This window comes from Glutamicibacter sp. BW78 (genome assembly GCF_002332245.1).
In the GTDB taxonomy this organism is placed as follows: domain Bacteria; phylum Actinomycetota; class Actinomycetes; order Actinomycetales; family Micrococcaceae; genus Arthrobacter_H; species Arthrobacter_H rhombi_A.
Genome location: NZ_NRGU01000020.1, coordinates 1 through 57,671 on the forward strand (window position 1 = coordinate 1; position 57,671 = coordinate 57,671).

Below are 57,671 nucleotides of genomic sequence, written 5' to 3' on the forward strand. Positions count from 1 at the left end.
CCGCCCACCCGCTCTACCCGAAACTTCCCCACCTCTCTTCCACGATTGGAGCCTGATCATGGCCGATCTCCTGCCCGAGCACCCCGAATTCCTGTGGCGCAATGCCGAGCCCAAGCCCTCCTATGACGCAGTGATCGTCGGCGGCGGCGGACACGGTCTGGCCACCGCCTACTACCTCGCCAAGAACCATGGCATGACGAATATCGCCATCCTGGAACGCGGCTGGCTAGCCGGCGGCAACATGGCCCGGAACACCACGATCATCCGCTCGAACTACCTGTGGGATGAGAGCGCCGCGCTGTACGAGCACTCCCTCAAGCTCTGGGAAGGGCTGCCCGAGGAACTGGATTACGACTTCCTGTTCTCCCAGCGCGGCGTGATGAACGTGGCCCACACCCTGCAGGAAGTGCGCGACTCCAAGCGTCGGGTCAACGCCAACGTCCTCAACGGCGTGGACGCCGAATGGTTGGACCCCAGCCAGGTCAAGGAGCTGTGCCCGATCATCAACACCGGGGACGACATCCGCTACCCGGTCATGGGCGCCACCTACCAGCCGCGCGCCGGCATCGCCAAGCACGACCATGTCGCCTGGGCTTTCGCCCGCAAATGCGACGAGATGGGCGTGGACATCATCCAGAACTGCGAAGTCACCGGATTCGTCAAGGACGGCAACCGCGTCGTCGGCGTCGAAACCAGCCAGGGACGCATCCTCACCGACAAGGTCGGCTTATGCGGTGCCGGTCACTCCTCGGTCCTGGCCGAAATGGCGGGATTCGAACTGCCGATCCAGTCCCATCCGCTGCAGGCTCTGGTCTCCGAGCTCTTCGAGCCGGTCCACCCCACGGTCGTGATGTCCAACCACGTCCACGTCTACGTTTCGCAGGCGCATAAGGGTGAGCTGGTCATGGGCGCCGGGGTGGACCCCTATAACGGTTATGGCCAGCGGGGCGCCTTCCACGTCATCGAAGAACAGATGTCCGCCGCCGTGGAACTGTTCCCGATCTTCTCCCGGGCGCATCTGCTGCGCACCTGGGGCGGCATCGTCGACGTGACCATGGATGCCTCCCCGATCGTCTCTCCGACACCGATCGAGGGCATGTACGTGAACTGTGGCTGGGGCACCGGTGGCTTCAAGGGAACCCCCGCCGCCGGCTACACCTTCGCCCACACGATCGCGACGGGGGAAGCACATCCGCTGAACGCCCCCTATGCGCTGGACCGTTTCGAGACCGGACAGCTGATCGACGAGCACGGCGCTGCCGCCGTCGCCCACTAGACCCCTCACCGTCAAAAGGACTTCCCATGCTGCTCATTGAATGCCCGAACTGCGGGCCACGCGATGAAACCGAATACCACTACGGGGGTCAGGCGCATGTTGCCTACCCGGAGAACCCTGCGGAGCTGACCGACAGCGAATGGTCGCGCTACCTCTTCTACCGCAAAAACCCCAAGGGCATCTTCGCCGAACGCTGGAACCACGCGGCAGGCTGCCGCAAATGGTTCAACGCGCTACGAGACACCTCGACCTACGAAATCCAAGCCATCTACCAACTGGATGAGCCACGACCGGATCTGACATCCCCCGAGCTGGCCCAGGCACGGCAGAACACCCCCGAAGGAGGAGCACGATGAGCCCCACGCAGCCCGCAGCGCCGCTGGCAGGTCGACTTGAGGCCGAGCAGGTCCAGGGTCGCGGGATCGACAGGTCCCGCACCATCAGCTTCACCCTCGACGGACAGAGCCTCGAGGCCCATCCCGGTGACACGGTCGCCTCGGCCGCTCTCGCCGCCGGGCACATCGCCTGCGGCAACTCGCTGTACCTGGGCCGCCCCCGCGGCATCCTGGCAGCCGGTGTCGAGGAACCCAACGCACTGATCACCGTGGCCTCCCGCTTTGCCGGCCAGGTCGACGAGTCCATGCTCCCGGCCACGGTCACGCACGTGACCGACGGAATGAAAGCCAACTACCTCAGTGGCTTGGGTGTGCTGGACCCGCGCCGTGACGAGGCCTACTACGACCGCAAGTACGTGCACGCCGATGTGCTCGTCGTCGGCGCCGGGCCGGCAGGTCTGGCCGCAGCCCGGCAGGCAGCAGCCGCCGGTGCCCGCACGATCCTGATCGACGAACAGCCTGAGCCGGGTGGATCGTTGCTCTCCTCCAGCACCGAGGAGATCAACGGTGTCCCGGCGGCCCAGTGGGCCGCCGAAACCGCCCAGGAATTGGAGCAGGGGCAGGAGTTCACCTATCTGGCCCGCACCACTGCCTTCGGAGCCTACGACGAGAACTACATCATCGCCGTACAGCGTCGCACCGACCACCTGGCCGAGGACCCGGGTGTCGGCGTCTCCCGCGAACGCATCTGGCATATCCGCGCCCAGCAGGTCGTGTTGGCCACCGGTGCCCATGAGCGTCCGCTGGTCTTCGCCAACAACGACCGCCCCGGCGTCATGCTCGCCTCAGCGGTCCGCAGCTACCTGAACCGGTACGGTGTCGCCGCCGGCTCCCGCGTCGTGGTGGCCACCACCAACGACGCCGCCTACGCAACGGTCGCCGACCTGCACGCAGCCGGTGTGGACGTCGCAGCGGTCGTCGATGCCCGCACCGAGGCCTCTGCCGAGGCGTCGAAGGTGCTCTCGGCCACCGGCGTCCGCTCCATCCTCGGATCCGCTGTGGTGGACACCGCAGGCGATCAAGCAGGTCGGGTTGCTTCGGTCAGTGTCAGTGCACTGGATCAGGAAGGCCAGGCCACCGGCACCGCCGAGGAGATCGACGCCGACCTGTTGGCCGTCTCCAACGGCTGGAGCCCGGTCGTGCACCTCTACAGCCAGCGTCAGGGCAAGGTCGCCTGGAATCAGGACATCGCGGCCTTCGTTCCGGGCAAACCGCTGAAGAACATGCACACGGCAGGGGCCTTGAACGGTTCCTACGATCTGGCCTCCTGCCTGTCCGAGGGCCACGCCCGCGGTGGCGACGCCATCGCCGCCGTCGGGCAGTCGGCCTCCGTCGTTGCTGCATCCGCCGCAACCTGCGCCATCGCGCCATCACGGCCGCTGTGGCTCGTGCATGGCACCGAAGGCAGCGAGGGCGAATGGGACACCCATTTCGTGGACCTGCAGCGCGACCAGACCGTGGCCGACGTCGTCCGCTCCACCGGGGCCGGCATGCGTTCGGTGGAACACATCAAGCGCTACACCTCGATCAGTACCGCCAACGACCAGGGCAAGACCAGTGGCGTGGCAGCCATCGGTGTGATCGCCGCTGTCTTGGGCATCGACGAGCTCGGGGAGATCGGCACCACCACGTTCCGTGCCCCCTACACCCCGGTGGCCTTCGCCGCCTTGGCCGGCCGCCAGCGCGGGCAGATGCTCGACCCGGCCCGGTTGACCTCCATCCACCCCTGGCATCTGGCCCACGGCGCCGTCTTCGAGGACGTCGGACAGTGGAAGCGGCCCCGCTACTTCCCGCTGGACGGGGAAGACATGGATACCGCTGTTCAGCGCGAATGCGCGGCAACCCGTGAATCCGTGGGCTTCCAGGACGCCACGACCTTGGGCAAGATCGAGATCCGTGGTCGTGATGCCGGGGAGTTCCTGGGCCGGATCTACACCAATGGGTTCAAGAAGCTCAAGGGCGGGATGGGCCGTTACGGTCTGATGTGCACCCCCGATGGGATGATCTACGACGACGGCGTGACGCTGCGGTTGGAAGAGAATCGCTATTTCATGACCACCACCACCGGTGGCGCGGCGAAGATTCTGGACTGGCTGGAGGAATGGCTGCAGACCGAGTGGCCGGACCTGGATGTGGTGTGCACGTCGGTGACCGAGCAGTACTCCACGGTGGCCGTCGTCGGACCCAAATCCCGCGCCGTCATCGCCAAGCTCGCCCCCGACCTGGACCTGTCCAACGAGAACTTCAAGTTCATGGCCTTCCGCGAAACCACGTTGGCCAACGGGATCCCGGCACGGATCTGCCGGATCTCCTTCTCCGGGGAACTGGCCTTCGAAATCAATGTTTCGGCCTGGTACGGGCTCAAGGTATGGGAAGACGTCGCCGCAGCCGGCGCCGAATTCAACATCACCCCGTACGGCACCGAGACCATGCACGTGCTGCGCGCCGAAAAGGGATTCATCATCGTCGGTCAGGACACCGACGGCACGGTGACCCCGCAGGACGCCGGGATGGACTGGGTGGTTTCCAAGCTCAAGGACTTCATCGGCAACCGCTCCTACGCCCGTGCCGATACGGCCCGCGGGGACCGCAAGCACCTGGTGGGTGTGCTGCCGGTGAATAAGACCACGCTGCTGCCCGAGGGCGCCCAGCTGGTGAACGCCGGAACGCCCATCACCCCGGAACAGGGTCCGGTGCCCATGGAGGGCCACGTGACCTCCAGCTACCGCAGCCCGGCCCTGGGCCGGACCTTCGGTCTGGCCTTGGTCAAGAACGGCCGGAACCGCATGGGCGAGGTCGTCCAGTCCTTGCTGGACGGCGAACTCGTCGACGTCGAAATCACATCCCCCATCCTCTACGACCCTGAAGGGAGCCGTCGCGATGGCTGAGAACACCTTGGAAGCACCCGCCGTGAGCCAGGAGGTCGCCGCGCTGCGTACCAGCCCGGTCGGCTACCTGGCCCAGGACATGGCCGCCGGCTCCGTGAGCGGTGAACGGGGGGTCACCCTCCGGGAACTGCCGTTCCTGACCCAGATCGGCCTGCGGGTCGTCCCGGGGTCGGCCACGGCCCAGGTGCTGGAATCGGCGCTGGGGCTTTCCCTGCCCCGGCGCGTGGGCGAGGTCAGCGGCAACGAGACCTTATCGGTCCTCTGGCAGGGCCCCGATGAGTTCCTGCTCGTCGGCCCACCGGACAGCGTGGATGCAGCACCCCTGGCCGCGCTGCTGGGCGACGGCGAGGACGCACTGCCCGGATCCGTCGTCGAACTCTCCGGAAACCGCACCACCCTGGAGCTTTCGGGCCCCTCGGCCCGGTCGGTCCTGGAAAAGGGCTGCCATTTCGACCTGCACCCCTCGGTCTTCGGCACCGGTTCGGCCGTCTCCACGGCCATCGGCCCCGTACCGGTGTTCTTGTGGAAGACGGAAGAGAACACGTTCCGGATCCTGCCCCGCGCCTCCTTCGCGGACTACATGGTGCACTGGCTGCTCGATGCCATGCTCGAATTCGCGGCGGCAGAGGTTCCCTGATGGCACTGAGCACTCTGGACCTGTTCTCGGTCGGAATCGGTCCGTCCTCCTCCCATACGGTGGGTCCCATGCGGGCTGCCCGGCGGTTCACCGCCGGGCTGGCCGCGGACTCCCTGCTGGACTCGGTGGCCCGCGTCAAGGCCGAACTCTTCGGCTCCTTGGGGGCCACCGGGATCGGACACCACTCGGACCAGGCGGTGATCCTGGGTCTGGCCGGCCACGACCCGGCGACCATCAACACAGACACCGCCGGGGACCTGGTGTCCTCCTGCATCCGTGAGGGGCGACTGCCGCTGGACGGTGGCTCCGATATCGACTTCAACGACGAACGCGATGTGGTCCTGCATCGGCGCAAATCGTTGCCGGCCCACCCCAACGGCATGATTTTCCAGGCCTTCGGGGCGGATGGGGAGACGATCCGGGAGAGCACCTACTACTCCATCGGCGGTGGGTTCGTCGTCGACGACGTCTCCGCCGAAGCCGACCAGCTGGTCTCCGACGAAACCCCGTTGCCGCATCCGTTCAGCAGCGGAGGTGAACTGCTGGCCGCCTGCCGGACCTCCGGGCTGTCCATTGCCGAAGTGATGATGGCCAACGAGAACTCGTGGCGGCCCGAAGCGGAAACCCGTGCAGCGCTGCTGCATATCTGGTCGGTCATGGAGGAATGTGTGGAAAACGGCTGCACCCGCACCGAACCCGTGCTGCCCGGCGGGCTGAAGGTCCGCCGTCGGGCCCCGGAACTGCGGGAGAAGCTGCGCCAGCAGGAGGCGGATGGCCGGATCGGTGGTCTGGAACCGGCCGACCCGCTCTGGGCGATGGAATGGGTGAACCTCTATGCCCTGGCCGTGAACGAGGAGAACGCCTCGGGCGGTCGCATCGTCACGGCACCGACCAACGGGGCCGCAGGCATCATTCCTGCGGTGCTGCATTTCTATGCACGGTTCATCGACGGCGCGGATGAGGACGGGATCGTCACCTTCCTGCTCACCGCCGCGGCCATCGGCATCCTGTTCAAGCAGAACGCGTCGATCTCCGGCGCCGAGGTCGGCTGCCAGGGTGAAGTCGGTTCCGCCTGCTCGATGGCTGCCGCCGGGATCTGCGCAGTACTGGGCGGCACACCGGAACAAGTCGAAAACGCCGCGGAAATCGGGATTGAGCATAATCTGGGCTTGACCTGCGACCCGGTGGGCGGGCTGGTACAGATCCCCTGTATCGAACGCAATGCCATCGCCTCGGTCAAGGCCATCAACGCGGCCCGGCTGGCCCGCCACGGCGACGGCGAACATCGTGTCACCCTGGACCAGGCCATCGAAACGATGCGTCAGACGGGAGCCGATATGAAGGATAAGTACAAGGAAACCTCGCGCGGCGGCCTCGCCGTGAACGTCATCGAGTGCTGAGCACCCCTCCTCCACGAGAAAGCAGGACACCATGGTCCAGGCCTCCGAATCCCCCCTCCACGAATTCGTGCTGAGCTTGGACTGCCCCGAACGGCCGGGCATCGTCCATGCCGTTTCGGGGTTCCTGCTCAAACATGGCGGGGACATCCATGAGCTGCGCCAATTTGATGACTTCCATGAGGGCAGGTTCTTCCTGCGGGTCCACTTCGTCAGCCGTCCGGGCCCCGACTCGCCGCAGGTCGCCGTGGATCCGGAGCTGGAACTGCAACGGCTGCGTGGGGCCTTCTCCGAGCTCGGGGCCGGCTACCAGATGCAGTGGAGCCTGCGGCCGCTGAACGAAAAGCGCCGCGTGCTGGTCATGGTCTCCAAATTCGGTCACTGCCTCAACGACCTGCTGTACCGTTCCCGGATGGGTGAACTGCCCGTGGAGATCGTTGCGGTCGTCTCCAACCACCTCGACCACCAGTCATTGGTTCAATGGCATGGGATCGACTACCACCATGTGCCCGTCACCGCGGAAACCAAACCCGCGGCCGAGGCCCGGCTGCTGGAGCTGATGGAGGACTACGACGTCGAACTGGTGGTTCTGGCGCGCTACATGCAGATCCTTTCCGACGAGTTGAGCCGCCAGCTCACCGGACGCACCATCAACATCCACCATTCCTTCCTTCCCAGTTTCAAGGGGGCCAAGCCCTATCACCAGGCCCACGCCCGCGGCGTGAAGACCGTCGGGGCGACAGCCCACTACGTGAACAGCGAACTGGACGAGGGGCCGATCATCTCCCAGCAGGTTCAGGACGTCGACCACACCTTCTCCCCCGCCGATCTGGTCGCCGCAGGACGCGATACCGAATGCCGGGCGCTCTCCAACGCCGTGCGTTGGCATTGCGAGGGCCGGGTCTTTCTGCTGGAGAACAGGACAGTGGTCCTGCGCTAGCCGGCGACGATAGGCTGGAGGACCAGGATGCCTCCCCACGCGGGGAGGGAGCGGAGGTTGGGATGGCACAGGAACGCCAGGCACTGGTCATTGTCGGAGTCGATGGTTCCGCTTCGTCGGTGGAGGCCCTCCGTCAGGCACAGCATGTTGCCGTCGGCTTAGACGCCCGGATCGAGGCGACCGCCTGCTGGGATTACCCGCCGATGCCCGAACGATACGAAGTCATGGGCATCGAGGGATTCGAAGAACGCGTCGAACATACGGTCGCCGCCGCCTTGAAGGAGGCCTACGGGCCTGAGCTTCCGGAGAATGTGTCGGTGCGGTTGCGTCAGGGCAGCGCCCGACCGACGCTGATCGAAGCCAGCAAGGAAGCCGATATGCTCATCGTCGGTCGCCGGGGCCGTGGAGGGTTCGTCGGATTGCTGATGGGCTCGGTCAGTTCGGCCTGCATCGCCAGGGCTTACTGCCCGGTGCTGGTCGTGCGCGGTCCGGCCCTGGCCGATACCGAGATCCCCGACTAATCCACGCCCCGCCCCGGAGCCCGATACTCAGGGCCCCAGCGCCTCCACGGCACAGCCGATGAGCAGGACGTAGCCGGCGGCCACGGCACAGGCCGGGGCAGCCACCACGGTGGTGGTCAGCCCGAGGCCCAGCCCCACCAGGCCCAGCACCACCAGGCACGCCCCGAGCCAGAGGAAGACCGGTGCGGCGAAGGCCCGGGCATAGGGCAGGAAGTGTGCGCCCACCGCCAGCGCAATCACCGCCGGTTGAAGCTCTTCATGTCCGGTGGATTCCAGCCACCGCATCCCGATGAACATGATCGCCAACATGCCCAGCACGCCGCCGACGTAGACGATCCCGCCGGTCCGGTCCGGCCGCGGATGGGGTGGGAGCGGCCGGGGTCGCAGGAGCACCGCCCAGATCCACAGTCCGAGCGCGGCCAACCCCAGGAGCCGCAGGGCGGCGGTCCAGGGTCCGGGTAGGGCCTCGGTGTTGAAGAAAATGAAGGCGCAGCCGCCCAGCGCGCCGACCAGGGACCCGGAGACGCGGGGATGGCCGAGGCGGCGGTAACCGGGCACGGGGGCCAGGCTACCGCCGCCGTCGCTTCTGGTGTCGGTCAGATCGGTGCTCATCGGGCGGGTTTTCATGTCCTGTTTCCCTCGTCGGTTCTTCCACCACGGTAGGTGGATCGCCGTTCACGGGACAGTGACATCGGTCATGACCGCGCCCACACCACACCCGAGCCTTAGTCCAGGTGGGTCGGGGCGAACATCTTCAACAAAGTCTGGACCACGACCACGTTCGGGCCCTCGGCGGCAAAGGATTCCTCCAAGGCCTGCCGGACGTCTTCGGGGGCCACGGCGCGTGCCGGGATGCCGAAGGATTCGGCCAGGGCGACAAAATCCGGGCGGGATAGTTCGGTGGCCGTCGCCTGGCCGAACGCACCTTCCATGTATTCACGCAGGATCCCGTAGCCGCCGTCGTCGACAATCAGCCAGGTCACCGCGGTGTTGTGCTGTTTGGCGGTGGCCAGCTCGGCGATCGAATACATGGCCGAACCGTCACCGGAGACCGCTAGCACGCGTCCGTCGATCCCGGTTTTGCCGTCCACGGCCAGGCCCACGGCCCCACCGATGGCCGCCGGGTAGCCATAGCCGAGGCCGCCGGCCCCCTGAGCCGAATGGAACTCGCCCTCGCGGGCATCCCAGCAACTCCACCCCCAGTAGGCGGCAATCGTCATATCCCAGAAGGTCTGCATCGACGACGGGACCGCGGCACGGATATCGTCCATGAACTTTCGTTCCATCCCCAGGTCCTGGGCGTCCAGACGCGCTCTCACCAGGTCCAGGGTGTCGGCGACCACCTGCTCGGGGGTCTTCCCGTGCCAGTCAACAGATTCGCCCTGTTGCCCGCCTTCCGCGGTGCGCTGCTCCTCCAGAGCGTCCGAGAGGAACTGCAGGGCGGTTTTCGCGTCGGCACGGATGCCGAGCGCCGGGCTGTTGGATTCCAGCACCCGCGGTTCGGCATCAATCTGGATCAGGCGTCCACGCGGGGCCAGGGTGAAGTAGTTGGAGGTGACTTCGCCCAGGGAGGAGCCGATGACGATGAGCACGTCGGCATCTTCGAGGATCTCGGTGGTGTGCCGGTCCTCGATCCACGATTGCAGGCTCAACGGGTGCTTCCAGGGGAAGGCTCCGTTGCCCCCGGGCGAGGAGATCACCGGGGCGCGGAGCTGTTCTGCCACGCGCAGCAGCTCGGCCTGGGCCCCTGCCCGGCGGACACCGCCACCGGCAACGATGGCCGGGCGGCGGGCCTGGCCCAGCCAGCGGACCGCCTCCTCGATGAGTTCCACGCGCGGCGGGTGCTCGTAGGCTTCGGCGAGCGCATCGACGACCGGGGGGACGAAGACCTCGGAGAGCAGGACGTCCTGCGGGACCTCGACCCAGACCGGCCCCTGTGGCACGGTGATGGCATCGGACCAGGCGTCCTGGATGGCCGAGGGAATTCCCGAGGCATGGTGCACGGTGCGCTGGGATTTGGTGACGTTCGCTGCCGAGGCCTTCTGGTCATCGAGCTGGTGGAGCATCCCCTTGCGCCGGGCGCCGAGCCCGTCCAAGGGGATCTGGCTGGCGATGACGACCATCGGTACGCCCGTTGCGTAGGCCTCCTGCAGGCCGGCCAACGAGGTGAGTGCCCCGGGCCCGGTGGACAGGAACAGAACGCCTACTTCGCCGGTCGCCCGGGCGTAGCCGTCGGCCGCGAAGGCCGAGTTGTTCTCCACGCGGGAGGAGACGAATTCCAGTGGTGAACGGGAGAGGGCATCGAACAGGCCCAAGGCGTGCTGCCCCGGAATCCCGAAGACCGTCCGGGCGCCGAGCCCGCTGAGGGTCTCGATCGCCAGGTCGCCACCATTGCGCGGGGCGGTGTTCCCGGAGGTTTCCGGGGTGTTCTGCAAGGAGTCGGGCACTTAGGAGTCCTTCTGGTCGGTGGCTCGTTTATCCGCCATCAGCGAGACGAGGTCGTAGGCGACGTGTGAGGCCGCAATGCCGGTCATTTCGGCGTGGTCATAGGCCGGGGAAACCTCCACGAGGTCCGCTCCGACCAGGTTCATCCCGCGCATCCCGCGCAGGATCTCCAAGAGTTCGCGGCTCGTGATACCGCCGGCCTCGGGGGTTCCGGTGCCGGGGGCATGCGCTGGGTCCAGCACGTCGATATCCACCGAGATGTACAACGGGCGGTTACCGATGCGGTCGCGCAGCTTATCGACGATTTCGCGCACCCCCTGATAGTAGACGTCGGAGGAGGTCACGATGCCGAAACCGAAGCGCTGGTCATCCTCGAGGTCCTTCTTACCGTACAGCGGTCCACGGGTTCCCACATGGGAGATCGCCTCGGTATCGAGGATGCCTTCCTCAACGGCCCGACGGAACGGGGTGCCGTGGGTGTATTCGGCGCCGAAGTAGGTGTCCCACGTGTCCAGGTGCGCATCAAAGTGGAGCATCGCCACCGGCTCCCCCGCCCGCTCCGAAGCGGCACGCAGGAGTGGCAAGGCGATGGTGTGGTCCCCGCCGATGGTCATCAGCGACGAGCCGTCGGAGGTCAGGTCCAGGGCGTTCTGCTGAATGGTTTCGATGGCGTCGTTGATATTAAAGGGGTTCACGGCCATATCGCCGGCATCCGCGACCTGCACTGCCTCGAAAGGAGAGAGGTCCATGGCCGGGTTATAGGGGCGCAGCAGGCGGGAGGATTCACGGACGTGGTTGGAACCGAAACGGGCCCCGGGCCGGTAGGAAACTCCGGCATCGAAGGGGACGCCGACCACCTTGATGCCGGCATCGGGAGCCTGGTCCAGTCGTGGCAGCCGCGCATAGGTGGCCGGGCCGGCAAAGCGCGGAATCTTCGAGGAATCAATGGGACCGATTTTTCCGTTGGCCTCGACGCGGATCTCTTCCATGGTTCTCCTTCTCGATGGGCCACCTGAACGACCTCGCCCACGGTTGCCTAATAAGATACTTTCGTTGTCCCTTATGCTATTTGTGGCTTATGGCACAGTCAAGGCGCGCGGCCCCGAACCAGCCCATCGATCCATGCCGTGATGATCGCGGCCCGCGCCGTTGGCCGCGGCAGGCGTAGCGTTCGAACACGAAGGCCCTCGACACGTGGACGCCAGCAGGTACCCCTTCTCCGGGGGCAAGATCGCCCCTCCCGGGCGGCCGGCCAGCCATGGCGGAAGATCATCTGCCCGGTCATCCGGGATGCCTGCGGCATCATGCCGCAACCGTATTTCCGCTGGACCGAGAGCTCAGCGGTGCGTCATTGGCGCAGTTTCCTCCTGTTGGGACAGGGGGAAATCGCGCCACTGACCCGCGAGGTTTTGCGTGGGGCCGAACCGAATCCGCGGCTCAGACCGCGGGTCCATATCGGCCGAATACCGCTACCGTGATGCAGCGGGGACCAGCGTCCACAGGACCACTGCTTCCTCATCGGTGGGGTTGATCCATGAATGCGGTTCACGGCCGGGGAACGTCACCGAATCACCGCCCTCGAGTTCGAATCGTTCGTTGGCGAAGATGATGATGAAACGTCCCGACACCACATGCAGGACCTCGACCTCGCAGTCCACCGAATACAGTTCGTCCTCGCCTTGCCCGCGGGGTTCGATGACGGCCCGGATCACCTGCAGCCGCTTCTCCGAGCGGCTGGTCACCAGACGTTCGATAATGCCGTGACCACCCAAGGAGATGCGCGGGGCATCGTCGAAGCGGACCACATGGGTTTCTGGTTGGGCGAACAGCTCCCCCACCGACACCGACAGGACCTGGCATAAGGTGACCAACGAGGCCACCGAGGGTGAGGTGAGGTCGCGCTCGACCCGGGACAGGAAACCTTTGGTCAGCCCGGTTGACTCGGCCACCTGCTCGATGGTCATACGCTGGACGTGACGCGCGGCCCGGATCTTCGAACCGATCGCAATCGGGGCGTTGCTGGGCTCGACGGGCAAAGCCTTCATGGGCGGTGTACTCCGGGTCTTCGCATTGGATATCTGTCCTGCATGACGTCACACAGCATAGGCCAATTGACCTGTTAGCCAGATCACTTTAGCTTAGTAGGCAACAGATGTTTACCTGTAAACATCACCTGATTGTCATCTTCCTTCCCTTTTCGACCAGAGGTTCCTCATGGACATCATCAATATCGCGATTGTGATCGCGTACCTGATCGCGATGCTCGCGTTCGGCTGGTGGGGCAAGTCCCGCACCAAGAACAGCAGCGACTATCTGGTCGCGGGCCGACGACTCGGCCCCTTCCTCTACACCGGAACCATGGCCGCCGTCGTCCTCGGCGGTGCGTCCACGGTCGGCGGTGTGGGCCTGGGGTACGAATTCGGGCTCTCCGGCGCGTGGCTGGTGATCGCCATCGGCATCGGGGTGCTGCTACTGAGCATGCTCTTCGCCCCGCGCCTGCAACGACTGAAGATTTTCACCGTCTCGCAGATGCTGACGCTGCGCTACGGCTCCAAGCAGGCCACGAACGCCTCGGCGGTAGTCATGCTGGCGTATACCTTGATGCTCTGCGCCACCTCCACCGGCGCCTACGCGACGATCTTCGTCGTCCTCTTCGAATGGGAGCGCTGGATCGCCATCGCCGTTGGCGGGGCCATCGTCTTGATCTACTCCACCATCGGCGGCATGTGGTCCATCACCCTGGCCGACCAGGTCCAGTTCGTCATCAAGACCATCGGCGTCTTCGCCCTCATGCTGCCTTTCGCCCTGTCGGCGGCCGGCGGCTTCAACGGCATCTCGGCCGGCATCCCCGAACGCGCCCGCGAGGCCTTCTTCAGTTGGGGCGGCATCGGGGCGCAGACCATCATCACCTACTTCGTCGTCTACACGCTGGGCCTGCTGATCGGGCAGGACATCTGGCAGCGCGTGTTCACCGCCCGCACCCCGAAGGTGGCCCGCTGGGGCGGCGCCACCGCCGGCATCTACTGCGTCATCTACGGCATCGCCGGAGCCATCATCGGCATGTCGGCCCGCGTCGCGCTGCCCGGCATCGACATCGAGGCCTTGGGCAAGGACGTGGTCTACGCGGAGGTCGCCATGACCCTGCTGCCGGTGGCCGTCGGCGGCATCGTCCTGGCCGCCGCCGTCGCCGCCATGATGTCCACCGCTTCCGGTGCGCTGATTGCCGCAGCCACGGTGGCCCGCAACGACGTCACCCCCTTTGTCGCCGGCTGGTTCGGCAAGAAGATCGAGGTCAACACCGGCCGCAACCCCGAACACGACATCGCCGCCAACCGCTACTGGGTCTTGGGGCTCGGCGCCGTGTCCATCATCCTGGCGATCCTCGTCAACGATGTCGTCGCCGCCCTGACCATTGCCTACGACATCCTGGTCGGCGGGTTGCTGGTGTCGATCCTGGGCGGTCTGCTCTGGAAGCGGGGCAACGGTACCGGTGCTGCCCTGTCCATGGCGGCAGGCACGTTGGTCACCCTGACGACCATGATCACCCTCGAAGTCCTCTCCACCGAAAAGTTCGCCGGCGTCTACGCCAACGACCCGATCTACTTCGGTCTCGGTGCCTCACTCGTGGTCTATGTCCTGTTCAGCCTGCTCTCGGCGCCGACCCGCACCGAGGTGACGAAGCACTGGTCGGATCGCGTCTCCGGACGGGTCGATATGGAAGGCGTTTCCGCCGACCAGTAGAGGACCACAAAACCCCGCCGTCGCCCATCGTTCCCGGCGCGACGGCGGGGTTTTGCGTTCGAATCCGGGGAACTCCGCACCGGCTGCTCCCCCAGGGTCCCCGGTCAGGGCAGGCCGGCCGGCCGGCCGGGCGAGGAAAGAGGCCATGGCGGCACGGCGCTTTGATGGTCGAACCCCTGCCGAAACCCCTTTTTGGCCCCATGAGTCGAAACGAATCTAGCCGTGCCAGCATTGGGATGCAGTGGGGATGACGTAGAACACAGCTTGGGTTGCCTCGGCAATCGCGTTAGGCTGGAAAAAAGCTTCATGAGACGCGGGCAACAGCTCCGACTACCCGCGCACCAACCCCAGGTTCGTGGGTGGTTCGGATGAGGAAGCGGCCCGCACGACAACGTGTTGGGTAAGAACGCACGAGAGGAAATCCGTGGCGCAAAGCGTCTCCGTCCTTCCAATTTTCGATTCGATGCTAGGCACCGTCTGCCTCAACGTAGACGGTCAATGGGAACGCTTCATCGCGCCCCACCCTCAGGATCTCGACTATGCGCTGGCCAACACGGCCGGTCGACCGGTCTGGGAATCCGATTCCTGCGCACTGACCGTGCGCATCCCCCGGGCACACCGCCCCGACGGAGAAGCTCAGGTATTCTTCCTTGAGCGTCTGCCCGTTCGCGACCACGCCGAGGCTCCCTCGGGTATGCTGGTCGGCTGAAGGGGAGTAGTTCCACACCCCGCCCGAGCCGGATCACTGATCCGGCACGGGCGGAAGAGGATCTGTCGACATACTGATCGCCGACCAGGCGGTCCGGCAATCCACCCGGCTTCGACGCCGGGCGAACGAGACCTTCGGCCCGCTGATGGCGGTCCGAGGTTTGTTGTACCCCACCAACCTTTGACCGGCACCCCCGCCCCCGTGCGGGGACAACGACCCGATTAAAGGACCCCCGATGGCACCGGATGCCCCCTCCCCCGACGCCGACCCGCTCCGTGCGCAGTCCCCGCGTCGGGAGCCCACGCCCGCCGAGATCAGGCGCTGGCGCAAATACTTGGCCGATGAACGTGTTGAAGGCTCCATCTATCTGACCCTGGCCAAACGCCGTGACGGCGAGGAACGCCAAATCCTCTTGGGCCTGGCCCGTGCCGAAGCCCGCCACGAGGAACATTGGGCCACCCTTTTGGGCGAACACGCCCGGAAGACGGCACGGCCCTCCTTCAGCCGCGTCATGTTGCGTTTCATGGCCCGAAACTTTGGTTCGGTCTTCGTGCTGGCGCTGGCCCAACGAGCCGAAGGGTCCTCCCCCTACGACAATGATGCCGACGCCACCGCCCAGATGGCCGCCGATGAGCTGGTGCATGAGGAAGTCGTCCGTGGTCTTGCGGTCCGCGGCCGCAACCGACTTTCGGGAAACTTTCGGGCAGCCGTCTTCGGTGCCAACGACGGGCTGGTCTCCAACCTGGCCCTGGTGATGGGCATCGGCGCTGCCGGGGTGTCCAGCGCCCTCGTCCTCTTTGCCGGTGTTGCCGGCCTGCTCGCCGGCGCCCTGTCGATGGCCGCTGGCGAATACGTCTCCGTCCGGTCACAGCGCGAACTACTCACCGCTTCCCAGCCAACCCAGGTCACACTCATCGCCGCCCCGGATCTGGACCTGCAGGCCAACGAATTGGTTCTGGTCTATCGGGCCCGCGGGATGAGCCGGGAAGCCGCCGAGCACCGGGCCGCCGAACGGCTGGGAACTTTCAGCTGCGATTGCGACCCGTCCTTATCGCTGCAGCCCGAGGTACCCGAGACCGCCGGTGACGAACACGAAGCCCTCGGATCGGCTATCGGTGCTGCCGCCTCCAGCTTTTGCTTCTTCGCCTCCGGTGCCTTGATCCCGATCCTGCCCTACCTCTTCGGCATGGGCGGGCTACCGGCCCTGCTCTTGGCCTTGGTCCTGGTGGGGGTGGCTCTGATGCTGACCGGCGGTGTCGTCGGGCTGCTCTCCGGCGCCTCACCAGCCAAACGCGGGTTCAGACAATTGGCGATCGGCCTCGGAGCGGCAGGGGTCACCTATGCTCTGGGCCTGCTCTTCGGCGGCAATATCGGATAGGTTCCGGGCCCGTCCACGTCGACGGTCCGCAGATCATGTCAGCTGGCGCGGCGCATCCGTCGGGCTGCTGCCATCGGTCGGCGCTCTTGCACCGCCGGTGGAGTCGGTTCCGGCACGATGGCTTCGGGCTCCGGCTCGGGGGCTGGCGTGTCACGTCGACCTGCCTTCGCTGCGGCAATCACCTCGCGGGCGGGACGGGTCGGCGCCTTCTTCAAGGGCCGGGCCGTCGCGCCGATCGGCGGCAAGGGCTCGACGGGAACCTGCGGTTCCTGCTTGCTCGCCTTGGCCGTCTGGGCCTGCTCGGCGCGGGCAACCTTCGCCCGGCGTTCGCGCTCTTCCTGAGCCAGCTTCTCCGCTTTGACCCGTTCGGCCTCGGCAAGCTTTTCTGCCTGGGCCCGCTCGATTTCGGCAGCTTTCTCCGCCTTGGCCTTTTCCTCCTGCGCCGCCTGTTCGGCCTTGAGTGCCTGCGCCCGCTCGCTTTCTGCGACCTTCTCGGCCCGGGCGCGTTCGGCGAGCGCTGCCTGCTCGATTTTCTCGGCTTCCTTCAGGGTGCGGGCCTCCTTGGCCCGGGCGCTGCGTTCGGCCCTGGCCGCACGACGAGCCGTGCTCGCTTCCTGGGCCAGCGCCAATCGTTCTGCCTTGGCTGCTTGGGCCGCAATGGCTTCCTCGTCCTGCTGGACTGCCTTCGCCGCACGAGCCTGCTTCTTGGCCGCTTCCTTCTCCTGCTGGGCAGGGGTCAGGGTTTTGGGCTGGGGTTGACGCTTCGAGGATCGTGGTGGTGACGGCTCCGTGGGGCGCGGCGTATTGGGGTCGAAGTAGTCGGCCAACCGGTCCAGGGTGCGCTCAATATTGGCTGGGGTGCTCCGGGTGAACCCCATGACCTTCAGCGGCCATTGCCGTTTCAGCCGTGAGGCGTCCCAGGTTTCACGGACCAGCGTCCCCCGTGGAGCGGGGATCAGTTCATAACGCCAGCGATGGCCGTTGAAGTGCCGCCAGGCGATCAGCCGGTTCTCCTCGAACTCCACCACCGTGTTCTGGATCCGGTACCCCACACCCAACCGCATATCCATCCCGAACTCGGCGCCCAGGGACAGGCGTTGGGGTTCGTCCTGGCGAGAATTTTTCACCGTGCCGGAACCGTCGATGAGCGGATGCTTCGACGGGTCGGCGAGTAGTTCGAAGATGGCGCCGGGAGGCGCCTGGACCAGGCGTTGCCGGGTCACCAGATAGGGGTTCGAGTCCATAGGCCCAGCCTACCCAGCGCAGCTGCAGATCCTCTGGATGTCGCCGGGCGCTGCGCGAAGGGGTTCGACGGTCCTGGACCGCATTCGGCCAGCGGTTCAGTCTCCGGTGAGGATGCCCACCGCCAACTCGGGGGATTCGACCAAATGAATGGCTGCTGCCATCTCCCGTCCGGCGGCCAACGATTCCAACAGCTGCCAGGCAGGGAGCTCCCGGGTCCAATGATGGCGGCCCACCAGGATCATCGGGGTTTGGGTTCTGGCGGTGCCGTAGTAGTTCTCGCAGGCATCCTGGAAGATCTCCTGCACGGTTCCTGCGGACCCGGGCAGGACGACCAGCCCTCCCGTGCAGGCCTTGAGCAGCACATCTTCACGAATGGAGTTGGCAAAGAACTTCGCGATATGGGTGGCGAACAGGTTGGGCGGTTCATGCCCGTAGAACCAGGTCGGAATCCCCACGGTCGGTGTTCCGCCCGGATACTCTTCGATGACGGCGAGCGCGGCCCGCGCCCACTGCGAGATCGAGGGACGGAACGACGGCGCGACGGCGAGCCGCTCGATGGCTTCCTCCAGGACGCCCTCCTCCTCCGCGCAGAGGTAGGCGCCCAGGTTGGCTGCTTCCATGGCTCCGGGGCCGCCCCCGGTGGCGACGGTGAACCCTGCCCGGGCGAGGCTGCGCCCCAGAGAGGCTGCGTCGCTGAACGCCTGAGTACCGCGTTCGGCAGCGTGTCCACCCATCACCCCGACCACCCCGCGACCTGGAATCAGCCCCGCTGCATCGCCGTCGTGCTCGGGTCTCAGCAGCAGTTCCAGGGCCGTACCGATGGCATGGTCGTGCAATGTGGTGGCCAGGGCCATGTTCAGGCCGCCCCGTCCGGCGCCCCGGGACCTGCTCCAGGCGTAGATGCGTGCGTCGGGGGTGTCCTCGTAGGCGTTCTCCCCGAGCCCGGCATAGAGGTCCTGCGCCCGATAGAGCCCGCCACGGTAGGGATCGAACGGCAGTTCCGGCAGGTCGGGGAAGATCAGTGCGCCCCGGCCGCGCAGAGCGGGGATGGAGCCGGGCGGCAGGTCGCAACCGAGGAAGACGGCCCCGGAGACGTCGGCACGCTCCAACGCCCGTCCACGATCCCGTAGATCCAATGATTGGCAGTGCCATCCGGACATCGGGGCCCGGCCGATTTTCGTGCGGGCATCGAACTGGGCGACCGTGTCGATCTCCAGCTCACGGGGCGGTGTCTGCATCGCCGGGGAGGAGTTCATGAGCACACCCTACGGCGACAGCCGGCGACCGGGCATCCTGGTTCGTCGGCAGGGGCCCAGACGTGAAACGATAGGAGGATGGCAGAATCCGATTTTCCCCTCGTCGACGCCCGCGAAATCCTCCGCGTGGTCGGTGGTGCGGCGTTCACCCGGGGGAAGGGGTACGCCAACGCGGAGCACGTTCTGGGACTGGAGTTCACCGCCGGTGACCCTCAGCTGACCGCCCGGGTGGTCGGGACCGAAGACGAGCCGTACAACACCACGGTGACGCTCGTGGACCGCAAGGGTGTCTGGACGGTCGGTGACACCTGGTGCAGCTGCCCGGTCGGAACCCATTGCAAACATGCTGCCGCACTGCTGATCTACTCGAATACCTTGCATCTGCGGGCCCAACGCGTGTTCTTCGAGAACACCGCAGCCCCGGCGAAGGTCCCCGCCTGGCAGGACACCCTGAATTCGTTGATCGGCGCCGGCGGCCGTGGTGGCTCCACACCGGCCCGTGCCGGGGCCCGCGCCCGGGGTGGGTCCGAACGCAACCATCTGCAGCCCTTGGCCCTGCAGTTCGAACTCCAGGACACCACCCAGGTCGCCCACCGGCAGTGGGCCCCCGGTTCCGGCGTCGGGCACCAGAACAGTTCGGGGCACCGGTGGCGTCTGGGCGTGCGCCCCATGGTCCGTTCGGGCAACGGCCGCTGGGTCCGTGGGAACCTGCGCTGGAATACCATCAGCTTCAAAACCTACGGGCTGAACCTGGATGAGGAACAGCACCGCTGGTTCTGCCAGTTCGTCCCGCTCTACCGTGCCAATGGGCAACTGTATTTTGGTGAGGACAACGACTGGCTCTACCTGGACGAGTTCGCCTCCCCGCTGCTCTGGTCGCTGCTGCACGAAACCGAAGCCCTCGGGATTCGGCTCATTGGGCCGCGCTCGGCCACCACCATCCGGCTGGCTGAAACTGCTTCCGTATCGCTCACTGCGGGACACCCGGAGGACGACGACGGGGCCTTGGGCCTGACTCCCCTGCTCAGTCTCGACGGGGAGGAATTGGAGCTCTCCCCCGAGACGCCCGTGGGGGCCATCGGCAATCACGGTGTCTACGCGGCCCGTGAGGACGCCGAGCTGATCGTCCTGGCGCCCACCGCCCGCAGGCTCGATCCTGCCGAGGTGGCCCTGCTGCACCAGCCCGAAACCGTCGTCGTTCCCGCAGCTGACGTCGATGACTTCATGGCTTCGGTCTACCCGCGTCTGGGCCGCCGGCTGGCCATCAACGCTGCCGACGATTCGGTGGAACTGCCGGGGATCCTGCCGCCCAAACTCATCCTCGAGGTGACCTACCCCGGCGGGGATACCGCGGAGATCGCCTGGGACTTCGACTACGGGCACGGCCCGGTCGATGCCGATCTGCGCGATGTCGAGGCCGAATCGGCACTCGAGGACGCCGCCCTGCAGGCAGTTCAGGACTCCCCCACCCTGGCCGGGCGCGCCCTGGTTCCCCGCACCCTGCGCGGTTTGGACACCGTGGACTTCGTGCGCAGGTCACTGCCGCTGCTGGAACAGGTCGATGGCCTCGAGGTCCGTACCACCGGCCACCCACCGGCCTACCGTGAACTCACCGAATCCCCCGAGCTGACGGTGACCACCGTCGAATCGGAGAAACGTGACTGGTTCGACCTCGGTCTGGTGATCGCCGTCGGGGAGCACCGTATTCCGTTCGCCGACGTCCTGCGGGCCCTCTCCCGCGGGCAGAGCCGCATGCTCATGCCCGATAAGACCTACTTCTCACTCGAGCACCAGCTCTTCGATAGGCTGCGCGACCTCGTGGCCGAGGCCGGGACCCTCAACGATAAGAACTCCGACCTGCAGATCACCCGCTACCAGGCCTCCCTTTGGGAGGAACTCGAGGAGCTCGCCACCGTCACCGAAGGCCCCGATTCCTGGTATGCCGGGGTGAACTCGCTGTTGGACGTCGCCGAGGCCGAATCCCCGGCACTGCCCACCGGACTCAAGGCGACGTTCCGCCCGTACCAGCGGGAGGGCTTCGAATGGCTGGCCATGCTCTGGCGCAATAATCTCGGCGGCGTCCTGGCCGACGATATGGGCCTGGGCAAAACCGTGCAGGCCCTGGCCTTGATCCTGCATGCCAAGGACCAGTGGGCCGCGGCTAGCGGCACCGCCAAAGTTCCCGGGCCGTTCCTGGTGGTCGCCCCGACCTCCGTGGTGGCCAACTGGTCCGATGAGGCGGCACGTTTCGCCCCCGACCTGCGGGTGGCAGCCATCGCCGACACCCAGGGGCGGGCCGCCCGCCCGCTGGCAGCGATCGCTGCCGAACACGACGTCGTGGTGACCTCCTATACGCTCTTCCGTCTCGACGCCGAGGCCTACCAAGCCCAAACCTGGGCCGGACTGATCCTGGACGAGGCCCAGTTCGTGAAGAACAAGGCGACCAAGGCCCACCATGCGGCCCGCGATCTCAACGCCGCCTTCAAACTGGCGATCACCGGTACCCCGATGGAAAACAACCTGATGGAACTGTGGTCGATCTTCGCCATCGTCTCCCCCGGGCTGTTCCCTTCGGCGCTGCGCTACGCGGAGAACTATCAGCGGCCCATCGAGAAGCAGGGCCTGGACGAGCCGTTGGCCCGGTTACGTCGCCGGATCCGCCCGTTCATGCTCAGGCGCACCAAGGACGCCGTGGCCACCGACCTGCCGCCCAAGCAGGAGCAGGTCCTCAACGTCGAGTTGGCGCCGAAGCACCGCAAAATCTACGACACCCACCTGCAGCGCGAACGGCAGAAGATCCTGCGCCTGGTGGAGGACATGGATAAGAACCGTTTCACCATCTTCCAGTCCCTGACCCTGCTGCGCATGCTGTCGTTGGACGCCTCGCTGGTGGATCCGGAGTACGACGGCGTCCCGTCGGCCAAGTTGGATGTCCTCTTCGAACAGTTGGCCGACGTCCTCGCCGAGGGACACCGGGCCCTGGTGTTCAGCCAGTTCACCTCCTTCCTGAAGAAGGCGGCCTCCCGGCTCGACGACGAAGGCGTCGAATACGCCTATCTCGACGGTTCCACCCGTCGGCGCGCGGATGTCATCGACGAGTTCAAATCCGGGAGGGCCCCGGTGTTCTTGATCTCGCTGAAGGCCGGCGGCTTCGGGCTGAACCTCACCGAGGCCGACTACTGCTTCCTGTTGGACCCCTGGTGGAACCCCGCCGCCGAATCCCAGGCCGTGGACCGGGTGCACCGCATCGGGCAGACCCGCAACGTCATGGTCTACCGGATGGTCGCCAAGGACACGATCGAGGAGAAGGTCGTGGCCTTGCAGGATGCCAAACGGCAGCTGATCTCCTCGGTCATGGATGCCGGTGAGGGCTTCGGCTCGGCGATGACCGCCCAGGACATCAGGGACCTGCTGGTCGAATAGGCTCCACCTCGGGCCCGGCCCCCGGGCTGCCCCACCTGCATGGGTAGTTCTCCCCATCGCCCCGTTCTGTTTTTCCTTCTAGCCTGAATCTGGAAGAAGAACCAGAAGGACGATGGAGAGGAGACGGCATGACGTGGAAGATCGATGTCCCCGCCGTGCGGAAGGTCCTTGATACGACCGATTCGTCGCTCTCCGAGACCGAAGGCGCCAAGGACGACGTGGCCACCGCGTTGGAAGCCGTCGAGGCCTCCCTGCCCGGCGAGTGTGCTGACATCGTCTCGGCGTTGTCGGCCCTGCGCCGGGACACCCTCGTCAACGACATGACTGACATCATGACGCGCGGGAACAACGCCGTCCAGGGAACCGGGGAATCCGTCAGGGCCTTCCAGGACGCCGACGAGGATATGCGCGATCGAGCCCAGGCCCGGGCAGCCTCCATTCCGGTTCAGGGCCCGCCCGCTGACACCAAGGTTCCGGCGAACATGTTCAACTTCGGCACCCGCGAACGGACGGTCTGAGCATGTACTGGACGCCCATCGATGTCAGCGCGACGAAAAACCTGCCCGACGAAGCCACCCTGACGGCCGAGGCCGCGACCATCAAGACCAGGATCAACACGTTCACGGGGCACATCGCCGATATGGACTCGGCGTGGAAGGGGCTCTCGGGGATCTACGAGGCCCCCGCCCAGCAGCAGGTCCTGACGGCCATGAACAAGCCGAAGAACTCCGCCGAGGACCTCGTGGACAGCGGCACGTCGGTGAAGAAGGCCCTGCAGGACTTTGCCTCCACGGCCGGCGATCTGAAAACCAAGCACAACACACTGGTCGGCGACATCTCCGATGCCAAGGCACTCTACGCTGGCTCCAGCTCGTCCTCCGGTTCCCCCGCCGGCCCCACGATGGGCGGGGAACTGCTCGGCCACCGCGTACACGCTGCCCTCGTGACCCGTGCCAAAGGACTGGCCACCGATTACACCACGGCGCGGGAAAAGTGCGTCTCGGATCTGAAGGCCGTCGGCCGGGTGACGACCGATGTGACCTCGCACTACGCCCCCGGCATCCTGGACCTGGTGAGCAACGACGCCGAACGGTTGCGCCGCGATGCCTCCAGGCAGAACTCCAGCGTCGCCCAAATCCGCGCCTACTACGCCTACCTGGCCAAGATGACGCCACAACAAATCAAGGCCTTCGCCGAGGATTATCCCGAAGCGGCGGTGTATGGGCCCCGGAAATCGATGCCGGCCCGGGAACAGGTGGAGTTCTGGAACGGCCTGAGTCCGGCCCAGCAAGCGGCCATGGCCGCTTCCCTGCCGATCATTGTCGGGAACACCGAGGGCGTGCGCTATGCCCAACGTGCCACGGCGAACGAAGAGGTCCTGCACATCATGCGCTCGGGGCGTTTCCCGACCACCGCAGAGCAGGACCAGGCCTACGAGGCGATTGCGTCATCGCTCAAGTCCCCGTCCACCGAGGACGTCGACCGGCATCTGATCAGTTTCGATCCCTCGACGAACAAGCCACTGGCCGGAGTCTCCATCGGCGAGATCGACGAAGCGTCGTCGGTGACCCTCAACGCCTCGGGCATCACCAGCAAGACCCAGGGCATGGTGGGGGAAACCAACAACGCTCAGGCCCTCTGGGACGAACAGGGGGAATACACGGTTGGATCGCACGCCGTCGTCGCCTGGATCGGCTACGACTCCCCGGGCGGGTTCCCCGGATCCACCGAGGTGAACTACACCGACAAGGCCCAAGTCGGCGGCCGGGAACTCGCCACACAGCTCGACGGCCTGCATCTGACCCGGGCCCAGGACGGGGGCAGCCTTCCCCGGGTCAACGTCGGCGCCCACTCCTATGGCACCACGATGGCCGGCTACGCCCTGACCCAAACGGAGTTCGACGTCGATTCGGTCTACTTCTACGGTTCGGCAGGGCTGGACCCGAACGTGGCGGACAGCGCCGAGGATCTACACGTCAAGGATGCTGATAACGGACGCCCCGCCGTCTATGCCTCGCAGGCGGTCGGGGATCTGGTGGCCCCCGGCGGTATTTTCTCTTCCCAGTTCGGCGACGTCCCGCGTATCTCCCCCACCGACGACGTCTTCGGCGCCCAGGTTCTCGACGCGGAGGAAAGCGTCGATGAGTTCGGCAATCTGCTCAAGAACACCACGGGGCATGGCGGTCACGGCAACTATGACGGACAGGCACCGACCAACCCCTTGGACCCGCTGTATTTGATTGATCTGGCCAAGGGTCGCCTCGAGGGGCTGGTGGAAACCGAAACGGGACACGGTTATCTGGACCATGACACCACCAGTTTGCATCACTACGCGCTGGTGACCAGCGGAGAAACCCGGAATCTGGACATCAAGGACCAGGCCATCACCGACACCATCATCGAAGAGCAGGAACGGCAGCTGCAGGACCGTCTGGAGGCACCCGGAAAGTTCATCGACAACAGCCAGCGGGGCACCAATGTCCTCATCGACGTAGGCCAGTCCCGCCTCGATGCGGCCCAGGACCAAGCGGTCGGCACCGCGAATTCGGGGATCGACCACGCCCAATCAGGTCTGGACTCCGTGACCGACCGCGGGCAGTCGCTCCTGAGCGGGGCGACCCGCACCGCCCGGGAACACCTGCCCTTCGGTCTGGGCGACACCGACGTGGCAAAGAACGTCGAAAAGGGAGCTTCCACCACCTTCAACGGAATCATCGATGATGGCCAAGGTCTGGCCCGCTCCTCGGTGGATACCGTCCAGGATGGAGGGAACGCCTTCTCGGAGCTGTTCAAGGGGGCGCGCAATGCTCCCCTCGATGGTCTTCAACGCGGCGGCAACGAGGCGATCGATTCGGCACAACGAGCCGTCGGCGATGCCGCAACATCGGTCCAAGGCACCGTCGAAGAGGAGCTGCGCGAGTATTCACTCACCCACCGCGACCCACCCACACGCTAGGCTCTTTCAGCGTGGCTTCCTCATGGCAGGTCATCAGGGAGCCACCCCCGCGGAGTCCCGACAACAATTCCGTCCACCAGCCACGAAGGAGCAGTATCCGTGACGTTTTCCAGCACCTCCACCCAGGTGGCCGCAGCGCTGGGTCTGACGTGCCTGCTTGCTCTGACCGCCTGTTCCACGACCCTGGGAGAACCCATGGACCCCACCGCAGGATCAACCGCCGCCTCCGGCCAGCGGGATGCCTCATCCATCCGCGAGGACTTCTACACCGAGATCGCCCAGATCACCGACGAAGCCGGCGGGGAATGGACCTACCTTGATGGCGGCCCCTTCTCCCCCGACGACCGCGCCTCCTTCTCACCCAAGTCCTGCGCAGCCGACGACGGCCCACGGCAATTGCTGATGATGGTGATCTCGAGCCCCACTGATGACGGACCGGCAGCGATCGCCCAGATGAAATCCGTAGTGGAAGCCCGCGGGATGAGAGTCACCAGCTACATCCCGGGCAAATCCACACGCGAGGCGTCCGCGATCGATGCCGAGCTCGCCTCCGGCCAGTTCGTTTCCTACCGCGCCAACGACCTGCGCACGCGCATCAGATTCGGCAGCGAATGCTCCTCGCATCCAACGATGCTCCAGGACCTCGACTGACTCCTCATTCTTATTGCTTCATGTTGCCGCGGGTGAACGGCAGCGAAGCCTGCCTTCAAAGTGTCGGGTCCCCCGACTAGGCTGATATCAGCTTCACGAGATATGGCCCCGTCGGCCGCTCCCCCGGGGAACGGCAGACGGACAGCTCCGACTGGCCATGCACCAACCCCACTGGGACCGGCAGGAATGCCGAGAACGGATTGTTCTGCGGGTGGTTCGGATGACGAAGCGGCCCCCGGTAGCCGCCAGGGGCAAGGACGATCCGAAAGGCAGACCATGCCGGCCTTGCAGCACCTCCACTCCCCCAATGCCCCCGCAATCCACCGTGGAGTCCCCCGCTTCAGCGGTGACTGGGTCGACGCCGCCGTCGTCCTGGGGCACGGGACGGTCCGTATCGATACCTTCGATCGCGGATACATCCTGATGACCGATGATTTCCAGAGCCTCCGCCACGCCCTCGGGCCGACGCGGACGCTTCGCACCACGGGTGGTTCGGCTTCCGGTCGAGCCGGCGTGCAGTTCAACGCACAGTTCAACATGCTGCTGGTCCCCGGCGGCCACGCCCGTGCGGGCCGCTCCTTCTTCCCGCTGCATCCGGCACCGTCGACCACCTGGCACCAGACCGGAGACCGCGCGCCGGGCGATCAGGGTAGGACAGGAGGCCGCGTTAGGGGGTGAGCATGACCTTGATCGACCGGCGTTCATCCATGGCTCCGTATGCTTCGGCCGCTTCCTCCAGCGGCATGACCGTATCGAAGACCAATCCGGGGTTGATGGTGCCGGCCATGACGTCCTTGAGCAGTTCGGGAATGTAGTTCCGGGTGGAGGCGGCACCGCCGGCCACGGTGATGTTCTTGGAAAACAGCACACCGATGGGCAGTTCGGCGCCTCCTGCCGGAACGCCCACGAACCCCAGGGCCCCGCCGGCCCGGGTGCAGCGCAACGCCTGGTCCATTGATTCGGCGGTTCCGACGCATTCCAGGACCGAATCGGCCAGAACGCCGCCAAGTAGTTCGGAGACCTTTGCGGCTGCCTCCTTGCCCCGTTCGGCCACGATGTCGGTGGCCCCGAAGGCTCGGGCGACCTCTGCGCGGTCGGCATGGCGGGACATGGCGATGATGCGGGTGGCGCCGAGCCTGCTGGCTGCCAGGACTCCGCTGAGCCCGACGGCACCGTCACCGACGACCACCACGCTGCGGCCCGGCCCCACCTGGGCTCCCAGCGCGGCATGGTGGCCGGTGCCCATGACGTCGGAGAGCGACAGCAGCGATTTGAGTAGGGCTTCATCCGGTTCGGCGACGCCGGGAACGACGACGAGCGTCCCGTCCGCGTTGGGCACCCTGACGGCCTCCCCTTGGCCGCCGTCGACCTCGAGGCCCTGTTCATCCGTGGCACCCCAGATGGCCCGGTGGGCACAGGCCACCTGGACGCCGTTGCGGCAATCGGGACATTCTCCACAACTATTGGCCCAGGGGGTGATGACGAAGTCACCGACGCTTAGGGTGGCGACGGCGGATCCCACCTCGGTCACGGTGCCCACGAACTCGTGGCCGATCGGATGTGGTTCGGTGGTCTCCCGGAATCCACGGTAGGGCCACAGGTCCGAACCACAGACGCAGGCGGCAGCCACTGTGACGATGGCATCGGTCGGATGCCGGAGGATCGGATCGGGCCGGTCCTCCACGCGGATGTCGTGGGCTGCATGAATCATGGTGGCGCGCATGCTGAGGACTCCTGGGTTACTCGATGGTGACGGTATCTCTCCAGCCTAGAACTATCCGGGGCCGTCCGCTGCCTCGGCGCCCGTCACCTGCTTGTGGTCCGGGCTCCCCGCCTGACAGGGTTCGACCATGAGAACTCTGCCCGAACTACTGGCCTCGGTCGGATCATTGGTCGGAACCCCTGCCCCGTTCACCCCGGACAACGCCCCCGAGCACCCGCGGGACCTTTTTTTCGACTGGTTCGCAGCAGCCATCGCCGCCGGGGTCGCCGAGCCCCACGCGATGACCCTGTCCACCGTCGATGCCGAAGGGCTCCCCGATGCCCGGGTGTTGATCCTCAAGGGGGTGACCGAGGACGGCGCCTGGACCTTCGCTGGGTCGGAGCAGAGCACCAAGGGCGTCCAGCTCGGTGCCCGTCCCGTCGCTGCGTTGACGTTCCATTGGAAGGAACAGATCCGCAGTATCCGTGTGCGGGGCACCGTGACCCAGGTACCGGCCCCGGCGGCGCGGCGGGACTTCCTCGCCCGGGGGCTGGCGGCGCGCACGGTGGCGTTGAGCGCCCAGCAGAGCAGTCAGCTCACCGACCCCGGGGGTTTCACCCGGGCCCTCTCCGTGGCCCGGCAGCAGCTGGAGGAGGAGCCCGAAACGGTTCCGGAGGTGTGGAGGGTCTGGCAGGTGGTTCCGGCGAGCGTGGAATTTTGGCAGGGACAACCGGATCGCAACCACCTGCGGCTGCAGTATGTACGTTCGGGCTCCGGTTGGGAACGCCACCGCCTCCAGCCCTGATCCGTGGGCTTGCGGCCAGGAGCGGTCACGGCAGCCGGGCCGTCAGCCGACATGCGAACGGCGGCCGCCGACTTCCGCGAAGAAGCCGGCGACCGCCGTCGTCGTGCATGGCCCTTTGGGGGCCTAGGGGTGCCTAGAGGTTGGAGGCCTCGGCATGCTCCGGGTAGATCTTGCGCAGCAGGGCCGCCGTCTCCGACGGGGTCTTGCCGACCTGGACTCCTGCGGCCTCGAGTGCTTCCTTCTTGGCCTGTGCGGTACCCGAGGAGCCGGAGACGATGGCGCCTGCGTGGCCCATGGTCTTGCCCTCAGGCGCGGTGAAGCCTGCCACGTAGCCGACGACCGGCTTGGTGACGTTCGCCTTGATGTACTCGGCGGCACGTTCCTCGGCGTCGCCGCCGATTTCGCCGATCATGACGATCGCCTTGGTCTCCGGGTCGGCCTCGAAAGCCGCCAGCGCATCAATGTGGGTGGTGCCGATCACCGGGTCACCGCCGATGCCGATGGCGCTGGAGAAGCCCAGATCGCGCAGTTCGTACATCATCTGGTAGGTCAGGGTGCCGGACTTGGAAACCAGGCCCACACCGCCCTTGCCGGTGATGTTCGCCGGGGTGATGCCCACCAGCGCCTCGCCCGGGGTGATGATGCCGGGGCAGTTCGGGCCGATGATGCGGGTGACCTGGTTGCCGTTGGCGTCGACCTTGGACTGGGCCAGTGCCCAGAACTCGGCGGCATCCTGAACCGGGACGCCCTCGGTGATGACCACGACCAGGCCGATGCCTGCCTCGATGGCCTCCACGACGGCGTCCTTGGTGAACTTCGGCGGAACGAAGACGATCGAAACGTCGGCGCCAGTGGCCTCGATGGCTTCGGCGACGGCGCCGTAGACCGGCAGGCTGACCTCGCCGTGCGTGACGGTGGTGCCGGCCTTGCGGGCGTTCACGCCGCCAACGACCTGGGTGCCAGCGGCGAGCATGCGGGCGGTGTGCTTGGAGCCTTCGCCGCCGGTGATGCCCTGGACGATGACCTTTGAATCCTTGTTGATGAAGATAGACATATTTTCTTTCCCCTGATCCTTAGGCGTTCGCCAGTTCGGCGGCCTTATCGGCGCCTTCGTCCATGGTGGTGGCCAGCGTCACGAGCGGGTTGTTGGCTTCGGCCAGGATCTTGCGTCCCTCTTCGACATTATTGCCGTCCAGGCGGACGACGAGCGGCTTGGTGGCCTTATCGCCGAGCATTTCCAGGGCCTTGACGATGCCGTTGGCTACCGCGTCACACGCGGTGATGCCGCCGAAGACGTTGACGAAAACCGACTTGACCTGTTCGTCGTTGAGGATGACGTCCAGGCCGGCGGCCATGACCTCGGCCGAGGCGCCACCGCCGATGTCCAGGAAGTTGGCGGGCTTGACGTTGGCGTGCTTCTCGCCGGCGTAGGCGACGACGTCCAGCGTGGACATGACCAGTCCTGCGCCGTTGCCGATGATGCCGACCTGGCCATCGAGCTTGACGTAGTTCAGGCCTGCGGCCTTGGCCTTGGCTTCGAGCGGGTCTGCTGCCCCCTTGTCCTCGAGCTCTTCGTGCTCCGGGTGGCGGACCTCGGAAGCGTTGTCGTCCAGGGTGACCTTGCCATCGAGGGCAATGATCTCGCCGGCTCCGGTGCGGACCAACGGGTTGACCTCCACCAGGGTGGCATCTTCCTTGACGAAGACGTCCCAGAGCTTCAGGATCGCTGCCGCAACGTTGGCGCGCAGCTCGGGGGCGAAGCCTGCTTCGGCGACGATCTCGTCGGCCTTGGCGGCATCGATGCCCACCGAGGGGTCAACGGCAACCCGGGCCAGGGCGTCGGGACGCTCCACGGCCAGGACCTCGATCTCCACGCCGCCTTCGACGGAGCACATGGCCAGGTAGTTGCGGTTGGCCCGGTCCAGCAGCACGGAGAAGTAGAACTCCTCGGCGATGTCGGCGCCCTGGGCGATCATGACCTTGTCGACGGTGTGGCCCTTGATGTCCATCCCAAGGATGGCTGAAGCGTATTCGAACGCCTCGTCGGCGGTCTTGGCGACCTTGACGCCGCCGGCCTTGCCGCGGCCTCCTACCTTGACCTGGGCTTTGACCACTACGACGCCACCGATTTTCTCAGCGGCAGCCTTGGCTTCTTCAGGGGTGTACGCCACGATGCCGGCAAGCACGGGGACACCGTGCTGCTCGAACAGATCGCGCGCCTGGTATTCATACAGGTCCACGGGTGTGTCCTTCTACGTCGAAGTCGTTTCTGACTCGGAGCGTCGGCACGTGCTGGCCCGATGGCTCCACAGGGAACTTTAGCCCCTAGCCGGATGATGCCTTGCCTAGGGTATCGCTTTCGTGAGAAAGAGCACAGTTCTACACCCCGTAGACAAAGATCGTTGAGTTTCCGGGGTTTTCACGTTGCGGACTGGTATTCCGGCCTGCGGTATTTTGGCTAGTATGCCCTCTTCCACCGCCCCTGCGTCCACCCGCGCCGCCTACGATCTGGTCGCCGATGACTACGCCCGGCTCCTGCCCGACACCGCGGCCGAAGCCCCGGCGGACCTGGCCATGATCGGCAGGTTCAGCGATTCGATGCCCGACGGCGGCCCGATCCTCGATGCCGGATGCGGCACCGGGCGCATGATCGGGCATCTCCACGGACTCGGGCACCGCCACCTGACCGGCGTCGACCTCTCTCCGGGGATGATCGCCCAGGCCACCAGCGGTTATCCGGAGACGTCCTTCGCCGTCGCCGATTTGGCCGACTTGCCGTATCCGGACCATCGTTTCGACGGCATCCTGGCCTGGTATTCGATCATCCATACGCCGCCGGAGGAACTCGGCCCCCTCTGGGCGCAGTTCCACCGTGTCTTGCGTTCGGGCGGAAGCCTCCTGCTCGGCTTCCAGTCAGGTTCCGGCTCCCGGCAGATCCGGTCCGCCTACGGCCACCAGGTGGAGATGACCGCCCAGCTACACGACCCCGCTGATCTGGTGGCCCGGCTGGAGGCCGCGGGATTCATCGTGGACGAAGACCTGCAGCGGGCACCCCGCGAGCATGAATCCGGACCACAGGGCTTCCTGAGAGTCCACCGCAGCTGAAACCGGTGGGCTGCTCCTGCACGAATCAGCCGAGTTTGCTCAAGGGTGCATAACGCAGCAGCAGACGCTTCTCCTCGGCGGTGAACTTCACCTTCGCCACCGTCTTGTCCCCCGCCCCCTCCAGGGCCAGGACAACGCCTTCGCCGAACGTGCTGTGGGAGACCTTGTCCCCCACCGAGAGTTGGATGACTTCCTTCTGGGGTTGCACCCGTCCTGCGGCCCGGGCGGTGGGGGCCGTATGCAGCGAGCCGGCTTCGGCATCACCCGAACGACGGCCTCCGCCTCCACCGCTGCCGGAGCCCCAATACGATCCGCCGTCGTACCGGCTCGTGGCGAAGTCGCGGCTGCCGAAGGCGCCGGGGGCCGAGCGGATCGCCCCCTCACGTTTCCAGTCGAGCAGATGGGCGGGGATCTCCTCCAGGAACTGGCTGGCGGGGTTGTACTGGGACTGGCCCCACAGGCTGCGGTACTCGGCCCGGGTGACATAGAGCCGGCGTCGTGCCCGGGTCAGTCCGACGTAGGCCAGCCGGCGCTCCTCGGCGAGTTCCTTCGGATCGGCCATGGAACGTTGGTGCGGGAAGATGCCGTGTTCCATACCGGTGAGGAAGACCGTAGGGAATTCAAGGCCCTTGGCGGTGTGCAACGTCATCAGGGTGACCATGCCCTCGCGTTCGGCCATTTGTGCGCCCTCGTCGTCGTCCGGGGCATCGGGGATCGAGTCGGCGTCGGCCACCAACGAGACCTGCTCCAGGAAGCCCCCGAGCGTGCCCTCGGGGTTCTCCCGTTCGTAATCCCTGACCACGGCGACCAGTTCGGCCAGGTTTTCCACCCTGGATTCGTCCTGCGGGTCCTCGGATTTGCGCAGCATCTCCAGGTAGCCGGTCTGTTCGAGCACGGCCTCCACGGCGGCTGCCGCCCCCGACCCTTCGGCCACCACTGCCAGGTCGTCGATGATCTTCACGAATCCTGCGACGGCCTTGGTGCTGCGGGTCGCCAGCCCGGGGGCCTCATCGGCCCGGCGCAGGGCTTCCATGAAGGAGATCCGCTCCTTCTGGCCCAGTGCCGCCACCGCATATTCGGCCCGGTCGCCAATACCGCGTTTGGGCACATTCAGGACCCGTCGGACGTTGACGTCATCTTCCTGGTTGGCCAGGACCCGCAGGTAGGCCAGGGCGTCCTTGATCTCCTTGCGGTCATAGAACCGGGTGCCGCCAACGACCTTGTATTTCAGGTCCACCCGCATCAGCTGTTCCTCCAGCGACCGTGATTGGGCGTTGGTGCGGTAGAAGACGGCGACGTCTCCGGGACGGATGCCCTCCTCGTCGTTGAGCCGCAAGATTTCCTGGGCGATCCACCGGGCTTCGTCCTGTTCGGATTCCCCCACATAGCCCACGATCTGCGGGCCTTCCCCCTCGGCGGTCCAGAGCCTCTTTTCGGGGCGGTCCTCATTCAGGGAGATCACCGCGTTGGCTGCGTTGAGGATGGTTTGGGTGGATCTGTAGTTCTGTTCGAGTTTGATCGTGTCGGCATCCGGGTAGTCCTTGCCGAATTCGACGATATTGCGGATATCGGCGCCACGGAAGGCGTAGATGGACTGGTCGGAGTCCCCGACAACCGTCAGTTCCCCTCCGGGGCTCTGCCCGTCGGGGCCGGTCAGTTCACGCACCAGGGAGTACTGGGCGTGGTTGGTGTCCTGGTATTCGTCGACCAGCACGTGGCGGAACCGCCGCCGGTAGTTGTCGGCGATACCGGGGAAGGCACGGAAAATGTTCACGACCTGGCCGATCAGGTCGTCGAAGTCCATGGCGTTGGCCTGGCGCAGCCGCTGCGTGTACCCGCGGTAGACTTCCGACACGGCAGCGGCGAAGGGGTCGTTCATATTCGTGGTCGAGGCATTTTCCTCGTCATCGATCAACTCGTTCTTCAAGGCCGAGATCCGGTGCTGCATCGCCTTGGGGGCGAACTTCTTCGGGTCCAGGTCCAGCCCCTTGGCGACCAGGGTGATCAGCCGCAAGGAGTCGGCAGCATCGTAGATGGAGAAGTTGGATTTCAGTCCCACCGAGGTGGCCTCACGGCGCAGGATCTTCACGCAGGAGGAGTGGAACGTGGAAATCCACATCTTCTGTGCCGGCTCCCCTACCAGCGCCCCGATGCGTTCACGCATTTCGGCGGCGGCCTTATTGGTGAACGTGATCGCCAAGATCTCATGCGGGCGGGCCCTGCCGGTGGCCAGCAGGTAGGCGATCCGGTGGGAAAGCACCCGGGTCTTACCGGAGCCGGCGCCGGCCACGATCAGGAGCGGGCTGCCCGCATGTTTCACCGCGCGTTCCTGCTCCGGGTTCAGCCCCTCGAGGAGTTCGGCAGCCTGCGGTAGCGCGGGGGCACCGGCGTCGTTTGCACTCAGGCGCGACCGCGCCTCGGAAAAGTCGTCGAAGAGAAAATCCATGGTCCCCCCAGTCTACGGTTGCCGCCGTTTTCCTGCCGCGCCCCCCGCAGCGGCATAATGGCGCCATGTCCAAGAAGCCCGCACAGCGTCGCAAGAAGTCCCGTAGCCACAAGAACCAGTCCGCGAGGCGGCCGGACCAGGCAGCAGGAAACGGTGTGGGCGGCCCGTCTCGTCTGCAGCCCGGCACCCAGCCCCCACGACCGGGCAGCGCGCTGGCGAACACCACCACCGGCAGAACCCCTGAACAGGCCCAGGGCAACGGCAACCTCATCTTGTGGGCGGGGCTGGGCGCCGTCGTTTTACTCTTCTGGTATTACCACCTGCTGGTGTTGAACCAGATGCAAGACCTTTCGGGTGGGCTGGCGATGCCGGATCAATTGCTGGGTGGTTTCGACGCCGAGTACATCCAGAAGCTGCAGGCCTCCATGGATGGGGATGCCAAGGGCCAACTGTCCTACGTGCATAAGACCGCAGGAACGTTGTTCCCGCTCTTCACCGCCTTGGTGGCGATGCTGGCCATTGCCCTGCATGTGCCCCGGCGGGGGCTGCGCTGGGGGTTGTGGGCGATCCCGCTGCTGTTCGCCATCGTCTCACTGTGGACCAACCCGATGATCGACGGGTTGATCGCCGGAACCACCGATTTGGATCGGACGGGACTGGCTTCGGCGCTGACTGTCACCGGCTGGATCCTGCTCTTCGCCACGGTTGCTACCGGCCTGGCGGTGGTCATCGCCTCCTTCGTGCGCACCTTCCGTCGCAAGTGGGGCGAGGCGGGGTTGTCCTGACCCTCCCGGGCCGGAGCTGCACCGTTTTCGGTGTGACCGGATTCTGCCGCTAGGATAGTTGCTGTTCGCTGGGGCTTCGTCCCACGGCGTTCGGTCCCTGTAGCTCAGTCGGATAGAGCGACCCTCTCCTAAAGGGTAGGCCACCGGTTCGATTCCGGTCAGGGACACCCTTTTCTTCACCGGCGCGCAGCCGGGGCCGTCGGACAGGGGCACCGGTTAAACAAATATTGGTGCCGACCGGCGTATGGCTGATGGCTCCCTTAAAAACATCAACAGTACCGGTCGGCACCCATGTCAGTCCCGTTCCCCGTAGCCGCCAACCTGCCGTTCCCCCACCAGGCACGGAAGCCGTTGAGACTCGCATTGCCGTGTCGATGGGCAACTTGGTGGCTGCGGCACTGACACTTATATCTAATTCCACTGGACTTAGAATGTCAACCTTCGAAACCAACCCGTTATGACAACGGGCGCCATCGGTTTTCACCGATGGCGCCCGTGGCGTCATATCCTGCCTTCGAGGGCTCAGTTCAGGAGCAGGACGCTGGCCTTCGGCGACAGGCTGGCGTCGAGGATGGCGCAGCCGCCACCGATGGCGGCGACCTCCGGGCCCAACTCGGAATCGACGACGCGGATCGAGTGGACGTCCTTGGCGTTGAAGCGTTGATTGATGATCTCGGCGGCCCCGGACAGGACGTGGTCGCTGATCAGCGGCCAGTAGGGTCCGCCGTAGATGACCTTGTCGACGTCGAGGGCGTTGACCAACTGGGCGACCATATCGGCGGTCCGGCCTGCGAAGTCGCGCAGCAGTCCGATGGCCACCTCGTTGCCTTCGTCCGCCAATTCGGCGAGTCGCATCATGCCGACTGCGCGTCCGGCAACATCCGCGTCCTGGGGGATGCCCAGATCCAGCCCCGCCTCGGAGGCCTTGCGGGCAATGTTCTCGAAGGACGTCGCACCAGCCAGGCAGTCCTTGCGGCCGCAGCAGCACAGCCCGGTCTCTTCGCCGACCGAGAAGTGGCCGATCTCCCCGGCGTTATTGCTCACCCCGCGGACGATCTCCCCGTTGATGACCATGCCCACGCCGATACCTGCTCCGACATAGACGAAGACGAAGTTCTTTTCATCTTCGGGGTTCTTGCCGTTCCAGACCTCGGCGATGGAGGCAGCGATCGTGTCCTTTTCCAGGATGACGTTCAGTCCCAGCTTCCTCGCGAGGGGCTTGACGAATTCGACCTTGGTCCAGCCATCCAGCAGCGGAGGCGCCGTGACATGCCCGCCTTCTAGATCCATGGGACCTGGGACGACGACGCCGACGCCGACCACGCGTTCGCGGGGCTGCCCGGATTCCTTGATCAATTCCTCGACGGCCTCGGCCATCTGGGCGACGGTGGACTCGGGGTCCACGACTGAAGAGGTGAAGTGGCGTTTCGAATGGAGTACTTCGCCCCGCAGGTTGAGCATCACCTGGGTGATGCCGGCCGGATCCAGATGGATGCCGACGGCCAGCTGTCGGTTGACTTCAAGTTCTAGGACGGTCCGGGGTTTACCCGGGCCGGAGACGATGGTGCGGTCCTCGCGAACCAGGCCGTCATCGAGCAGTCGGCGAACGACGTTGGAGATCGTTTGTGGCGACAAACCGGTGGACTCCGCCAATTCGACACGACTAACTCCGTCGAGGGCTCGTCGGATCGATTCAAAGATAACCGCTTGGTTAAAGTCGCCAAGGCGCCCAAGGTTGGTGCCGCGCTGCATGTAATCTCCAGATCATTTCGTACCACGGATGATTGATGATCGTGGCGTGTCCCCCCACGTCACGCCGCCACTATCGTGCCCCCAGAGGAGCACATGGTCCTTGATTCTACATATACGATCCGCACACATGCTCGAACGCCATGGTCCCCGGGACCAAACCCCGCCCCGACGGGGCTCTGGAGGGCTTCTCAACGATCTGCATCCCGGGGCGCGTTGCGGTGGTTCCGGTGCCTCAACCGTCGGTGGCCGCAGCGGGGCCCACCGGGGCGAATTGGGTGCGGTAGAGCTCGGCATACCGTCCGCCGGCGGCCAGCAGCTCGATGTGGCTTCCTCGTTCGACGATCCTGCCGTCCTCGACCACGAGAATGGCATCGGCGGTACGGATCGTCGAGAGCCGGTGGGCGATGACGACGGCGGTCCGTCCGGCCAGTGCCTCGCCCAGCGCTGCTTGTACTGCTGCTTCGCTGGTTGAATCCAGGGCAGCCGTCGCTTCATCAAGGAGGACGACGCGCGGGGCACCGAGCAGCAGGCGGGCGATGGTGAGGCGTTGGCGTTCCCCGCCGGAGAGCCGGTAGCCGCGTTCGCCCACCATCGTGTCCAGACCGTCAGGTAGTGAGCGGATCAGTTCGTTGAGTCGGGCCCGCCGCAGGGCATCCCAGAGCGCGTCATCTGATGCCTCGGGGTTGGCCATGCGCAAATTCGCGGCGATCGTGTCGTGGAAGAGGTGCCCATCCTGCGTCACCATGCCCACGGTGTCCCGCAGTGAAGCGAAGCGGGCGTCGCGAACATCCAGTCCAGAGAATTCCACTGAACCCTGATCGACGTCATAGAGCCGGGCGAGCAGTTGGGCGATCGTCGATTTGCCGGCACCGGAGGAACCAACCAGGGCGTAGGTCTGGCCTGCGGGGACCTCGAAGTCGATCCCCTGCAGAACCTCCTGGCCGCCCCGGTTGTCCAGCACCGTCACGTCCTCGAGGGAAGCCAGGGAGACCTGATCGGCGCTCGGGTAGCCGAACCGTACGTCACGGAAGCGGACGGACACCGGACCGGCGGGAACGTCGGTTGCCTCGGGCTTTTCGGTCAGCAGGGGTTTCAGGTCCAGGATCTCGAAGACCCGGTCGAAGGAGACCAGCGCGCTCATCACCTCAACGCGGGCATTGGCCAGCCCCGTCAACGGCGCGTACAGGCGCGTCAGGAGCAGGGCCAGGGTCACAATGTCCCCGGCCTGTAGCTTCCCGGCCAGGGCGAAGGCCCCGCCCAATCCGTAGACCAGGGCCAGTGCCAGGGCTGCGACCAGGGTCAGGGACGTGACGAAAAAGAATTGGCGCATCGCGATCTTGACGCCGACGTCGCGGACCCTGGCGGTCCGTGCGGCAAAGGCTTCGGCCTCGGCATCCGGGTCGCCGAACAGCTTGACCAGGGTTGCCCCGGGAGCCGAGAAACGCTCGGTCATTTGCGTTCCCATATCGGCGTTGTACTCGGCGGCCTCGCGGCGCAGCCGGGCGACGGTGGCGCCCATGCGGCGGGCGGGGATCAAGAAGATCGGGAGCATCAGCACCGACAGCACGGTCAGTTGCCAGGAGTAGCTGACCATCACCCCTGCGGTGAGAATCAGCGCCACAATGTTGCTGACCACCCCGGAAAGCGTCCCGGCAAAGGCTTGTTGGGCGCCGATGACGTCGTTATTCAGCCGGCTGACCAGCGCCCCGGTCCGGGTCCTGGTGAAGAAGGCGATGGGCATCTTCTGGACGTGTTCGTAGACGGTGGTGCGCAGATCGTAGATCACTTGTTCACCGAGGCTGGAGGAGAGCCAGCGGTTCCACAGCGAGACCCCTGCCTCGGCGATGGCCACTGCGGCGATGAGCAGGGCCAGATTCCTGACCGTGGACAGGGGGCCTTCGGCGACGATGGCATCGATGACCTTGCCGGCCAATACGGGGGTTGCCACGGCCAGCACCGCGGCAATGACCGACAGGACGACGAAGAGGCTCAGCCGCCGCCCGTAGCCGCGGGCGAAGTCGATAGTCCGGCGCACGGTTCCGGGGGCGAATTGCCTCCCGTTTTTCCCTGAAGACATCTTATGCAGGGAGCTCCAGGCTGCCTGGTCCATGCTCACGGCGGGTTCCTTCCATCGGCGCGTCCCGGCACACTGCCGGGACGCGAACCCATGCTACCCGCGGTGAGGCCGGCCTAGGCGGTCGGTGCCGGCTGGCGGTCGGGCCGCTCCCGTTCATCGAAGGTCCGGCTGGGTTCCTCGGTATGGGGAACGAAACCGACGGTCATGGCCTTATAGCCGGGGGTGTTCGATTCCCGGGCCACCAGCCCCCGGTGGACTAGGGCGTTCGCTTCCGGGAAATACGCTGCCGCGCAGCCGCGGGCCGTGGGGTAGGAAATGAGACGGAAGCGGTTGGCCCGACGCTGGGTTCCGGCGAACGTGGAGATCACATCGACCAGATCCCGGTCCTGGAATCCGAGCTCGGTCAGGTCCTCTGGGTGGACCAGGATGACCCGACGCCCATTGGAGATCCCCCGGTAGCGATCATCCAGCCCGTAGAACGTGGTGTTGTACTGGTCGTGGCTGCGCAGTGTTTGCAGGATCAGGTGACCCTCCGGAGCCGCAAGATATTCCAGGGGGCTGACGGTGAAACGGGCCTTGCCGATATCGGTGGCGAAGGTGCGGGTATCGCGTGGCGGGTTCGGCAAGACGAACCCGTTGCGGGTGCGCACCCGCCGGTTGAAGTCCTCAAAGCCCGGGCAGACGGCGGCGATATGATCGCGGATGACGTCGTAGTCCTGGGCCATGGCCCGCCAATCCACGGCATGGCCCTCCCCCAGCGTGGCCGTTGCCATACGCGCCACGATCACCGGTTCGGCCAAGAGGTGCTTGGACATCGGGGCGAGCCGTCCCTGGGTGGTGTGCACCACGGACATGGAGTCCTCCACCGAAAGGAACTGCGGGCCGCTGGGATGCTTATCATCGCGGTCCGTGCGCCCCAGGGTCGGCAAGATCAGCGACGTCTTGCCATGCACCACATGCGAGCGGTTGGGCTTGGTGGAAATATGAACGGTGAGCCCGGCCCGGCGCATTCCGGCTTCGAGCGCCGCGGTATCGGAGCAGGCCAGCGAGAAGTTTCCGCCCATGGACACGAAGACGTCGACGTCGTAGTTCTCGAAAGCCTCGACCGTGTCGGTGGAATCGTAGCCGTGCTCGCGGGGGGTGGAGATGTCGAATTCGGCGTCCAGGGCGGCGAGGAAGTCTTCCTTGGGCTTCTCCCACACCCCCATGGTGCGGTCCCCTTGAACGTTGGAGTGCCCGCGAACCGGGCAGGCGCCGGCTCCTGGCTTGCCGAAGTTCCCTTGCAGCAGCAGAACGTTGATGAGTTCTTTCAGGGTGTCCACCGAATGCGGCTGCTGGGTCAGTCCCAGCGCCCAGCAGATAATGGTTCCCTTGGACTTGGCCAGCATCGAGGCGACCAGGGAGATGTCCTCACGGGAGAGCCCCGTGGCTTCCTCGGTGGCCTCCCAATCAATGGTCGCACGGGCCGCGGCGTAGGCTTCGAAACCGTTGGTCTGGGCGTCGACGAATTCCCGGTCCACGACGGAGCCAGGATTGTGGGCTTCTTCTTCGAGCAAAAGGTGGCCGAACGCCTGGAACAGGGCGAGGTCCCCGCCGACCTTGATCTGCAGGAATTCATCGGCGATCCGGGTCCCGCCCTTGAGGAGTCCGTCGACGGTTTGCGGGTCACGGAAGTTCAGCAGCCCGGCCTCGGGCAGCGGGTTCACGGCCACGACCTGGGCACCACGTTTGCGGGCGTCCGCCAGGGCGGAGAGCATCCGTGGATGGTTGGTTCCCGGGTTCTGCCCGATGACAAAGATCAGTTCGGAGTGTTCGAAATCCTCCAGGGATACCGTGCCCTTGCCGATACCGATCGTGGGGCTCAGCGCGGTGCCGGAGGATTCGTGGCACATGTTCGAACAATCCGGCAGGTTGTTCGTCCCGATGCTGCGCGCGAAGAGTTGGTACATGAATGCCGTCTCGTTCGCGGTGCGTCCCGAGGTGTAGAAGACGCAGCGGTCGGCGGTGGTGGCGTTGATGTGCTCGCCCACGGTGGCGAAGGCCTGCGACCAGGAGACGGGACGGTAGTGGCTCTCCCCTTCGCGGATCATCATCGGTTCGGTGATCCGGCCCTGGTTTCCCAGCCAGTACTCGGTTTTATCGCTCAGGTCCTCGATGGAGTGCTCGGCCCACCAGGCGGCGTCAGCTGTCCGGGTGGTGCTCTCCTCGGCGAGGGCCTTCGCCCCGTTTTCGCAGAATTCCGCAGGTTTGCGCGCACCGGTGATCGACTCGGGCCAAGCACAGCCGGGGCAGTCGACACCCCCACGCTGGTTCACCCGCAGCATGGAGCGCAGGGTCCGGCTCACGCCCGCTTGGGAGTATCCGCGGTCCAAGGCGACCATCACCGCTTTGACCCCGGCCGCCGTCGTCTTCGGGGCGCCGACTTCCAGCGCATCTTCATTGATGTCCTGTTCAGGAGCCGAGCGCTTCACGTCGACCGTCCTACTTCCTGTTGTTCGGGGCTGCCACGGCAGGGTGTGCCGGCGCCTGCTGGTCCACGGAGTCATCGGTATCGATCCGGTCCGGGTGGGTATAGAGGTTCACGCTGCTGCCGCGGGCGAACGCGGCCACTGTCAGGCCGGCCCGTTCGGCCAGTTCCACGGCCAGGGAGGAAGGCGCCGAGACGGCGCAGAGTACGGGGATACCCGCGAGGTAGGCCTTTTGCACGAGTTCGAAGGAGGCCCTGCCCGAGACTTGCAGGACGGTGTCACGCAGGGGCAGCCTGCCTTCACGTAGGGCCCAACCGACGACCTTATCGACTGCATTATGCCGCCCGACGTCTTCGCGCAAGCACAGCAAGTTGCCGTCCGTGTCGAATAATCCTGCCGCGTGGACCCCTCCGGTTTTGCCAAAGAGTTCCTGGCTCGAGCGCAGCGTGGTGGACAGCCCGAGGAGGGTCCCGACGCCGATGCGTCCGCTGTCCGGTTCCACGGTGAACCGGCTGGTCTTGGCGACCGCGTCGATGGATGCGGTGCCACAGATCCCGCAGGACGACGAGGTGAAGACATGGCGGTCCAGGGAAGGGTCAGGAATGATGGCGCCCTCGCCCAAACCGGCTTCGACGACGTTGAAGGTTTGGCGGCCGTCTTCGTCCTCGCCGGCGCAAAAACGCATGCTGCTCAACTCATCCGGTCCCCCGATGACGCCTTCGCTCACCAGGAAGCCAGCGACGAGGTCGAAATCGTTTCCCGGGGTGCGCATGGTGATGCTGAAGACGCGTCCACCCAAGCGGATTTCCAGGGGCTCCTCGGCCGCGATCGTCTCTTCGCGGACACGTGGACCGGTGTCCGAGGAATAGTGGACAATGCGGCGCCGCCGGGTCAATCTACCCACCCGTTGGCCTCCTTCTCCCTGCCGTCTACCGCGGCCCACAGAGGTACCACGGCGGAGTGTTTTACCGACCGTACCATGGCAGTGGAAGGCAGGTGACCGCCGCTCCCGCCTCGACTCCCGCGGGCGGAACGACCATGACGACATCCGCTTGGGCCAAGCCACGCATCATGGCTGAGCCCGTGTGTTCCGAAGGCACCAGTTGCTGCCGATGGGCCGGGTCGCTCCACTGTGCCGGGAGGAGCCGATGGGAATGCCCAGCCCCCCGGACCGCCTCGCCGGTCCGCACTTCCACAGCGGACGACGGCGGTTGGCCGCTGGCCCCTTCCAGCAGTGGTTCCAGCAAGGTCACCACGGCCATCAGTGCCGCCAGCGGGTTCCCCGGCAGACCCACCAGCAGTCGTCCTTCGGGGAGGCTGCGCAGCAGGGCCGGATGCCCCGGGCGCATGGCCACCGAACCAACGATCGAGGTTCCCCCGAGCTCTTCGGCCACGGGACGCACATGATCCGCCGGCGACCTCCCGGTCCCGCCGGTACTGAGCACCACGTCGGCTTCCCGGGCAGAGGCAGAGTCGAGGGCGTCGAGGGTCGCGTGGGTGTCATCCCCGATCCGCAGGACATCCGCCAGGACCCCGCCGAGGGCCTCAATGCAGGCCGGGAGCACCGGCCCGAAGGTGTCCCTGACCTGGCCGGGGGCCGGAATGCCCGTGGTGACCACCTCGTCACCGGTGAGCAGCAGCCGGATCCGTACCGCCTGGCTGACCGGCAACCGGTCATGACCTCCGACGGCGGCCACGGCGATCCGACCCGGCGTCATCCGCGTGCCGGCACGCAACAGCAACTCGCCTTCGGCGGCCTCGCGACCTGCCGGACGAATATCCGCTCCCGGAGATGGTGCCTGCAAGGTGGTCAGTCTGCCGGTGCCAGCCTCCAACACGCTGGCTTCCTGCCGAATCACCGCCGTGGCCCCGGCAGGAACCGACTCTCCGGTCACGATGGCGCGCGCCCACCCGGATATGAGGGGCTGCGGTGTGCTGCCGGCGCCAGCATGAGGTCGGGGCAGACCGCCGTCGTTCGCGGAAGCCTGCGGAACCCCTTCCACCTGCCAGGGCCCCTCCCCCGCCACAACCCAACCGTCCATGGCAGAGGAGGCGTAGTGGGGCATGGTGTGCAGGGAGTGGATATCTTGGGCAAGGACGCGTCCGTTCACCCTGTCCAAGGGCACCAGGTCGGTGCCTCCCCTGCTGGCTGCTAGGGCACTACCGGCCGCATAGGCCAGGCGTCGGGCCTCCTGCCAGTCTGCTTCGGGCACTACTGCTCGGAGCCGCTGCGGCGCGCCAGTATTTCGTTGACCCGCTTGGCGGCCCCTTGCATGGCAACGGTGTCATTCGCCATGCCAGCACCAGCCGCCAGCCCGGCGGCAAACCCGGCGACATAGGTGGTCACGGGTGCCGCCGGACGGATGATCGAATGCGCGGCCACTCCGGCCATGCCGAGAATGGCATCGATGTCCACGGGGGTGTCCTGGATTTCGAGCCCCTTCAACAATTCGGCCACCCAGTCGTCCAGCTCGGGTATCTCGGACATCCGTACCTCCTGTAGCAGCGGGCTAACGCCCCCTGTCATGATCCGGCGGGCGGCTGATTCCTGCCCGGTCGGCATCTTCCCAGGTGTCCACATCGGTGTAGTTCACGCCGTCGAGGGACACCCTCACTATCTGCACCTTAGCAAGCAGGCGCATCATCGAGGAGTTGGCCAGACCCTGTCCGTGGCTCGTCGCGGATTCGACGGCCTGCAACAGGGCCTCGGTCTCCACGACACAGCTCAGCGGCTGTAGCCTCCCGTTCGCATCGACGGGGACCCAGGCCCTGCCGAAGTCGGCGTCGCCCAGGCCTTCGGCTTCGATTCCTTCGGTTTCGGGGGTGGGCTGGACCGATCCCGCCGCTGCCTGTTCGCCAGCATGGGCCACGATGCCCTCCACGACAGGTCCAGGATCGATCAGATCCGCGGCCAGAATCAGCGTCAGTGGCGCCCGCTCGACAGGTACCGGGAGATCTCCGTCCATCCCATCCCCCAAACTGCGCAAACCTGCGGCAACTGCGGCAGCCGGACCGGCGAAAGCCGGGTATTCGCGCGTAAGGGTGAGGATCTGCCCGGCCGAGGCACCCGCAGCATAGTCCGAGATCACGGGGTTCAGTTCCGTGGGGCCCACCACGGCGATGCGATTCGCGGCCGAAGAAGCCCGGAGAGCATGCTCCAATAAGGTGGACCCGCCGTGGGCCAAGAGTGGTTTATCGCGTCCGCCCAGCCGACTGCCCCGTCCTCCGGCAACGATAATGGCATCGAATTTCATGCTGCCGTCCCCGTCAGGAAGTCCGACCAGCCGGGGGCGGGGCGCTCCAGTTCGGTGATGAACCATTGGGGTCCGCGTGGCATCATGGGTTTTATTCTGAGCCTCCACCCCAGCTGGCGCAGTGTCTTGTCACCCTTGGTGCTGTTGCAGTCCAGGCAGCAGGCGATGAGGTTCTCCCAGGTGTTGGTGCCGCCGCGGGAGCGGGGCATGATGTGGTCAACGGTGGTGGCTGGCTTGCCGCAATAACCGCAGCTGCGGCCGTCCCGGCGCAAAACCCCGCGACGGCTGACGTTGGCCGCCTCGCGGTAAGGGACTTTCACGTAGCGGTTGAGCAGGATCACCGACGGTCTACCCACGACCGTGCGTGGGGTGACCACTGGATTGCTATCCTCGGCCAAGACGCTGGCCTTGCCCGTGAGCACAAGGAGTAGCGCCCGGCGGAAGGTCACCACCGCCAGTGGTTCATATCCTGCATTCAATACCAGGGTTCGCATCTGCGTTCCTCGTCGTGGTGTCCACCCGTGGTCAGCGAGCCACATCCGTTGACCGCGGTTCTCGTGCAAGGTCCATCGGGCACCAGCCTAAGCCCGTCACCCCCGCCCTGTAGAGCAACCAGCCGGGCCAGCCCGCGTGTCACGGCTTCTCGCCGTCGAATTCACACCGGTCTCACCTGCGGTTCATGCCCTGGATCTGCGTCCGTCGCTCCAGCATCCTGCGGCTTAAAAAGTAAAGCTCCCACCCTTTCGGGTGAGAGCTTTACTAGATGCTAAGTCTATTAGCCAACGTAGGTGTAGTAGCCCATGAGCGGGCCGTACGGGCTGTCGGCCGGACGCTCGACGGTGCCGACCTTCGGGTTCTGGGCACCGACGATCTTGCCGCCGCCAATGTAGATTCCCACGTGGCTTCCGCCGTTCTGGTAGACGAGATCGCCGGGCTTCGGGTTCGAAGTCTTGGCGAACTTGCCACTGGTGCGGATAGCCGTCGTGTTGTGGGGAAGGCTGATGCCGGCCTTGCCGTAGATGTACTGCACGAAACCGGAGCAATCCCAGCCACCCGGGCTCGTACCGCCCCAGACGTAGGGTGCGCCCTTGTAGCTTGCTGCCATGGCGGCGATGCTGGAGTTTCCGGTACTCGCGACCGTCTTGGTTTCCGCCTTCTTCGGCGTGGAGGCAGTGGTCGTGGTGTTCGACGTGTTGCCGCTGCGGCTCTCGCGGGTCATGGCGGCGCCATCGGCACCATCGTTCGAGCTAGAGCTCGACGAGTTGCTCGCGGTGGCGGTCTGGCGGTTGGCGGCAGCTTCGCGACGATCGGCGGCAGCTTCCTGAGCGGCCTCCTGGCGTTCAGCAGCGGCCTGCTCAGCGGCTTCCCGACGCTCGGCGGCGGCCTTGTCAGCGGCTTCCTGCTCGGCCTTCTGGGCCGCACGGAAGTCGGCACCGTCGGTGGCGGACTTGACGCCGGAGACCGACATGCTCTTTTCAGCCTTTTTGGCTTCAGTCTTGGCGAGCTTGACCTTGACCGTGGCGGGGGCCTGCACGGAGGTCGTCTTGGCTGCGAGGTCAGCCTGCAGGACGTCGGAGGCCGGCGCCTTATCTGCTTCGCGGGTGGCCGGGGTGGCCTGGGCGGGAACGCCGATGGACAGGACGAGGCCTGATGCCGCGGCGATCACGGCGGCCTGACGGCCAACGGAACCTGCGTTGGAGGATACAGCCTTGGAGATCGACTCCAACGGGTTGGTACGAACGGGGGTGGCGCGGTGACGGCCAAGTGCGTGACGCGTGGTCATGTATTGATTACCTCTCCCAATGCCTGCGAGGTGAGCTGTCGGATTCGAGTGGGAGTCACTCGGTGCCTGGCCCGATAACCGGACCGTGACACTTAACCCCAAGGATCCTAATGGACCCGAAATGTGGTTCCCCCGCTACTGCCAAGCGATTTTTGCGAACGGACCTCGGGCAGTGGCAGTATTCGGCAATCTGCTCGAGTGCGCCTGACCCCTATGCGGTCTGGCACGTCGACTACATTATATGAAGTGCTTCTAAAAGTCACGTTCAGGTCACGAAATGGTTATTTCCCGGTCACGAGCCGCGACTTTTCGGGGCTAAAGCCACCCTGCCGGGTCAACCGGCGTGCCATTAACGAGGACTTCAAGATGCACATGGCAGCCGGTTGAGTTGCCGGTGGTCCCGCTCAGGGATACCACCTGGCCGCGCTTGACCTTCTGCCCGACGGTGACCTTGAGGCTGCTGTTGTGGTTATAGGTGGTCTCCAGGCCGTTGCCATGGTCGACCCGCACGCGATTGCCCGAGTGCCCGGCCCAGCCGGCCTGTACTACGGTGCCCGAGGCCGAGGCCTTAACCGGGGTTCCGCAGCCCACTCCGTAGTCCTGCCCGATATGGACCTGGGCGCCCGCGCCGGTCGGGTTCGACCGTGCGCCGAAAGGCGAGGTGATCCGAACGTGATCTACCGGCTGAGCGAGAACTCCCCGCGTATTGATCCGACTGGCATCGCCGCCGGAGGCGGACATGAGGTAATCGAGCTGATCATCCTTGCTGAAGCTGCTGGAGACCGAGGCGCGGACGATAGCGAAATCATCGGAGGCAGGTACGTCAACGTCGGCAACGCTGGCACTGGCCTGGTGGGCGACACGCTCCTCAGGTCCGGCCGGCTGGTCACCGCCATCTAGGGCTGGATAGGCGGCAGCCAGGGCCAATCCGGAGACCGCCGCCACCGCGGCAAACCGGTGGCTCCACGCCAGCACGGGACGACGGCGGGAAGGCGCGTGGCTCTCGGCACCAACGGCTCTCACGCCAATGGGTAGGCCGATCACGGAGGAGTCGAACGATTCCCCGGCATTCTCCGCTACGGAGGAAGGCTGTTGGGTGCCCGCCGGCTCGGTCAGTAGCGGGACAACGTCGGCAAGGGCAGCTGATGGCTCAGGGGCAGCTGGGGCGATATCCCCGCGAACCGACGTCGCTGTCGCGGCGTAGCGCATGGTGGACGCGAACCGCCGCGGCACATACGTGCCGTGAACGGCGTCCGGCGCTTCGGCTCCGACTAGCGGTGCCGGGGCGGCACGGCGCCCGGAACGTTTTTGCTCTGTCAAACGAGAGACCTCTCATGGCGCCTGCGGAGTTAGCTGTCGGGTTCGGACCGGTCAGATCCGGTCGCAGGCCAAGCTGCGACTTCACCCCAAGACGGCCGCGTGCCAAGGAAGCAAGGCAGCTGGCCGTCGGTGTTTGGGTTCTCCACCCCTGCCTGTCATTTGGGCGAACGGACCCGTTCCGCAGGCAGGGCTCAGCGATCGGAACGAGTGGGCGAGGACGAATCCCCATCCGTTATCCACGCTACCCGAATCGGATACGAAGTAACAGTTCCGTTATATCTATATCGACTATACCGATTCCCGTGCCACGAAAACGTGGGCGCTAACCTCTACCGGAAGCTCCAATGCGCCTTCGATTCCCTCGACGCGGACGAGAACATAGTCCCCGGCACGCTCCAGGGTCACTTGTGCCCCGGGGCGGATGCCGCCTTCGTTGAGTTGGGCGAGGAGTTCTGGATCCACCTGGATCGCCTCGGCCAGCCGTTCTACGGCTACGGGCCCGGTGTTTTCGTCCAATAAGGCGGAGTCCAGGTTCTGGACACCCAGGGAGAATTCGTGGGCCGCGGGGCCTCCCAGCGTTTCCAAGCCGGGAATGGGGTTGCCGTAGGGAGAGTCGGTGGGTTTGCCCAGCAGGTCATAGAGGCGTTTTTCGACCCGCTCGCTCATCACGTGCTCCCACCGACAGGCTTCATCGTGGACGTATTCCCAATCCAGCCCGATCACGTCGGCGAGCAACCGCTCGGCCAGCCGGTGCTTACGCATCACGGAGGTTGCGCGCTCTCGACCGGTGACCGTGAGTTCGAGATGGCGGTCTTGGTTGACGATCACCAGACCGTCACGTTCCATCCGGGCAATCGTCTGCGAAACCGTCGGACCTGAATGGTCTAGGCGCTCGGCAATGCGCGCGCGCAAGGCCGTAATTTCCTCTTCCTCGAGTTCCAGAATGGTCCTCAAGTACATTTCCGTGGTGTCGATCAGATCTGTCACTGCGTGGCACTCCTGTATGGCGGGGCGGTCAAGGGGGAACCCGTGTTTGCAACTCTACCTTCGTTAACAATGTCACCTGCTTTCGGCATTCCACCAACTGTTGCGCCACCATTGATGCGGGATATTTTCTGATCCCACCGAAGTCCACTACGACTGATTTCGCCGATGGTAGGAGCACCACTTGACCGATTCGCTGAGCATCCCCTCATCCCTCCTGCCGGCAGATGGCCGCTTCGGCGCCGGGCCCTCCAAGGTTCGCCCCGGGCAGTTGGAGGCACTGGCAGCAGCCAATCCGGGGATCCTCGGGACCTCACACCGTCAGGCTCCGGTCAAGAACCTGGTCGGCAGCATCCGCGAGGGGCTGTCCACGTTCTTCAACGCGCCCGAAGGTTACGAAGTCATTCTTGGTGTCGGCGGATCAACTGCTTTCTGGGACGTCGCATCCTTCGGCCTGGTCGAGCAGAAGGCTCAGCACCTCTCCTTCGGTGAGTTCGGCTCGAAGTTCGCCAAGGCCACGGACAAGGCTCCCTTCCTCCAGGAGTCCTCAATTATTTCTTCTGCGCCCGGCACTCGTCCTGCCCCACGCGCGGAGGCCGACGTCGACGTTTACGCCTGGCCCCAGAACGAAACATCTACCGGGGTCGCGGCACCGGTGCAGCGTGTTGAAGGCGCCGACGACGGCGCCCTGCTACTGATTGATGCGACCTCCGCAGCCGGAGGGCTGGCGGTAGACGTGGCAGAAACCGATGTCTATTATTTCGCCCCTCAGAAGAATTTCGCGTCCGACGGCGGCCTGTGGCTGGGCTTGTTCTCTCCGGCCGCCCTGGATCGCGCGGAACGAGTGGGTTCCGGTGGCCGCTGGATCCCCGATTTTCTCGATCTGCGCACGGCCATCGACAATTCGTTGAAGAACCAGACCTATAACACCCCGGCGCTGGGAACCCTGGTGACCCTGAACGACCAGGTCTCCTGGCTCAACGAACAGGGTGGGCTCGATTGGGCGGCGGCCCGCACTGCCGATTCCGCCGGGCGGGTGTACTCCTGGGCCGAGGCATCTCCCGTTGCGGCGCCCTACGTCCTCAAGGCCGATGAGCGTTCCAACGTCATCACGACCATCGACTTCGATGATTCCGTCGACGCCTCCCGGGTGGCCTCCATCCTGCGCTCCAATGGCATCGTGGACACCGAGCCATACAGGAAGCTGGGCAGGAACCAACTGCGTATCGCTACGTTCGTGGCGATTGAACCGGACGATATCTCGGCCCTGACCGCCTGCATCGACTACGTCGTGGAGAACATGTAACGCTTACCGACGACGACGACGGGACCGCGAGCGTTGCGGGTTCCGGCCCGCTGACGGCTCGGCCTGTTCGTCCTGGTCGTTCTCCCCGTCCGCTTCAGAGGTGCCCTGTTCGGTCGGTGCGTCTGCCGTTTCGGCAGTCGCGCCGGTTCCGTTCCCCTCTACAGCGCTGACGGTTTCGCTGTCGGTCGGCGCTGCCTTCTGATCCGCTTCCTGGCCTCCGGGCTCCTTGTCCACGGCTTCAGCCGCCTCGGCGTCTCGTTGCGCTTGGAGTTCCTCCGGCAGCACACGATCCGCCCACGGGACCCATTCAGGGGCCACGATGGCTCCTTCGCCCGGCAGCAGCCCGGTCTCGCAAACCGTGGCAACCTTCCCGCGCGGCACCCGGGCCAAGGTCACATACCAATTCCAACCGGCATAACCGCGGAGCTTGGCGACAAACCGGTGAGTCAGCACACGGTCGTCATCGGCGGCCACCCCGAGGTGATCACCGACCGACCCCTGTTCGACGATCGCCAACAGCGCCGAACGGGCCAAGTCAGTTTCGGCACTCAGAACGGCGTCGACTTTTGGTGCCCGTGCCATGATCAGGCGTCCAAATCGTCGGCAACACGGCGAAGCACGGCAGCAACTTTGCCTGCCTGGCCTTTCTCGGGGTACCGCCCCTTGCGCAGGCCGTTGGAAACACTGTCCAAGACCTTGATGAGATCCTCGATGAGGATCGCGGTGTCTTCGGCGGGCTTCCGTTTGCCGCGGACCACCGAAGGAGCGGCCTCGACGACACGTGCCGTCAGCGCCTGCGCGCCCTTGCGTCCCTGGGCGATTCCGAACTCCATACGGGTTCCCGCACGGACCTCTTTGACCCCTTCGGGCAGCGCCGAGGCGTGCAAGTACACCTCCTGACCGTCATCGGTGACCAGGAACCCGAAACCCTTGGAGGCTTCAAACCACTTCACTTTGCCGAAAGGCACTTCGCTTACCTCGTTCTCACGTACCGGCGGCGCCCGGCCCATTGCCCGCGCCGCGTCTGGATTCCCGGCCGAACCTGCATCGACTGCGTCTACGCGCGGATACGATCCTGGCCGGGGAAGTCTATTCGTCTAGAGTACGGCATGCCCGCGGCCGTCAGGACTTTGTGCCCCGCCTCGACGCTGATATTTTGACCGGGTGAATACCCTTGATTCCCCCGCCACCGCGCAGCGCATCGTGACCGTGTTGGCCGCGGCAATCGCCTTGATCTCCATTCTAAGTTTGGCCTTCGTCCTCATCCAGTACGCCGCAGGGACCACACCGTTCACCCAGGTGATGGCCGTTGGCCTCTACGGCCTACCGGTCGCCTTCCTCTTGCTGATTACTCTCCTTCTGCTGCGCATCAGAACCAGACGCCGCCGCTAAGCCCGTCGCCTCCGCCAGCATCCTGGCATCACGACACACATCTGACGCACAGAAAACTCCCAGACTTTGCACGCACAATTGGTGTTATGACTGACAAACCTGCGGAAGCCAAGCTTCTCGTCGTCGACGATGAACCCAATATTCGTGAGCTGCTCTCCACGTCCCTGCGTTTCGCTGGCTTCGACGTCACCGCTGCAGCCAACGGTCGTGAGGCATTGGCAGCCGTCGAAAAGGAACTGCCAGACCTTGCTGTCCTGGACGTCATGCTCCCCGATATGGACGGGTTCACCATCACCCGCAAGCTCCGCGCAGCTGGACGCCACTTTCCCGTGCTCTTTTTGACCGCGCGCGACGGAACCGAAGATAAGGTCCAGGGGCTGACCGTCGGTGGGGACGACTACGTGACCAAACCCTTCAGCCTCGACGAAGTCGTGGCCAGGATTCGTGCCGTATTACGTCGGACCCAGCCACTCGATGAAGACGATGCGGTCATCCGCGTGGACGATCTGGAACTCGACGACGACGCCCACGAAGTTCGGCGCGCCGGCGAAGTGGTGGATTTGTCCCCCACCGAGTTCAAGTTGCTGCGCTATCTGATGATGAATCCCAACCGGGTACTCTCCAAGGCCCAGATCCTCGACCACGTCTGGGAATACGACTTCAACGGCGATGCCTCCATCGTGGAATCCTATATTTCCTATCTGCGCCGGAAGATCGATGCCCGGGAGGACTGGCCGGCCATGATCCAGACCAAGCGCGGGGTGGGCTACCTGCTGCGCTCCGCCGACCGGCGCTAGGTCCGGCCTCTGGTGCGTTCACTCCCCCGCCTCCTGCGGCAGGTATCCCTGAGATCCAAGCTCGTGGCCCTCATGGCCACGCTGATGATGTGCGGGGTGTTGGTCACGGCTCTAGCCGCGTCGGCATCGCTTCGGCTGACCCTGCAGGACCAGATGGATACCGACCTCAAGGACAACTCCATCGCGTTGGCCAACATCATGTGGTCCTCCTGGAAAGACCAGGAGCTGCCCAGTGAGGGAGCGACGCTGGAGTTCAACCGTTTCCGGGGAACTTTGCGGGATAATAGCGGTAAGGTGCGCTACGAACTTCCGCATCCGAAACACACCGATGCCCCCCAGGTTCCTCCGATGACCGTCGACGAAGTCCGGGAGCTGGAGTCCTCCACCATGGATGTCCCCGGCACGGAGGAGTCCTCCCGTGGTTGGCGTACCGGCGTCTACACATTACGCAACAACGACGGATACATCGTCGTCTCCCTGCCCTTGCAGTCGACCATGGGCACCGTGGATAAAGCCACGAAACTCGTGGTCACCAGTGGCACCCTGGTCACGCTGGTCATGTCGATGATCGCCTACGGCATCACCGGGCGTGCGTTGAGACCTCTGGTCCGGGTAGAACGGACTGCCGCAGCGATTGCTGCCGGGGACCTGTCTCGACGGGTGGAGGAATATCCACCCGAAACCGAGGTCGGGCGATTATCACGTTCCCTCAACGCCATGCTCGCGCATATCGAGCAGGCCTTCCGCGGGCGGGCTGCCTCGGAACGCAAGATGCGCCGTTTCATCCAGGATGCCTCCCATGAACTGCGGACCCCGTTGGTCACCATCCAGGGATACTCCGAGCTCTACCGGCACGGTGGGGTCAGCGGGGAGGAACAGGTTGGTACCGCCATGGGACGGATCGAAGGTGAAGCCAAGCGCATGGCCCAGCTCGTGGAAGATCTGCTGACCTTGGCCAGGCTCGACGAGCAACGCCCCCTGGAACGCCAGCCGGTGGACCTTCTGCTGTTGGGCTCCGACGCGGTCGAGGATGCCCGGGTCAACGCCCCAACACGTGAGGTCCGCCTCGTCGGTCTTGACGGACCGCAAGCTGCCAGCGCCCCGAGCAGCGGGGACGAGCTGCGGCTGCGTCAGGTCGTGGGGAACCTGATGACCAATGCGCTGCGCTACACCCCCGAAGGTTCGCCCCTTGAAGTGGCTGTCGGGGTGCTACCGGTGATCGATGGCCGCTCGGATGCCGTACTGGCGATTCGGGACCACGGCAACGGGATCTCCGATGAGGATGCCGCCCGGGTCTTCGAGCGGTTCTACCGGGCCGATAGCTCCCGGCAACGGGAAACCGGAGGGACCGGACTCGGGTTGGCAATCGTCGCAGCAATCGTTGCCCAGCATGATGGTTCAGTCCGGCTCACCGAGACCCCTGGTGGTGGCGCCACGATGTCCATCCACCTGCCACTGGTCCCCACCGACTCGTCCTCCACCGACGACGACGCGGGCTGATCCTTCCACCGTTCGTTGTAGCCCGACGACGGATCCGTTTGCAACCCCGCATGGTGGTGTTGGGGCACATCCGGTAGCCCCCGGCCACAAAGGTCGAGAAGGCGAGCGGGGAGTGACCATGAGTAGTTTTTCGGCCAACACAGCAGAAATGCGCGGAAGGGCCCAATCCGTCCAAGGAACCATCGAGCGCCTACGGGCCGAGGTGAACACCATGCAAGCCGGGCTGCGCGACCTCGAATCCTCCTGGCACGGGGCGGCATCCTCGAACTTCCAGGCCGTCGTGGCCGATTGGCGGGCCACCCAGATGAAGGTCGAAGAGTCCCTGACAGCCATTAATACCGCCCTCTCCCAAGCCTCGCAGCAGTATGACGACGCCGAAGCCGCGAACGCCAGGATGTTCACCTACTAAGCCGCCGGCGCTCCGGGACCACGCCCGTCGAGCCAATGACAGAACTCAGTGATTACTGCTGCACAATAGTCATCAGCCCCTCGTGGAAACGGAGATTTGGATGTCACGCACCGCCATCGTTGTCGGTTCGGGCCCCAACGGCCTGACCGCCGCGGCCTTGTTGGCCCGCCAAGGCGTCGAAGTGACGATCTATGAACAGGGCCCCCTCCCCGGCGGTGCAGCGCGTTCGGCCGAGATCCTCGGGGACGGTTTCATCACCGATCTGGGCGCTGCCGGCCACCCCTTCGGCGTGGGTAGTCCGGCTTTTCGCGAACTCGGCCTGACCGATCACGGCCTCGAATGGGTGCACCCCACCTTTCCCATGGCGCATCCTCTGCCCGGACGTGATGCGGCCCTACTGCAACAAGATGCCTCATTGACTGCTTCAACGCTGGGCACCGACCGGGACGTCTGGCGCAGATTGCACCGACCGGTGGTCGAGCACCCACACCGAACGCTGGAGAACATCACCGGTCCGCTGCTTCGTATGCCACCGCATCCGCTATCCATGGCGTCCTTCGGCGTGCGGGCCGCTTGGCCGGCCCATCTACTGGCCCGTCGTCTCTTCGAGACGGAGGAAGCAAAGGCGCTGTTCATCGGTTCCGCAGCCCATTCCATGCTGCCGCCGACCCATCCGTTCACGGCCGCTTTCGGGCTGGTCTTCGGAGGGCTCGGGCAGACTCTGGGATGGCCCGTGGCCCGGGGTGGAACCGGCAGGATCGTGGACGCACTGCTGGACGTCTTGGACCAGCGCGGGGCGAAGATCCACACCAATTCCCCGGTGACTGATTTGCGAGACCTTCCCCAGGCCGATGCCGTCCTGCTGGATCTCACTCCCCGCCAGATCCTGAAGCTCGAAGGGGCAGGGTTGGAGGACCGCTACCGCCATCATCTCGCAAAGTGGAAGTACGGTATGGGCGGCTACAAAGTCGACTACCTGCTTGATGGCCCCATCCCCTGGTCCGACCCGCGGACGGCCGATGCCGGAACCGTTCACGTGGGTGGAACGATGGAGGAGATCGCCGAAGCCGAATCGATGACCCATCGAGGGCGTCTGCCGCCCCGCCCTTTTGTCTTGCTCTGCCAGCAATCGAATGCCGATCCCAGCCGGACTCGGGACGGACGGCAGGTCGTCTGGGCCTATGCGCATGTCCCCAACGGGTGTACCGCCGATGCGGCGCCCCTGATCGATGCCCACATCGAACGGTTCGCCCCCGGATTCCAGGACCGCATTATCGGCCGGGTCGATTCCTCGCCGCAGGTGTTGGAGTCGTGGAACCCGAATCTCGTGGGAGGAGACATCGGGGGTGGATCGCTCAAGGGGATCCAACAAGTCCTGCGCCCGGCGCCGACCCTGCGGCCCTACAACACCGGGACACCGGGACTCTACATCTGCTCCTCCTCCACCCCGCCGGGCGGAGGCGTGCACGGAATGGCCGGATGGAACGCCGCACAGGCAGTACTGCGGGACTGGGAACGCCGGTAATCTGGGTCCATGGCCATCCTCATCGACCCCCCGCTGTGGCCGGCCCACGGTACGGTCTTCTCGCATCTGGTTTCCGATGTCTCGGTGGAAGAGCTCCATGCCTTTGCTGCGACAGCCGGGCTGAGTCGGCGCGCCTTCGACCGAGACCACTATGACGTCCCCCGTCGCCGTTTCGACTCCCTTGTCGCTGCCGGGGCTCTTCCGGTTCCAGCCACCGAACTGGCCCGGCGCCTAATCCGCTCCGGCGTGCGTATCCCCGCCCATCAACGCCCCGAGAAGCTCGAAGGAGTCCTCGCCGACGCCTGGGACCGGTTGCTCCCCGGGAACACGGGCATCGCCGCAGAACTGATGGCCCGCTGGTCAGAGCCTCACCGGCATTACCACGACCGGGCCCACCTGCTGGCCGTGCTGCGGGCCCTCGACCTGCTGCGTTCGAAAGGAGAGCCTCTCGGCTCCCATCCGCGCGCGCCCTGGCTGGCCGCCTGGTTCCACGACGCCGTCTATGCCGGGGTCGCAGGTCAGGACGAGGAGGAATCCGCGCGATTGGCGGAGCAGCTGCTTCCAGCCTCCGGCGTCCCGAACGCCGAGATAGACGAGGTGGCCCGGCTCGTGCGGGTGACCACCAGCCACCGTCCCGCGGAACATGACGCCGCCGGCCGGCTGCTCTGCGATGCCGATCTGGAGGTCCTCGCCCGTCCGGAGCCCGCCTATCGCCGTTATGTGGCCGCAGTGCGCCGCGACTACTCCATGGTGTCTGACGTCGATTTCGCTCGGGGCCGGTCAGCCGTTCTGCGCTCCCTGCTAGCCACCGAACCGCTCTTCGGCACCAGCAGCGGACGGTTTCTCTGGGAGGGGCCCGCCAGGTCCAACCTCCTCGCCGAGCTGGCAGAACTGCCGGTCGCATAGCAACCGCTCCCCTGGCTTAAACGCCGCCGGCGCGGCCCCTCGTTTCCGAGGTGACCGCGCCGGCGTCGTCGTGCAGGGGCTACAGGGCCCGGGAGGCTAGAAGCCGCCCATACCGCCCATGCCGCCCATGTCGTCTCCACCGGGCATCCCGGCGCCAGCCTTCTCGGGCTGATCGGCGACGACTGCCTCGGTGGTGAGGAACAGACCGGCGATGGAGGCTGCGTTCTCCAGGGCGGAGCGCGTGACCTTCACCGGGTCGTTGACGCCTGCTGCCAGCAGGTCCTCGTACACACCGGTTGCGGCGTTCAGGCCGTGGCCCGAGGGCAGGCCCTTGACCTTATCGGCGACGACGCCGGGCTCGTGGCCGGCGTTGAAGGCAATCTGCTTCAGCGGGGCTTCGATGGCAACCTTGACGATGTTCGCGCCAGTGGCCTCGTCGCCTTCCAGTGTCAGCTTCGCGAAGGCCTTCGCGCCAGCCTGAATCAGAGCCACGCCGCCGCCGGCGACGATGCCCTCTTCGACTGCTGCCTTGGCGTTACGCACGGCGTCTTCGATGCGGTGCTTGCGCTCGTTGAGCTCGACCTCGGTTGCGGCACCGGCCTTGATCACTGCAACGCCACCGGCCAGCTTGGCCAGACGTTCCTGCAGCTTCTCGCGGTCGTAATCCGAATCGGAGTTTTCGATTTCGGCACGGATCTGGTTGACCCGGCCCGAGATCTCCTCGGCGTCGCCGGCACCCTCAACGATGGTGGTCTCGTCCTTGGTGACAACGACCTTGCGGGCCTGTCCCAACTGGTCGAGCGTTGCGGTTTCGAGCTTCAGTCCGACTTCCTCGGCGATGACCTGGCCACCGGTGAGGATGGCGATATCGGCGAGCATGGCCTTGCGACGGTCACCGAAGCCCGGTGCCTTCACGGCAACGGACTTGAAGGTGCCCTTGAGCTTGTTGACCACGAGGGTGGCCAGGGCTTCGCCCTCGATGTCTTCGGCGATGATCAGCAGCGGCTTGCCGGACTGCATGACCTTCTCCAGGACGGCGACCATGTCCTTGACGGAGGAGATCTTGGAGTTGACGATCAGGATGTACGGATCCTCGAGGACCGTTTCCTGACGTTCTGCATCGGAGACGAAGTAGGCCGAGAGGTAGCCCTTATCGAAGCGCATGCCTTCGGTCAGTTCGAGGTCCAGCCCGAAGGTGTTGGACTCCTCGACCGTGACGACGCCTTCCTTGCCGACCTTGTCCAGGGCCTCAGCGATGAGTTCGCCGATCTGGGAATCACCAGCGGAGATCGACGCGGTGGCCGCGATCTGCTCCTTGGTTTCGATTTCCACTGCCGAGTCGAACAGTTCGCTGGTCACGGCCTCGACGGCCTTCTGGATCCCGCGCTTCAGCGAGAGCGGGTCGGCGCCGGCAGCAACGTTGCGCAGGCCTTCCTTGACCAGTGCCTGGGCCAGCACGGTAGCGGTGGTGGTGCCGTCGCCTGCGATGTCGTCGGT

The 57,671-nt window shown here is 65.4% G+C and carries 49 protein-coding genes, 1 tRNA gene and 3 riboswitches (1 of these 53 running past the window's edge); of the genes, 26 read left to right on the forward strand and 24 right to left on the reverse strand.

Annotation, left to right across the window (positions count from 1 at the left end):
- Positions 1-58: 58 nt before the first annotated feature.
- From CIK75_RS02995 to CIK75_RS03025, 7 genes are all read left to right on the forward strand, one after another.
- Positions 59-1,276, forward strand: a complete 1,218-nt coding sequence (locus CIK75_RS02995; protein ID WP_086995760.1) for a sarcosine oxidase subunit beta family protein — start codon at positions 59-61, stop codon at positions 1,274-1,276.
- A 26-nt stretch (positions 1,277-1,302) separates the two neighbouring features.
- Complete coding sequence (locus tag CIK75_RS03000) at positions 1,303-1,632, forward strand: sarcosine oxidase subunit delta (RefSeq protein ID WP_086995763.1); 330 nt, start codon at positions 1,303-1,305, stop codon at positions 1,630-1,632.
- Positions 1,629-4,559, forward strand: coding sequence for a sarcosine oxidase subunit alpha family protein (locus CIK75_RS03005; RefSeq protein ID WP_086995766.1), 2,931 nt, complete (start codon positions 1,629-1,631; stop codon positions 4,557-4,559). The genes CIK75_RS03000 and CIK75_RS03005 overlap by 4 nt, the downstream gene beginning before the upstream one ends.
- Positions 4,552-5,196 (forward strand): sarcosine oxidase subunit gamma family protein, encoded by a 645-nt coding sequence (gene soxG / locus CIK75_RS03010; protein WP_096223178.1) that lies wholly within the window; start codon positions 4,552-4,554, stop codon positions 5,194-5,196. The genes CIK75_RS03005 and soxG overlap by 8 nt, the downstream gene beginning before the upstream one ends.
- Entirely contained in the window at positions 5,196-6,596 is a 1,401-nt protein-coding gene (locus tag CIK75_RS03015) for an L-serine ammonia-lyase (protein ID WP_096223179.1), read from the forward strand. The genes soxG and CIK75_RS03015 overlap by 1 nt, the downstream gene beginning before the upstream one ends.
- 31 nt (positions 6,597-6,627) lie before the next feature.
- Entirely contained in the window at positions 6,628-7,533 is a 906-nt protein-coding gene (gene purU / locus CIK75_RS03020) for a formyltetrahydrofolate deformylase (RefSeq protein ID WP_086995774.1), read from the forward strand.
- 62 nt (positions 7,534-7,595) lie between these two features.
- The gene (locus CIK75_RS03025; protein WP_086995777.1) at positions 7,596-8,054 is read left to right on the forward strand and encodes a universal stress protein; all 459 of its coding nucleotides are present in this window, start codon (positions 7,596-7,598) and stop codon (positions 8,052-8,054) included.
- A gap of 27 nt (positions 8,055-8,081) precedes the next feature.
- Here the strand turns inward: CIK75_RS03025 and CIK75_RS16455 are convergent, their stop codons facing one another.
- The 4 genes from CIK75_RS16455 to CIK75_RS03045 form a co-directional block, all read right to left on the reverse strand.
- Positions 8,082-8,681, reverse strand: coding sequence for a hypothetical protein (locus tag CIK75_RS16455; RefSeq protein ID WP_241895258.1), 600 nt, complete (start codon positions 8,679-8,681; stop codon positions 8,082-8,084).
- Between the two features lie 98 nt (positions 8,682-8,779).
- Positions 8,780-10,501 carry a thiamine pyrophosphate-binding protein gene (locus tag CIK75_RS03035; protein WP_086995779.1) on the reverse strand — a complete coding sequence of 574 codons (1,722 nt, stop codon included), beginning with the start codon at positions 10,499-10,501 and terminating at the stop codon, positions 8,780-8,782.
- Complete coding sequence (gene speB, locus CIK75_RS03040) at positions 10,502-11,488, reverse strand: agmatinase (protein ID WP_086995782.1); 987 nt, start codon at positions 11,486-11,488, stop codon at positions 10,502-10,504.
- Between the two features lie 480 nt (positions 11,489-11,968).
- On the reverse strand, positions 11,969-12,544 hold the full coding sequence (locus CIK75_RS03045; protein ID WP_086995785.1) for a cupin domain-containing protein: 576 nt from the start codon (positions 12,542-12,544) through the stop codon (positions 11,969-11,971).
- A 169-nt stretch (positions 12,545-12,713) separates the two neighbouring features.
- Here CIK75_RS03045 and CIK75_RS03050 point away from each other — a divergent pair, with 169 nt between their 5' ends.
- The 3 genes from CIK75_RS03050 to CIK75_RS03060 all read left to right on the forward strand — a co-directional run bounded on the left by CIK75_RS03050 (position 12,714) and on the right by CIK75_RS03060 (position 16,327).
- Entirely contained in the window at positions 12,714-14,240 is a 1,527-nt protein-coding gene (locus tag CIK75_RS03050) for a sodium:solute symporter (RefSeq protein ID WP_096223180.1), read from the forward strand.
- Positions 14,241-14,542: 302 nt separating this feature from the next.
- Positions 14,543-14,653, forward strand: a riboswitch (SAM riboswitch).
- An 11-nt stretch (positions 14,654-14,664) separates the two neighbouring features.
- Positions 14,665-14,949 carry a hypothetical protein gene (locus CIK75_RS03055; RefSeq protein ID WP_086995791.1) on the forward strand — a complete coding sequence of 95 codons (285 nt, stop codon included), beginning with the start codon at positions 14,665-14,667 and terminating at the stop codon, positions 14,947-14,949.
- 235 nt (positions 14,950-15,184) lie between these two features.
- A complete protein-coding gene (locus CIK75_RS03060) occupies positions 15,185-16,327 on the forward strand; it encodes a VIT1/CCC1 transporter family protein (protein ID WP_086995796.1) in 1,143 nt (380 codons plus the stop codon).
- A 38-nt stretch (positions 16,328-16,365) separates the two neighbouring features.
- Here CIK75_RS03060 and CIK75_RS03065 read toward each other — a convergent pair whose 3' ends face one another.
- Positions 16,366-17,571 carry an SRPBCC family protein gene (locus tag CIK75_RS03065; RefSeq protein ID WP_096223181.1) on the reverse strand — a complete coding sequence of 402 codons (1,206 nt, stop codon included), beginning with the start codon at positions 17,569-17,571 and terminating at the stop codon, positions 16,366-16,368.
- Positions 17,572-17,667: 96 nt separating this feature from the next.
- Complete coding sequence (locus CIK75_RS03070; RefSeq protein ID WP_096223182.1) at positions 17,668-18,828, reverse strand: LOG family protein; 1,161 nt, start codon at positions 18,826-18,828, stop codon at positions 17,668-17,670.
- 78 nt (positions 18,829-18,906) lie between these two features.
- Here CIK75_RS03070 and CIK75_RS03075 point away from each other — a divergent pair, with 78 nt between their 5' ends.
- The 5 genes from CIK75_RS03075 (at position 18,907) to CIK75_RS03095 (ending at position 26,536) form a co-directional block, all read left to right on the forward strand.
- Positions 18,907-22,251, forward strand: a complete 3,345-nt coding sequence (locus CIK75_RS03075) for a DEAD/DEAH box helicase (RefSeq protein WP_096223183.1) — start codon at positions 18,907-18,909, stop codon at positions 22,249-22,251.
- A gap of 128 nt (positions 22,252-22,379) precedes the next feature.
- On the forward strand, positions 22,380-22,769 hold the full coding sequence (locus CIK75_RS03080; RefSeq protein WP_086995805.1) for a DUF6507 family protein: 390 nt from the start codon (positions 22,380-22,382) through the stop codon (positions 22,767-22,769).
- A gap of 2 nt (positions 22,770-22,771) precedes the next feature.
- The gene (locus CIK75_RS03085) at positions 22,772-25,207 is read left to right on the forward strand and encodes an alpha/beta hydrolase (RefSeq protein ID WP_096223184.1); all 2,436 of its coding nucleotides are present in this window, start codon (positions 22,772-22,774) and stop codon (positions 25,205-25,207) included.
- Between the two features lie 99 nt (positions 25,208-25,306).
- Complete coding sequence (locus CIK75_RS03090; protein ID WP_086995812.1) at positions 25,307-25,858, forward strand: hypothetical protein; 552 nt, start codon at positions 25,307-25,309, stop codon at positions 25,856-25,858.
- Between the two features lie 276 nt (positions 25,859-26,134).
- Positions 26,135-26,536, forward strand: a complete 402-nt coding sequence (locus CIK75_RS03095; protein ID WP_086995814.1) for a hypothetical protein — start codon at positions 26,135-26,137, stop codon at positions 26,534-26,536.
- Here the strand turns inward: CIK75_RS03095 and CIK75_RS03100 are convergent.
- Positions 26,526-27,581: an alcohol dehydrogenase catalytic domain-containing protein gene (locus tag CIK75_RS03100; RefSeq protein WP_096223185.1), complete on the reverse strand. Its 1,056-nt coding sequence runs from the start codon at positions 27,579-27,581 to the stop codon at positions 26,526-26,528. The two genes, CIK75_RS03095 and CIK75_RS03100, sit on opposite strands and share 11 nt — an antisense overlap.
- 127 nt (positions 27,582-27,708) lie before the next feature.
- On the opposite strand from CIK75_RS03100, the gene CIK75_RS03105 reads away from it, so the two are divergent.
- On the forward strand, positions 27,709-28,365 hold the full coding sequence (locus CIK75_RS03105) for a pyridoxal 5'-phosphate synthase (protein ID WP_096223186.1): 657 nt from the start codon (positions 27,709-27,711) through the stop codon (positions 28,363-28,365).
- 133 nt (positions 28,366-28,498) lie between these two features.
- On the opposite strand, the gene sucD is transcribed toward CIK75_RS03105, so the two are convergent.
- Positions 28,499-29,419: a succinate--CoA ligase subunit alpha gene (sucD, locus tag CIK75_RS03110; RefSeq protein ID WP_086995823.1), complete on the reverse strand. Its 921-nt coding sequence runs from the start codon at positions 29,417-29,419 to the stop codon at positions 28,499-28,501.
- 19 nt (positions 29,420-29,438) lie between these two features.
- A complete protein-coding gene (gene sucC / locus CIK75_RS03115; RefSeq protein WP_096223187.1) occupies positions 29,439-30,605 on the reverse strand; it encodes an ADP-forming succinate--CoA ligase subunit beta in 1,167 nt (388 codons plus the stop codon).
- A gap of 223 nt (positions 30,606-30,828) precedes the next feature.
- On the opposite strand from sucC, the gene CIK75_RS03120 reads away from it, so the two are divergent.
- Entirely contained in the window at positions 30,829-31,470 is a 642-nt protein-coding gene (locus tag CIK75_RS03120; RefSeq protein WP_096223188.1) for a class I SAM-dependent methyltransferase, read from the forward strand.
- A gap of 25 nt (positions 31,471-31,495) precedes the next feature.
- Here CIK75_RS03120 and pcrA read toward each other — a convergent pair whose 3' ends face one another.
- Positions 31,496-33,916, reverse strand: a complete 2,421-nt coding sequence (gene pcrA / locus CIK75_RS03125) for a DNA helicase PcrA (protein WP_086995831.1) — start codon at positions 33,914-33,916, stop codon at positions 31,496-31,498.
- Positions 33,917-33,981: 65 nt separating this feature from the next.
- Between pcrA and CIK75_RS03130 the strand changes: the two genes are divergently transcribed.
- Together CIK75_RS03130 and CIK75_RS03135 are read left to right on the forward strand one after the other, a co-directional pair.
- The gene (locus CIK75_RS03130) at positions 33,982-34,701 is read left to right on the forward strand and encodes a hypothetical protein (RefSeq protein WP_143413255.1); all 720 of its coding nucleotides are present in this window, start codon (positions 33,982-33,984) and stop codon (positions 34,699-34,701) included.
- Positions 34,702-34,794: 93 nt separating this feature from the next.
- Positions 34,795-34,868: transfer RNA gene (locus CIK75_RS03135), tRNA-Arg, on the forward strand.
- A gap of 355 nt (positions 34,869-35,223) precedes the next feature.
- On the opposite strand, the gene CIK75_RS03140 is transcribed toward CIK75_RS03135, so the two are convergent.
- The 11 genes from CIK75_RS03140 to CIK75_RS03190 form a co-directional block, all read right to left on the reverse strand.
- Positions 35,224-36,453, reverse strand: a complete 1,230-nt coding sequence (locus CIK75_RS03140) for an ROK family transcriptional regulator (protein ID WP_086995837.1) — start codon at positions 36,451-36,453, stop codon at positions 35,224-35,226.
- A gap of 232 nt (positions 36,454-36,685) precedes the next feature.
- Complete coding sequence (locus tag CIK75_RS03145; RefSeq protein ID WP_096223190.1) at positions 36,686-38,569, reverse strand: ABC transporter ATP-binding protein; 1,884 nt, start codon at positions 38,567-38,569, stop codon at positions 36,686-36,688.
- A gap of 74 nt (positions 38,570-38,643) precedes the next feature.
- On the reverse strand, positions 38,644-41,001 hold the full coding sequence (locus CIK75_RS03150) for an FdhF/YdeP family oxidoreductase (protein WP_198962381.1): 2,358 nt from the start codon (positions 40,999-41,001) through the stop codon (positions 38,644-38,646).
- A 10-nt stretch (positions 41,002-41,011) separates the two neighbouring features.
- Positions 41,012-41,902, reverse strand: a complete 891-nt coding sequence (gene fdhD / locus CIK75_RS03155) for a formate dehydrogenase accessory sulfurtransferase FdhD (RefSeq protein ID WP_198962382.1) — start codon at positions 41,900-41,902, stop codon at positions 41,012-41,014.
- Between the two features lie 61 nt (positions 41,903-41,963).
- Positions 41,964-43,211, reverse strand: a complete 1,248-nt coding sequence (locus CIK75_RS03160; RefSeq protein WP_096223193.1) for a molybdopterin molybdotransferase MoeA — start codon at positions 43,209-43,211, stop codon at positions 41,964-41,966.
- On the reverse strand, positions 43,211-43,486 hold the full coding sequence (locus CIK75_RS03165) for a DUF6457 domain-containing protein (RefSeq protein ID WP_096223194.1): 276 nt from the start codon (positions 43,484-43,486) through the stop codon (positions 43,211-43,213). Before CIK75_RS03165 ends, CIK75_RS03160 begins: the two co-directional genes overlap by 1 nt.
- Positions 43,487-43,508: 22 nt before the next feature.
- Positions 43,509-44,252: an NTP transferase domain-containing protein gene (locus CIK75_RS03170; protein ID WP_158225880.1), complete on the reverse strand. Its 744-nt coding sequence runs from the start codon at positions 44,250-44,252 to the stop codon at positions 43,509-43,511.
- On the reverse strand, positions 44,249-44,746 hold the full coding sequence (locus tag CIK75_RS03175) for an HNH endonuclease (protein ID WP_086995855.1): 498 nt from the start codon (positions 44,744-44,746) through the stop codon (positions 44,249-44,251). The genes CIK75_RS03170 and CIK75_RS03175 overlap by 4 nt, the downstream gene beginning before the upstream one ends.
- 281 nt (positions 44,747-45,027) lie before the next feature.
- A complete protein-coding gene (locus CIK75_RS03180) occupies positions 45,028-46,035 on the reverse strand; it encodes a C40 family peptidase (protein WP_096223196.1) in 1,008 nt (335 codons plus the stop codon).
- A gap of 6 nt (positions 46,036-46,041) precedes the next feature.
- Positions 46,042-46,233: riboswitch (cyclic di-AMP (ydaO/yuaA leader) on the reverse strand.
- A gap of 117 nt (positions 46,234-46,350) precedes the next feature.
- Entirely contained in the window at positions 46,351-47,355 is a 1,005-nt protein-coding gene (locus CIK75_RS03185; protein ID WP_241895260.1) for a M23 family metallopeptidase, read from the reverse strand.
- Between the two features lie 4 nt (positions 47,356-47,359).
- Positions 47,360-47,531: riboswitch (cyclic di-AMP (ydaO/yuaA leader) on the reverse strand.
- 112 nt (positions 47,532-47,643) lie between these two features.
- Positions 47,644-48,342, reverse strand: a complete 699-nt coding sequence (locus tag CIK75_RS03190; protein WP_086995860.1) for a metal-dependent transcriptional regulator — start codon at positions 48,340-48,342, stop codon at positions 47,644-47,646.
- A 181-nt stretch (positions 48,343-48,523) separates the two neighbouring features.
- Between CIK75_RS03190 and serC the strand changes: the two genes are divergently transcribed.
- A complete protein-coding gene (gene serC / locus CIK75_RS03195; protein ID WP_096223197.1) occupies positions 48,524-49,645 on the forward strand; it encodes a phosphoserine transaminase in 1,122 nt (373 codons plus the stop codon).
- A 3-nt stretch (positions 49,646-49,648) separates the two neighbouring features.
- On the opposite strand, the gene CIK75_RS03200 is transcribed toward serC, so the two are convergent.
- Both CIK75_RS03200 and CIK75_RS03205 read right to left on the reverse strand, forming a co-directional pair.
- Positions 49,649-50,227, reverse strand: a complete 579-nt coding sequence (locus CIK75_RS03200; protein ID WP_086995866.1) for a DUF3027 domain-containing protein — start codon at positions 50,225-50,227, stop codon at positions 49,649-49,651.
- Between the two features lie 2 nt (positions 50,228-50,229).
- Entirely contained in the window at positions 50,230-50,613 is a 384-nt protein-coding gene (locus CIK75_RS03205) for a cold shock domain-containing protein (protein ID WP_086995869.1), read from the reverse strand.
- Positions 50,614-50,809: 196 nt separating this feature from the next.
- Between CIK75_RS03205 and CIK75_RS03210 the strand changes: the two genes are divergently transcribed.
- The 6 genes from CIK75_RS03210 (at position 50,810) to CIK75_RS03235 (ending at position 56,174) form a co-directional block, all read left to right on the forward strand.
- The gene (locus CIK75_RS03210; protein WP_086995872.1) at positions 50,810-51,037 is read left to right on the forward strand and encodes a hypothetical protein; all 228 of its coding nucleotides are present in this window, start codon (positions 50,810-50,812) and stop codon (positions 51,035-51,037) included.
- Positions 51,038-51,123: 86 nt separating this feature from the next.
- Complete coding sequence (locus CIK75_RS03215; RefSeq protein ID WP_086995875.1) at positions 51,124-51,834, forward strand: response regulator transcription factor; 711 nt, start codon at positions 51,124-51,126, stop codon at positions 51,832-51,834.
- 12 nt (positions 51,835-51,846) lie between these two features.
- A complete protein-coding gene (locus CIK75_RS03220) occupies positions 51,847-53,334 on the forward strand; it encodes a HAMP domain-containing sensor histidine kinase (protein ID WP_342744354.1) in 1,488 nt (495 codons plus the stop codon).
- Positions 53,335-53,452: 118 nt separating this feature from the next.
- Complete coding sequence (locus CIK75_RS03225) at positions 53,453-53,743, forward strand: WXG100 family type VII secretion target (protein WP_086995908.1); 291 nt, start codon at positions 53,453-53,455, stop codon at positions 53,741-53,743.
- A 100-nt stretch (positions 53,744-53,843) separates the two neighbouring features.
- Complete coding sequence (locus CIK75_RS03230) at positions 53,844-55,268, forward strand: NAD(P)/FAD-dependent oxidoreductase (RefSeq protein WP_086995878.1); 1,425 nt, start codon at positions 53,844-53,846, stop codon at positions 55,266-55,268.
- A gap of 9 nt (positions 55,269-55,277) precedes the next feature.
- Entirely contained in the window at positions 55,278-56,174 is an 897-nt protein-coding gene (locus CIK75_RS03235) for a DUF4031 domain-containing protein (RefSeq protein ID WP_096223198.1), read from the forward strand.
- 96 nt (positions 56,175-56,270) lie between these two features.
- Here CIK75_RS03235 and groL read toward each other — a convergent pair whose 3' ends face one another.
- Positions 56,271-57,671, reverse strand: the 3' portion of a protein-coding gene (groL, locus tag CIK75_RS03240; protein ID WP_086995884.1) for a chaperonin GroEL. Its footprint extends 237 nt past the window's final position; the window shows 1,401 of its 1,638 coding nt (coding positions 238-1,638); the start codon falls outside the window, past its right edge; it ends in the stop codon at positions 56,271-56,273.

Excerpts from the sequence above, each read along its gene's own strand:
- CIK75_RS03015 (WP_096223179.1), top strand. The coding sequence starts at position 5,196 with ATGGCACTGAGCACTCTGGACCTGTTCTCGGTCGGAATCGGTCCGTCC.
- CIK75_RS16455 (WP_241895258.1), bottom strand. The coding sequence starts at position 8,681 with ATGAAAACCCGCCCGATGAGCACCGATCTGACCGACACCAGAAGCGAC.
- CIK75_RS03140 (WP_086995837.1), bottom strand. The coding sequence starts at position 36,453 with ATGCAGCGCGGCACCAACCTTGGGCGCCTTGGCGACTTTAACCAAGCG.
- speB (WP_086995782.1), bottom strand. The coding sequence starts at position 11,488 with ATGGAAGAGATCCGCGTCGAGGCCAACGGAAAAATCGGTCCCATTGAT.
- CIK75_RS03070 (WP_096223182.1), bottom strand. The coding sequence starts at position 18,828 with ATGAACTCCTCCCCGGCGATGCAGACACCGCCCCGTGAGCTGGAGATC.
- CIK75_RS03000 (WP_086995763.1), top strand. The coding sequence starts at position 1,303 with ATGCTGCTCATTGAATGCCCGAACTGCGGGCCACGCGATGAAACCGAA.
- CIK75_RS03175 (WP_086995855.1), bottom strand. The coding sequence starts at position 44,746 with ATGCGAACCCTGGTATTGAATGCAGGATATGAACCACTGGCGGTGGTG.
- CIK75_RS03230 (WP_086995878.1), top strand. The coding sequence starts at position 53,844 with ATGTCACGCACCGCCATCGTTGTCGGTTCGGGCCCCAACGGCCTGACC.
- CIK75_RS03170 (WP_158225880.1), bottom strand. The coding sequence starts at position 44,252 with ATGAAATTCGATGCCATTATCGTTGCCGGAGGACGGGGCAGTCGGCTG.
- CIK75_RS03130 (WP_143413255.1), top strand. The coding sequence starts at position 33,982 with ATGTCCAAGAAGCCCGCACAGCGTCGCAAGAAGTCCCGTAGCCACAAG.
- CIK75_RS03085 (WP_096223184.1), top strand. The coding sequence starts at position 22,772 with ATGTACTGGACGCCCATCGATGTCAGCGCGACGAAAAACCTGCCCGAC.
- CIK75_RS03060 (WP_086995796.1), top strand. The coding sequence starts at position 15,185 with ATGGCACCGGATGCCCCCTCCCCCGACGCCGACCCGCTCCGTGCGCAG.
- CIK75_RS03050 (WP_096223180.1), top strand. The coding sequence starts at position 12,714 with ATGGACATCATCAATATCGCGATTGTGATCGCGTACCTGATCGCGATG.
- CIK75_RS03200 (WP_086995866.1), bottom strand. The coding sequence starts at position 50,227 with ATGGCACGGGCACCAAAAGTCGACGCCGTTCTGAGTGCCGAAACTGAC.
- CIK75_RS03105 (WP_096223186.1), top strand. The coding sequence starts at position 27,709 with ATGAGAACTCTGCCCGAACTACTGGCCTCGGTCGGATCATTGGTCGGA.
- soxG (WP_096223178.1), top strand. The coding sequence starts at position 4,552 with ATGGCTGAGAACACCTTGGAAGCACCCGCCGTGAGCCAGGAGGTCGCC.
- CIK75_RS03065 (WP_096223181.1), bottom strand. The coding sequence starts at position 17,571 with ATGGACTCGAACCCCTATCTGGTGACCCGGCAACGCCTGGTCCAGGCG.
- sucD (WP_086995823.1), bottom strand. The coding sequence starts at position 29,419 with ATGTCTATCTTCATCAACAAGGATTCAAAGGTCATCGTCCAGGGCATC.
- pcrA (WP_086995831.1), bottom strand. The coding sequence starts at position 33,916 with ATGGATTTTCTCTTCGACGACTTTTCCGAGGCGCGGTCGCGCCTGAGT.
- CIK75_RS03225 (WP_086995908.1), top strand. The coding sequence starts at position 53,453 with ATGAGTAGTTTTTCGGCCAACACAGCAGAAATGCGCGGAAGGGCCCAA.
- CIK75_RS03165 (WP_096223194.1), bottom strand. The coding sequence starts at position 43,486 with ATGTCCGAGATACCCGAGCTGGACGACTGGGTGGCCGAATTGTTGAAG.
- CIK75_RS03025 (WP_086995777.1), top strand. The coding sequence starts at position 7,596 with ATGGCACAGGAACGCCAGGCACTGGTCATTGTCGGAGTCGATGGTTCC.
- CIK75_RS03045 (WP_086995785.1), bottom strand. The coding sequence starts at position 12,544 with ATGAAGGCTTTGCCCGTCGAGCCCAGCAACGCCCCGATTGCGATCGGT.
- CIK75_RS03005 (WP_086995766.1), top strand. The coding sequence starts at position 1,629 with ATGAGCCCCACGCAGCCCGCAGCGCCGCTGGCAGGTCGACTTGAGGCC.
- CIK75_RS03080 (WP_086995805.1), top strand. The coding sequence starts at position 22,380 with ATGACGTGGAAGATCGATGTCCCCGCCGTGCGGAAGGTCCTTGATACG.
- purU (WP_086995774.1), top strand. The coding sequence starts at position 6,628 with ATGGTCCAGGCCTCCGAATCCCCCCTCCACGAATTCGTGCTGAGCTTG.
- CIK75_RS03120 (WP_096223188.1), top strand. The coding sequence starts at position 30,829 with ATGCCCTCTTCCACCGCCCCTGCGTCCACCCGCGCCGCCTACGATCTG.
- CIK75_RS03215 (WP_086995875.1), top strand. The coding sequence starts at position 51,124 with ATGACTGACAAACCTGCGGAAGCCAAGCTTCTCGTCGTCGACGATGAA.
- CIK75_RS03100 (WP_096223185.1), bottom strand. The coding sequence starts at position 27,581 with ATGCGCGCCACCATGATTCATGCAGCCCACGACATCCGCGTGGAGGAC.
- CIK75_RS03075 (WP_096223183.1), top strand. The coding sequence starts at position 18,907 with ATGGCAGAATCCGATTTTCCCCTCGTCGACGCCCGCGAAATCCTCCGC.
- CIK75_RS02995 (WP_086995760.1), top strand. The coding sequence starts at position 59 with ATGGCCGATCTCCTGCCCGAGCACCCCGAATTCCTGTGGCGCAATGCC.
- CIK75_RS03235 (WP_096223198.1), top strand. The coding sequence starts at position 55,278 with ATGGCCATCCTCATCGACCCCCCGCTGTGGCCGGCCCACGGTACGGTC.
- CIK75_RS03095 (WP_086995814.1), top strand. The coding sequence starts at position 26,135 with ATGCCGGCCTTGCAGCACCTCCACTCCCCCAATGCCCCCGCAATCCAC.
- CIK75_RS03180 (WP_096223196.1), bottom strand. The coding sequence starts at position 46,035 with ATGACCACGCGTCACGCACTTGGCCGTCACCGCGCCACCCCCGTTCGT.